The sequence below is a fragment of the Rhizomicrobium sp. genome, from assembly GCA_037200045.1.
Lineage (GTDB): Bacteria > Pseudomonadota > Alphaproteobacteria > Micropepsales > Micropepsaceae > Rhizomicrobium.
Map to the genome: position 1 here is coordinate 860,210 of JBBCHM010000001.1, position 57,671 is coordinate 917,880.

The 57,671-nt window shown below is 66.4% G+C and carries 45 protein-coding genes (2 of these 45 running past the window's edge); 11 read left to right on the plus strand and 34 right to left on the minus strand.

Going from position 1 to position 57,671, the window contains the following annotated elements; translation table 11 throughout:
- On the plus strand, nucleotides 1-659 hold the 3' end of the coding sequence (locus WDM86_03720; GenBank protein MEI9989125.1) for a TonB-dependent receptor. 2,014 nt of this gene lie to the left of the window's left edge; 659 of the gene's 2,673 nt are visible here — the last part of the coding sequence; its start codon lies off the left edge, out of view; its stop codon occupies nucleotides 657-659.
- A gap of 65 nt (nucleotides 660-724) precedes the next feature.
- A complete protein-coding gene (locus WDM86_03725) occupies nucleotides 725-2,737 on the plus strand; it encodes a sulfotransferase (protein ID MEI9989126.1) in 2,013 nt (670 codons plus the stop codon).
- A 4-nt stretch (nucleotides 2,738-2,741) separates the two neighbouring features.
- Here WDM86_03725 and WDM86_03730 read toward each other — a convergent pair whose 3' ends face one another.
- Nucleotides 2,742-4,784, minus strand: a complete 2,043-nt coding sequence (locus WDM86_03730) for a phospholipase C, phosphocholine-specific (GenBank protein ID MEI9989127.1) — start codon at nucleotides 4,782-4,784, stop codon at nucleotides 2,742-2,744.
- A gap of 128 nt (nucleotides 4,785-4,912) precedes the next feature.
- Here WDM86_03730 and WDM86_03735 point away from each other — a divergent pair, with 128 nt between their 5' ends.
- Nucleotides 4,913-7,063: a glycoside hydrolase family 2 TIM barrel-domain containing protein gene (locus WDM86_03735; GenBank protein ID MEI9989128.1), complete on the plus strand. Its 2,151-nt coding sequence runs from the start codon at nucleotides 4,913-4,915 to the stop codon at nucleotides 7,061-7,063.
- A 48-nt stretch (nucleotides 7,064-7,111) separates the two neighbouring features.
- Here the strand turns inward: WDM86_03735 and WDM86_03740 are convergent, their stop codons facing one another.
- From WDM86_03740 to WDM86_03750, 3 genes are all read right to left on the minus strand, one after another.
- Nucleotides 7,112-10,255 carry an efflux RND transporter permease subunit gene (locus WDM86_03740; protein MEI9989129.1) on the minus strand — a complete coding sequence of 1,048 codons (3,144 nt, stop codon included), beginning with the start codon at nucleotides 10,253-10,255 and terminating at the stop codon, nucleotides 7,112-7,114.
- Complete coding sequence (locus WDM86_03745) at nucleotides 10,255-11,370, minus strand: efflux RND transporter periplasmic adaptor subunit (protein ID MEI9989130.1); 1,116 nt, start codon at nucleotides 11,368-11,370, stop codon at nucleotides 10,255-10,257. Before WDM86_03745 ends, WDM86_03740 begins: the two co-directional genes overlap by 1 nt.
- Before the next feature lie 170 nt (nucleotides 11,371-11,540).
- Nucleotides 11,541-11,984: a hypothetical protein gene (locus tag WDM86_03750; GenBank protein MEI9989131.1), complete on the minus strand. Its 444-nt coding sequence runs from the start codon at nucleotides 11,982-11,984 to the stop codon at nucleotides 11,541-11,543.
- On the opposite strand from WDM86_03750, the gene WDM86_03755 reads away from it, so the two are divergent.
- Complete coding sequence (locus tag WDM86_03755) at nucleotides 11,983-13,338, plus strand: DHA2 family efflux MFS transporter permease subunit (protein ID MEI9989132.1); 1,356 nt, start codon at nucleotides 11,983-11,985, stop codon at nucleotides 13,336-13,338. The genes WDM86_03750 and WDM86_03755 overlap by 2 nt on opposite strands.
- An 8-nt stretch (nucleotides 13,339-13,346) precedes the next feature.
- On the opposite strand, the gene WDM86_03760 is transcribed toward WDM86_03755, so the two are convergent.
- The 19 genes from WDM86_03760 to WDM86_03850 form a co-directional block, all read right to left on the minus strand.
- Nucleotides 13,347-14,135, minus strand: a complete 789-nt coding sequence (locus tag WDM86_03760) for an alpha/beta hydrolase (GenBank protein MEI9989133.1) — start codon at nucleotides 14,133-14,135, stop codon at nucleotides 13,347-13,349.
- Nucleotides 14,136-14,145: 10 nt separating this feature from the next.
- Entirely contained in the window at nucleotides 14,146-15,333 is a 1,188-nt protein-coding gene (locus tag WDM86_03765) for an FAD-dependent oxidoreductase (protein MEI9989134.1), read from the minus strand.
- A gap of 13 nt (nucleotides 15,334-15,346) precedes the next feature.
- Nucleotides 15,347-15,718 (minus strand): cytochrome c, encoded by a 372-nt coding sequence (locus WDM86_03770; GenBank protein MEI9989135.1) that lies wholly within the window; start codon nucleotides 15,716-15,718, stop codon nucleotides 15,347-15,349.
- On the minus strand, nucleotides 15,715-17,316 hold the full coding sequence (locus WDM86_03775; GenBank protein ID MEI9989136.1) for an FAD-binding oxidoreductase: 1,602 nt from the start codon (nucleotides 17,314-17,316) through the stop codon (nucleotides 15,715-15,717). The genes WDM86_03770 and WDM86_03775 overlap by 4 nt, the downstream gene beginning before the upstream one ends.
- On the minus strand, nucleotides 17,313-17,723 hold the full coding sequence (locus WDM86_03780; GenBank protein MEI9989137.1) for a hypothetical protein: 411 nt from the start codon (nucleotides 17,721-17,723) through the stop codon (nucleotides 17,313-17,315). The genes WDM86_03775 and WDM86_03780 overlap by 4 nt, the downstream gene beginning before the upstream one ends.
- Nucleotides 17,724-17,733: 10 nt before the next feature.
- Nucleotides 17,734-18,123, minus strand: a complete 390-nt coding sequence (locus WDM86_03785; GenBank protein MEI9989138.1) for a carboxymuconolactone decarboxylase family protein — start codon at nucleotides 18,121-18,123, stop codon at nucleotides 17,734-17,736.
- Nucleotides 18,120-19,022: an NAD(P)-dependent oxidoreductase gene (locus tag WDM86_03790; protein ID MEI9989139.1), complete on the minus strand. Its 903-nt coding sequence runs from the start codon at nucleotides 19,020-19,022 to the stop codon at nucleotides 18,120-18,122. Before WDM86_03790 ends, WDM86_03785 begins: the two co-directional genes overlap by 4 nt.
- 4 nt (nucleotides 19,023-19,026) lie before the next feature.
- Nucleotides 19,027-19,821 carry an N-acyl homoserine lactonase family protein gene (locus WDM86_03795; GenBank protein MEI9989140.1) on the minus strand — a complete coding sequence of 265 codons (795 nt, stop codon included), beginning with the start codon at nucleotides 19,819-19,821 and terminating at the stop codon, nucleotides 19,027-19,029.
- 11 nt (nucleotides 19,822-19,832) lie between these two features.
- Nucleotides 19,833-21,008, minus strand: coding sequence for a cytochrome P450 (locus tag WDM86_03800; GenBank protein ID MEI9989141.1), 1,176 nt, complete (start codon nucleotides 21,006-21,008; stop codon nucleotides 19,833-19,835).
- 4 nt (nucleotides 21,009-21,012) lie between these two features.
- Nucleotides 21,013-21,216, minus strand: a complete 204-nt coding sequence (locus WDM86_03805) for a hypothetical protein (GenBank protein ID MEI9989142.1) — start codon at nucleotides 21,214-21,216, stop codon at nucleotides 21,013-21,015.
- Nucleotides 21,213-22,787 carry an NAD(P)/FAD-dependent oxidoreductase gene (locus tag WDM86_03810; GenBank protein ID MEI9989143.1) on the minus strand — a complete coding sequence of 525 codons (1,575 nt, stop codon included), beginning with the start codon at nucleotides 22,785-22,787 and terminating at the stop codon, nucleotides 21,213-21,215. The genes WDM86_03805 and WDM86_03810 overlap by 4 nt, the downstream gene beginning before the upstream one ends.
- Nucleotides 22,788-22,794: 7 nt before the next feature.
- Complete coding sequence (locus WDM86_03815; protein ID MEI9989144.1) at nucleotides 22,795-23,208, minus strand: nuclear transport factor 2 family protein; 414 nt, start codon at nucleotides 23,206-23,208, stop codon at nucleotides 22,795-22,797.
- Nucleotides 23,209-23,219: 11 nt separating this feature from the next.
- The gene (locus tag WDM86_03820; protein ID MEI9989145.1) at nucleotides 23,220-24,122 is read right to left on the minus strand and encodes an SDR family NAD(P)-dependent oxidoreductase; all 903 of its coding nucleotides are present in this window, start codon (nucleotides 24,120-24,122) and stop codon (nucleotides 23,220-23,222) included.
- A gap of 18 nt (nucleotides 24,123-24,140) precedes the next feature.
- A complete protein-coding gene (locus WDM86_03825; protein ID MEI9989146.1) occupies nucleotides 24,141-24,896 on the minus strand; it encodes an SDR family oxidoreductase in 756 nt (251 codons plus the stop codon).
- Nucleotides 24,896-25,774 carry an MBL fold metallo-hydrolase gene (locus WDM86_03830; protein MEI9989147.1) on the minus strand — a complete coding sequence of 293 codons (879 nt, stop codon included), beginning with the start codon at nucleotides 25,772-25,774 and terminating at the stop codon, nucleotides 24,896-24,898. Before WDM86_03830 ends, WDM86_03825 begins: the two co-directional genes overlap by 1 nt.
- Nucleotides 25,775-25,794: 20 nt before the next feature.
- Nucleotides 25,795-27,435 (minus strand): GMC family oxidoreductase N-terminal domain-containing protein, encoded by a 1,641-nt coding sequence (locus WDM86_03835; protein MEI9989148.1) that lies wholly within the window; start codon nucleotides 27,433-27,435, stop codon nucleotides 25,795-25,797.
- An 11-nt stretch (nucleotides 27,436-27,446) separates the two neighbouring features.
- Nucleotides 27,447-28,607, minus strand: a complete 1,161-nt coding sequence (locus WDM86_03840; GenBank protein MEI9989149.1) for a serine hydrolase domain-containing protein — start codon at nucleotides 28,605-28,607, stop codon at nucleotides 27,447-27,449.
- A gap of 248 nt (nucleotides 28,608-28,855) precedes the next feature.
- Nucleotides 28,856-31,807 carry a S8 family peptidase gene (locus WDM86_03845; GenBank protein ID MEI9989150.1) on the minus strand — a complete coding sequence of 984 codons (2,952 nt, stop codon included), beginning with the start codon at nucleotides 31,805-31,807 and terminating at the stop codon, nucleotides 28,856-28,858.
- 157 nt (nucleotides 31,808-31,964) lie between these two features.
- Complete coding sequence (locus tag WDM86_03850) at nucleotides 31,965-34,076, minus strand: ATP-binding protein (protein MEI9989151.1); 2,112 nt, start codon at nucleotides 34,074-34,076, stop codon at nucleotides 31,965-31,967.
- A gap of 265 nt (nucleotides 34,077-34,341) precedes the next feature.
- Between WDM86_03850 and WDM86_03855 the strand changes: the two genes are divergently transcribed.
- Entirely contained in the window at nucleotides 34,342-35,067 is a 726-nt protein-coding gene (locus WDM86_03855; GenBank protein MEI9989152.1) for a helix-turn-helix domain-containing protein, read from the plus strand.
- A gap of 28 nt (nucleotides 35,068-35,095) precedes the next feature.
- On the opposite strand, the gene WDM86_03860 is transcribed toward WDM86_03855, so the two are convergent.
- Both WDM86_03860 and WDM86_03865 read right to left on the minus strand, forming a co-directional pair.
- The gene (locus WDM86_03860; protein ID MEI9989153.1) at nucleotides 35,096-36,262 is read right to left on the minus strand and encodes an efflux RND transporter periplasmic adaptor subunit; all 1,167 of its coding nucleotides are present in this window, start codon (nucleotides 36,260-36,262) and stop codon (nucleotides 35,096-35,098) included.
- Nucleotides 36,255-39,458: an efflux RND transporter permease subunit gene (locus tag WDM86_03865; GenBank protein MEI9989154.1), complete on the minus strand. Its 3,204-nt coding sequence runs from the start codon at nucleotides 39,456-39,458 to the stop codon at nucleotides 36,255-36,257. The genes WDM86_03860 and WDM86_03865 overlap by 8 nt, the downstream gene beginning before the upstream one ends.
- Before the next feature lie 229 nt (nucleotides 39,459-39,687).
- On the opposite strand from WDM86_03865, the gene WDM86_03870 reads away from it, so the two are divergent.
- The gene (locus WDM86_03870; GenBank protein MEI9989155.1) at nucleotides 39,688-40,305 is read left to right on the plus strand and encodes a TetR/AcrR family transcriptional regulator; all 618 of its coding nucleotides are present in this window, start codon (nucleotides 39,688-39,690) and stop codon (nucleotides 40,303-40,305) included.
- A gap of 23 nt (nucleotides 40,306-40,328) precedes the next feature.
- Here the strand turns inward: WDM86_03870 and WDM86_03875 are convergent, their stop codons facing one another.
- The 4 genes from WDM86_03875 to WDM86_03890 are packed head-to-tail and all read right to left on the minus strand — an operon-like array spanning nucleotide 40,329 to nucleotide 44,938.
- Entirely contained in the window at nucleotides 40,329-41,879 is a 1,551-nt protein-coding gene (locus WDM86_03875; GenBank protein MEI9989156.1) for a DHA2 family efflux MFS transporter permease subunit, read from the minus strand.
- A complete protein-coding gene (locus WDM86_03880) occupies nucleotides 41,876-43,024 on the minus strand; it encodes an HlyD family efflux transporter periplasmic adaptor subunit (protein MEI9989157.1) in 1,149 nt (382 codons plus the stop codon). Before WDM86_03880 ends, WDM86_03875 begins: the two co-directional genes overlap by 4 nt.
- Nucleotides 43,017-44,453 carry an efflux transporter outer membrane subunit gene (locus tag WDM86_03885; protein ID MEI9989158.1) on the minus strand — a complete coding sequence of 479 codons (1,437 nt, stop codon included), beginning with the start codon at nucleotides 44,451-44,453 and terminating at the stop codon, nucleotides 43,017-43,019. Before WDM86_03885 ends, WDM86_03880 begins: the two co-directional genes overlap by 8 nt.
- Nucleotides 44,450-44,938, minus strand: a complete 489-nt coding sequence (locus WDM86_03890) for a MarR family transcriptional regulator (protein MEI9989159.1) — start codon at nucleotides 44,936-44,938, stop codon at nucleotides 44,450-44,452. Before WDM86_03890 ends, WDM86_03885 begins: the two co-directional genes overlap by 4 nt.
- A 474-nt stretch (nucleotides 44,939-45,412) precedes the next feature.
- Here WDM86_03890 and WDM86_03895 point away from each other — a divergent pair, with 474 nt between their 5' ends.
- The gene (locus tag WDM86_03895; GenBank protein ID MEI9989160.1) at nucleotides 45,413-47,047 is read left to right on the plus strand and encodes a hypothetical protein; all 1,635 of its coding nucleotides are present in this window, start codon (nucleotides 45,413-45,415) and stop codon (nucleotides 47,045-47,047) included.
- Nucleotides 47,048-47,165: 118 nt separating this feature from the next.
- Nucleotides 47,166-49,397, plus strand: a complete 2,232-nt coding sequence (locus WDM86_03900; GenBank protein MEI9989161.1) for a PQQ-dependent dehydrogenase, methanol/ethanol family — start codon at nucleotides 47,166-47,168, stop codon at nucleotides 49,395-49,397.
- Nucleotides 49,398-49,410: 13 nt separating this feature from the next.
- Here WDM86_03900 and WDM86_03905 read toward each other — a convergent pair whose 3' ends face one another.
- A complete protein-coding gene (locus WDM86_03905) occupies nucleotides 49,411-50,766 on the minus strand; it encodes a M48 family metallopeptidase (GenBank protein ID MEI9989162.1) in 1,356 nt (451 codons plus the stop codon).
- 239 nt (nucleotides 50,767-51,005) lie between these two features.
- Here WDM86_03905 and WDM86_03910 point away from each other — a divergent pair, with 239 nt between their 5' ends.
- Together WDM86_03910 and WDM86_03915 are read left to right on the plus strand one after the other, a co-directional pair.
- On the plus strand, nucleotides 51,006-51,740 hold the full coding sequence (locus tag WDM86_03910; GenBank protein MEI9989163.1) for an alpha/beta hydrolase: 735 nt from the start codon (nucleotides 51,006-51,008) through the stop codon (nucleotides 51,738-51,740).
- A gap of 31 nt (nucleotides 51,741-51,771) precedes the next feature.
- Entirely contained in the window at nucleotides 51,772-52,485 is a 714-nt protein-coding gene (locus WDM86_03915) for a tetratricopeptide repeat protein (GenBank protein ID MEI9989164.1), read from the plus strand.
- Between the two features lie 826 nt (nucleotides 52,486-53,311).
- Here the strand turns inward: WDM86_03915 and queG are convergent.
- The 3 genes from queG to mtgA are packed head-to-tail and all read right to left on the minus strand — an operon-like array spanning nucleotide 53,312 to nucleotide 55,845.
- Nucleotides 53,312-54,421 (minus strand): tRNA epoxyqueuosine(34) reductase QueG, encoded by a 1,110-nt coding sequence (queG, locus tag WDM86_03920; protein ID MEI9989165.1) that lies wholly within the window; start codon nucleotides 54,419-54,421, stop codon nucleotides 53,312-53,314.
- Nucleotides 54,402-55,046: a glutathione S-transferase family protein gene (locus WDM86_03925; GenBank protein ID MEI9989166.1), complete on the minus strand. Its 645-nt coding sequence runs from the start codon at nucleotides 55,044-55,046 to the stop codon at nucleotides 54,402-54,404. Before WDM86_03925 ends, queG begins: the two co-directional genes overlap by 20 nt.
- Before the next feature lie 37 nt (nucleotides 55,047-55,083).
- Entirely contained in the window at nucleotides 55,084-55,845 is a 762-nt protein-coding gene (gene mtgA, locus WDM86_03930) for a monofunctional biosynthetic peptidoglycan transglycosylase (GenBank protein ID MEI9989167.1), read from the minus strand.
- 200 nt (nucleotides 55,846-56,045) lie between these two features.
- On the opposite strand from mtgA, the gene WDM86_03935 reads away from it, so the two are divergent.
- Nucleotides 56,046-56,855, plus strand: coding sequence for an undecaprenyl-diphosphate phosphatase (locus WDM86_03935; GenBank protein ID MEI9989168.1), 810 nt, complete (start codon nucleotides 56,046-56,048; stop codon nucleotides 56,853-56,855).
- Here WDM86_03935 and WDM86_03940 read toward each other — a convergent pair.
- Nucleotides 56,830-57,671: the 3' portion of a complex I NDUFA9 subunit family protein gene (locus tag WDM86_03940; protein MEI9989169.1), read on the minus strand. Its footprint extends 133 nt past the window's final position; the window shows 842 of its 975 coding nt (coding positions 134-975); its start codon lies off the right edge, out of view — the gene reads right to left on this strand; it ends in the stop codon at nucleotides 56,830-56,832. The genes WDM86_03935 and WDM86_03940 overlap by 26 nt on opposite strands.

Genomic DNA, 57,671 nt, shown 5'->3' on the forward strand with positions numbered 1-57,671 from the left:
ACGTGCAGTTCCTCTTCTTCAACCCGCCCTATCTCGGCAACACGACCTTCGGCATCAACGGCCCGGACTATCACGTGAAAGGCCTCGAAGGTCAGGTCGAGGCGCTGATCACCGACGGGCTGACCGTCGAGGGCTCGGGCTCCTACAACGACGACACGCAGGCCGGTTCGCCCTGCCTGGTGGCCAACAATCCCGCCTCGCCGACCTTCGGAAACTGCATCACGCAGATCATCCCGAAGGGCGGGGCGACGCTGCAGCCCTTCGTCAATCCGTTCGGCGCGCCGGGCACCGTTCCCGCCTTCTCGCCGAAATACCAGGGCAATATCCGCTTCCGCTACGACTGGAAGGCGTGGACCTACGACATGTTCGCGATGGTCGGCGCCAGCTACACCGGCAGCATGTACAACCAGCCGGCGACCTACACCTCCGGCGTCGGCGTCGTCGTGCCGAACACGACGTTCCTGCGCTATCTGCAGCCGGCCTTCACGACCTTCGACGCGTCGATCGGCATCTCGATGGACAAGTGGTACGCGCAGATCTTCGGCCAGAACCTGGGCGACGACCACTCCAGCACGTTCACCTCGTCGGCGCAGTTCATCAAGGCCGAAACCCCGCTGCGTCCGCGGGTGGTCGGTCTGAAGCTCGGCTATAATTTCTGACGCGCATTTCCTGCTAGAGTGATAGGCGGACGGCGACGTCCGCCTATTTTTTTGCCACCGGACCCATGGAACCTGCCGCCACCCTCGCACCTTTGCCGTCGACGGAAAAAAGCGTCCGCCGCCTGCGCGAATGGCAGAAGGCCGGGCGGCATGAGGATGCGCTGCGCGAGGCGCAGGCGCTTCTTCTCGAATTGCCGGAAAACCGGGACCTGCTCCTGATTGCAGCCGTCAGTCTGCGGCACCTCAAGCGCGTCCCCGAGGCGCTGACGATGCTCGAGCGCCTGGAGGGGTTTCAGCCGCGGTTCAGCCGCATGCACCAGGAGCGCGGCCTCTGTTTCGTCGCCCAAAAGGACGCGCCGCGCGCGATCGAAGCGCTGTTGCGCGCGGTGAACGTCAATCCGGCCCTTCCGGCGGCTTGGAGCATGCTGGAGGGCCTGTACCGGCTCGTCGGCGACACGCGGAACGTCGCCACGGCCGCCGCCCATGTCGCCACGCTGAAAAATCTTCCGCCGGATGTGGTGACCGCGACATCGCTGTTCTCCGACGGCGATCTGGCGCCGGCCGAGGCGATCGTCCGCGCCTTTCTCCTGACGCATGGCGATCATCCCGAGGCGATGCGGCTGCTGGCCAGGATCGGCGTCGCCCGCGACGTTCTCGACGATGCCGAACTGCTGCTCGCGGCCGTCCTGACGCTCGCGCCCGATCACCGCGGGGCGCGCTACGATTACGCCGACACCTTGGTGAAGCGGCACAAATACCGCGAAGCCCGCGAGCAGATCGACGCGCTGCTGAATCTGGACCCGCGCCACCCGGACTATCGCTCGCTCGCCGCCACGGTGGCCGTCGGCCTGGGCGAGCAGGACAAGGCGATCGCGCTTTATCGCGGCCTGCTTGCCGATATTCCGGGATCGCCCGATCTCAATCTATGGCTCGCGCATGCGTTGAAGACCGTCGGCCAAGTCCCCGAAGCCATCGACGCCTATCGCGCCGCGGCTGCTGCGCGTCCGGATTTCGGCGATGCCTATTGGAGCTTGGCGAATCTCAAGACCTACCGCTTCGGCGATGACGAGATCGCGCGGATGCGTGCCGCCGAGGCGGCGCCCGCGACGGCGCCGGTCGACCGCTATCATCTGTGTTTCGCCCTGGGCAAGGCGCTGGAAGACCGCGGCGCCTTCGCCGAGTCCTGGCGGTTCTATGAAAAGGGCAATGCGCTGAAACGCGCCGAGAGCCGCTACCGTCCCGAGATCATCGAGACCAACACCGCCCGGCAGATCGCGGTCTGCACGCGCGATTTTTTCCGTCGCCGCGACGGATGGGGCGTTGCCGATCGCGACCCGATCTTTATCTTGGGACTTCCGCGTTCCGGCTCGACGCTGATCGAGCAGATCCTCGCCTCGCATTCGGAGGTGGAAGGAACCGAAGAGCTCGCGGACATCCAGCGGATCGTCCTCGACATCCAGGGCCGCGATCCGGACCTCGACAATCCGCGCTATCCCGGCGCGCTCACCGACATGACGGCGGACGGCTTTCGGCACCTCGGCGAGAAATACCTCGCGGATACGCGCGTGCATCGCACCGGCAAGGCCTTCTTCATCGACAAGATGCCGAATAATTTCCGGCATATCGGCCTGATTCATCTGATGCTGCCGAACGCCCGCATCATCGATGCGCGGCGCGATCCGATGTCCTGCTGCTTCAGCAACCTCAAGCAGCTTTTCGCCAACGGACAGGAATTCACCTACAGCATCGACGATATCGCGCGCTATTACCGCACCTATCTCGACCTGATGCAGCACTGGGACGCGGTGCTGCCGGGGCGGATTCTGCGAGTGCAGCACGAGGATATGGTCGCGGACCTCGAAGGCGGCGTGCGCCGTCTCCTGGATCATTGCGGCCTCGCCTTCGAACAGGCCTGCGTCGATTTCCACAAGACCCGCCGCAGCGTCCGCACGCCGAGCTCCGAGCAGGTCCGCCGGCCGATCTTCCGAGACGGGCTGGAACAGTGGAAGGCCTACGAGCCCTGGCTCGGCCCGCTGAAGGCCGCGCTCGGTGACGCGCTGGTCCGCTACCGGGGCTGACCGGTCAAACGATGTCTCGGCCGATCGCCGGATCGCTGAAGCTGGCCCGGCCGGTCTCGCAATGGCCGGCGAAGCGCCAGACGGCGTCGCCGCTGCGCGCTTCCAGGTCGTACCAATGATCGCTGACGGCGATGGGCCAGCGATCCTCAGTAGCCGCGCCGGCCGCCAGGCGGTGCGTCCGCGCCGGCGCGTTCGCATAGTCGCGTGGCGCGACGGTCACGTCGCAAGGCGCAGGACCGCTATTGTGAAGACGAAGGACGAGGCTTTCGCCCGCCGCGTCATAGCGCGACGTGACGGCGACGGACGGATAAGGCGCGCGCGCGGAGAGTTCGCGCAAAAAGCCGTTGGGGCCATGAACGGCGAAGGCGAAGCCATCCTTGCCGACGGGGAGGCTGTCGGAAACGCTCTCGCCGGCGCCGACGGTGTAGTACCACGGTCCGGCCGCGCCGTCTTTGGCATAGACCGTCAGGCAGGCGCCGGCGCTGCCGCGATTGTCGATCCGTAGAGCGAAACGGCCCGGCTCGGCGCCGCCGGCGACTTCCAGCGCATAGGGCAGAGCCCGCGCCGGGCGCCGTCCCGGCTCCTGCCGGGGCAGCGTGTTTGTCTCCGGCCGTTTGACGGGCGGCAGCGACGGCGCGGCGTCGCCCTGCGCATTGTAGCCGGCGGTGTCCGGCAGAGATGCGCGCCAGCCGCCATCGTTCGCGGCGAAGTCGAAAGCGGAGGTCAGGTCGCCGCACACGGCGCGCCGCCATGGCGTGATGTTGGGCTCCATGACGCCGAAGCGCCGCTCCAGGAAACGGATTACCGATGTGTGGTCGAACAGCTCCGAATTGACGAAGCCGCCCTTGGTCCAGGGCGACACAATCAGGAGCGGCACGCGCGGGCCGAGGCCGACCGGCTCGCCCTTGTAGCTTTCGCCCTGCAGCGAGACGGTGCTGATGCCCATGCCCGGTGGCACCGGCGGCGGCACATGATCGAAGAAGCCGTCATTCTCGTCGTAGTTGAGGATGAACGCGGTCTTCGCCCAGACATCGGGATGGCTCGCCAGCACGGAGAGCAGCCGCGCCACGAGCTGCTCGCCGAAGGCGGGGCAGGCGGCCGGATGCTCGCACAGGATATAGGGCGCCACGATCCACGAGACCTGCGGCAGCCGCCCGCCCGCGACGTCGTCGGCGAAGCGGCGCACGAGATGCTCGCCGCGCGACTGCTTGGCGTTCGCGGCGTTGGAGGTCGCCGGCCAGCTCCGCGCCCGGTCGTACAGGTCCGAAGCCGGATCGAGGCCGCGAAAGGCGGCGAAATAGGCCAGCGCGTTGTCGCCGTAGTTGTCGTATTCTTGATAGATGCGCCAATCGATGCCGGCGGCCTGCAGCCTTTCGGCATAGGTGGTCCAGCGATAGGCGCCAAAGGCCGGCGCGTCGTTCCTGGGATCGGCGGTCTCGTTGACCTCGTCCGGCGGATTCTGGATCGCCTGGAGCCCGTCATTGCCGACCGCCAGGCCGTTGGTGCCGGTGAACAGGAACATGCGGTTCGGATTGGTCGGTCCGAACAGCGAGCAATGATAGGCATCGCAGATCGTGAAGGCGTCGGCGAGGGCGTAGTAGAACGGAATGTCCTCGCGCGCGAAATGGCCCATCGTCATCGGCCCCTTGGCGGCGATCCAGGCATCGTGGTTCTTCCACCGGGCCTGCGAGCCTTTCCAGCTATGATCGAGGCTGCCCAGGCTCTGCGCCGCGCTGTTCTTGCTGTCCAGCCGGAACGGTGTTTCGGGCGGAGCTCCCGGCGAGGGCTGGTGCCAGACGGACTCGCCGGACGGCAGCATGAGCGGCCTGGGATCGGAGAAGCCGCGCACTCCGCGCAGCATGCCGAAATAGTGGTCGAAGGACCGGTTCTCCTGCATCAGGATCACCACATGTTCGATGTCCATGATGGTGCCGGTCTTGCCGCGCGCGGGAAGGGCGAGCGCCTGGCGAAGCTGCAGCGGCAGCGCCCCGGCGGCGAGGCCCGCCACGGCGTGTTTTAGGAACGTCCTGCGCTCGCTTCGCGTCATCAAGCACCCTTCGGCTATCATCCGTGACAGCCCTGGGTACAGGACGATCGTGACGGACGCGACACAAAATCCCGTGTCCGGGCGAATTGTCCTATCTTCGGATAAACCGTGGCGGGAAAACGGCGACGATGATTATTCGGCTTGCGTGCGCCTGCCTCGCGTTGATCGCGGCATCCTTGTGCCTTCCGGCGCAGGCGGCCGCGGCCAGCGAGCCGCGCGTAACGGTGGATCTCGCGAGCGGCTGGCGCTTCAGGCAGGCCGACAACCTTAAGGGCATTGAGGCGCCCGCCTTCGACGACAGCGCCTGGGCTGTGGTCACTCTGCCGCACACCTGGAACCGGCTCGGCAATGCCGGGACGGCGCGCTCGCCGCAATCCAACATCGCGCAAGGCGTCGGCTGGTACCGCCTGCATTTCAAGGCGCCCGCGCGGGGCGGGCGGTATTTCCTGCAATTCGACGGCGTCGGCGCGGTGGCCGATGTGTGGCTGAACGGGCGCTATGTCGGCAGGCATGAGGGCGCTTTCTCCCGCTTTCGCTTCGACGTGACCGTCGCAGTCCATCCGTCCACGGATAATCTTCTGGTCGTGAAGGCGGACAACAGCCGCCCGCGGCCCGGCGCGACGACGGCGGACGTCCTGCCGCTGGCCGGCGATTTCTTCGTCTATGGCGGCGTCTATCGCGGCGTCTCGCTGGTCGCGACCGATGCCTTGCATGTCGACATGCTCGATTTCGGCGGCCCCGGCGTCTACGCGCACGCCCTGAGCATCGACGCTGACGCGGCCATGGTCCAGGTCGTGGCGCGGCTGACGAACGACGGCGCGCCGCGCAAGGATATCGTGGCGGAAACGGCCATCGAGGAGGCCGATGGAAAAGTGGTTGCGACGTCAGGCATGACGGCCGATCTGTCGCGGCGCGAATCCACGGTCACGTCGAACCTGCGTATCGCCCGTCCACGTCTGTGGAACGGCATCGCCGATCCTTATCTCTATCGCGTGGTCTTCATGCTGCGCACGAAGGCCGGCGCGGTGCTGGATCGCGTGACCCAGCCGCTCGGCCTGCGAACCATGCGCTTCGACGCGGACAAGGGCTTTTTCCTGAACGGTGTGCATGTGCTGCTGAAAGGCGCCGCGCGCCACCAGGACCGGCCCGTGAAAGGCTGGGCGATCTCGCATGCCGACCAGGACGAGGACTTCGCCATTCTCGCCGACATGGGCGCCAACGCGGTGCGCCTGCCGCATTATCAATACGATCAATACGCCTACGACCTCGTGGACAAACAAGGCTTCATGGCCTGGACGGAGATTCCTCTGGTCAGCGAGGCGTCGTTCGACGGCCGGACACCGAGCGCGGCGCTGACCGCCAATGCGCGGCGGCAACTGACCGAACTGATCCGGCAGAACTACAACCATCCCTCGATCGCGCTCTGGTCGATCGCCAATGAGGTCGATTTGAAGGCCACTAGACACAATGGCCCGAGCAATGTCGTCGGCCTGCTGCGCGATCTCAACGATCTCGCGCATCGCGAAGACCCGACGCGGCCGACCACGCTGGCCGATTGCTGCGAGCAGCCCGGCGGGCGGCAGCAGGATGGCATCACCGATGTCACCGACACGCTCGGCTACAATCGCTATTTCGGCTGGTACTACGGCAAGCCCGGCGATTTCGGCGCGATGTTGGATCGCGCGCATGCGGCGCATCCCGGGCTGCCCATCGCGGTTTCCGAATATGGCGCCGGCGCCGCGCTGACCCAACATACCGACGATCCGCAAGGCGGGCCGATCAATCCGCGCGGCCGGCCGCATCCGGAGGAAGTGCAGGATTGGTATCACGAAAAATCCTGGGAGCAGTTGCGCGGGCGCGGCTATCTCTGGGGCGTCTTCATCTGGAACATGTTCGATTTCTCCAGCGACCAACGCCAGGAGGGCGACCTCACGGACATCAACGACAAGGGCCTCGTCAGCTACGACCGCAAAACCCGCAAGGATGCGTTCTATTTCTATCGCGCGCTATGGAGCCCGCGCCCGACCCTTCACCTCGTCGGCCGCCGCTATGTCGACCGGCCTTACGGCGTGATCGACGTGAAGGCCTATAGCAATGCGGCGGCGGCGCATCTTTGGCTGAACGGCCGCGATGCCGGCACCGCGCCTTGCGCCGGCGGCATTTGCCTGTGGCCGGCGGTGCGCCTGGACCCCGGAACAAACACCGTCATCGCCAAGGCGGATATCGGGGGTGCCGTGCTGAGCGACACGGTGCAGTGGAATTACGCCGGCACGCGTTGACGATTCGATTCCAGACCGTGGCCGCCCGTGCCTATATGATCGCGCCCACTATGCACCGGCTGGAGTTTCCGGACGGGTCGGCTTCGTCCGTCGTCCGAAGCCGCCCCGCACGACTTCGTAGAACAGCGGCACGAAGAAGATGGCCAGCGCCGTTCCCGTCAGCATGCCGCCGACGACGCCGGTGCCGATGTCGTTCTGGCTGGCCGCGCCGGCCCCGGTCGAGACCGCAAGCGGCATGACGCCGGCGATGAAGGCCAGCGACGTCATCAGGATCGGGCGCAGCCGCAGCCGCGCGCCTTCCAGCGCGGCGTCGCGCACCGAGACGCCGCGCTTCTGCGCGTCGACCGCGAACTCCACGATCAGGATGGCGTTCTTGGCCGAAAGCCCCATGGTGGTGAGCAGGCCGACCTGGAAATAGATGTCGTTGTAGAGCCCGCGCAGCGACGCCGCGAGAATCGCGCCCACGATGCCGAGCGGGATGACCAGCAGCACCGACAGCGGGATCGACCAGCTCTCATAGAGCGCCGCGAGCAGCAGGAACACGACCAGCACCGAGATGCCGTAGAGCATATAGGTCTGCGCGCCCGCCTGCCGCTCCTGATAGGAAAGGCCGGTCCATTCGAGGCCCACGCCGGTCGGAAGCTGGGCGAACAGCCGCTGCACCTCGTCCATCGCCGCGCCCGAGCTTTGCCCCGGCGCGGGCGATCCCTGGATCTCCAGCGAGCCGACGCCGTTGTAGCGCTCGAGCTTGGCGGGCCCCAGCATCCATTTGAACGTCGCGAAGGAGGAGAACGGCGCCATGTCGCCGGAGGAGCCGCGTACATACCAGCGATAAAGATCGTCGGGCAGCATGCGATAGGGCGCGTCGGCCTGCATCAGCACCTGCTTGACGCGGCCACGGTCGACGAAGTCATTGATGAAGAGCCCGCCCCACGCGGAATTAAGCGTGTTGTTGACGTCGGCCAGCGACAGGCCGAGCGCCGACGCCTTGTCCTGATCGATGTCGATGTGAAGCTGCGCCGTGTCGTCCAGTCCGTTGGGCCTGACGCCGGCCAGCAGCGGATCCTTGGCGGCCAGGGCGAGGAACTGGTTGCGCGCCGTCATCAGGCCGTCATGGCCGAGATTGCCGCGATCCTCCATTTCGACGTCGAAGCCGGACGATTGACCGAGCTCCTGCACCGCGGGCGGCACCAGCGCGAACACCTGGGCGTCGCGGTATTGCATGAAGGTGCCCATGGCGCGCTGCACGATGGCCTGTGCGCTATTCTTGGCGCCGGAGCGCTCGCTCCACGGCCTCAGGAGCACGAAGGACAGCGCTGAATTCTGTCCCGAGCCGGCGAGGCTGAAGCCGGCGACGATGAAAGTCGTGGCGACATTGGCCTTTTCGTCGACCATGAAATGGTGCTCGACCTCCTTGGCCACGGCCAGCGTGCGGGCCTGCGTCGCGCCCACCGGCAGCGTGATCTGCGTGAGCACGGTGCCCTGGTCCTCCTCGGGAAGGAACGCCGTGGGCAGGCGAATAAACAGAAGCACCAGCACCACGACGATGCCGGCATAGATCAGGAGCGCGGGCGTCACCCAGCCCAGGAAGCGCTCCAGCGCCTCGCGGTAGCGGGCGCGGCCGTGGTCGAATGTGTCGTTGAACCAGGTGAAGAAGCGACCCCGGCTTTCATGGGCGTCGGGCGGGATCGGCGCCAGCAGCGTGGCGCACAGCGCCGGCGTCAGGACCAGCGCCACGATGATGGAAAGCACCATGGCCGACACGATGGTGACGGAGAACTGCCGATAGATCACGCCGGTCGATCCGCCGAAGAACGCCATCGGCAGAAACACCGCGGAGAGCACGAGCGCGATGCCGATCAGCGCGCCGGTGATCTCGCTCATCGATTTCTTGGTCGCGTCCTTGGGCGACAGGCCCTCGTCGCGCATCAGCCGCTCGACGTTTTCCACCACCACGATGGCGTCGTCCACCAGAAGCCCGATGGCCAGCACCAGCGCGAACATGGTCAGCGTGTTGATCGAATAGCCGAAGGCGGCCAGCACGGCGAAGGTGCCGAGCAGGACGACCGGCACCGCGATCGCGGGGATCAGCGTCGTGCGCCAGTGCTGCAGGAACAGGAACATCACGATCACGACCAGGAAGATGGCCTCGACCAGCGTCTTGATCACTTCGGTGATCGAAAGGCGGATGAAGGTCGTGTTGTCCAGCGGGAAGGCGAGCTTCACGCCGGGCGGGAAACTCGCTGCCAGCTCGCGCGCCTTGGCCTTCACCGCGTCCGCCGTGGTCAGCGCGTTGGCGCCGGGCGCGAGCTGGATCGCGATGCCGGCGGCGGGGTGCCCGTTCATGCGGCTGACGGTCGAATAGCTTTGCGCGCCCAGCTCGACGCGGGCGACGTCGCGCAGCCGCACGATGGCGCCCGCCTGGTTCGCCTTGAGAACGATGTTGCGGAACTGCTCGGGCGTCGTCAGCCGCGACTGGGCCGTGACCGTCGCATCGAGCTGCTGGCCCGGAACGGTGGGCTGCGCGCCCAATTCGCCGGCCGACACCTGGACGTTCTGCGCCAGCACCGCGTTCTGCACGTCGCCCGGCGTCAGGCTGTAGCTGTTGAGCTTGTACGGATCGAGCCAGATGCGCATCGCATAGGGCGAGCCGAACACCTGCGTCTGGCCGACGCCCGAGACGCGGCTGAGCGGGTCCTGCAGCTTGCTGGCGATGAAGTCGGAGATGTCGATATTGGTGTAGCGGCCGCTGTCGTCGTAGAGCGCGACGACCAACAGGAAGCTGGACTGCGACTTGAGCACCACCACGCCCTGCTGCTGCACTTCCTGCGGCAGGATGGGCAGCGCCTGCTGCACCTTGTTCTGGACCTGCACCTGGGCGATGTCGGGATTGGTGCCGGGCGCGAAGGTCGCGGTGATCTGGACCTGGCCGTTCGAACTCGACGACGAGGAGAAATAGAGCAGATTGTCGACGCCGGTGAGTTGCTGCTCGATCACCTGGGTGACCGAATTCTGCACCGTCTCGGCGGCGGCGCCGGGATAGCTCGCGACGATGCTGACGGCCGGCGGCGCGATCGTGGGATATTGCGTGATCGGCAGGACATTGATCGCCAGAAGGCCCATCAGCGCGATCACGATCGCGATGACCCAGGCGAAGACGGGCCGTTCGATGAAGAATTGCGACAAGCCCATCAGTGCGATCCGGCCGCCTTGGCATAGGACGCCGGCGCCGCGGTCACCGGCATGTCGGGCTGCACCTTCTGCAGGCCCTCGACGATCAGCCTGTCGCCGGGATTAAGGCCGCTGGTCACCAGCCATTTGTCGCCGATCGCGCGCGACGCCTTGAGCAGGCGCAGCCGCGCGAAGCCCTTCGCATCGACCACCAGCGCGGTCGGGTCGCCCTTCTCGTTGCGGCTGATGCCCTGTTGCGGCGCGAGGATCGCGTTGGGCTCGACGCCCTCGATGATCGTGGCGCGCACGAAGGTGCCGGGAAGCAGCAGTCCCTCGGGATTGGGGAAGATGGCGCGCAGCGTGACGGCGCCGGTCGTCTCGTCGACCGTGACCTCGCTGAATTGCAGCGTGCCCGCCAGCGGATAGGGGCTGCCATTGTCGAGCGTCAGCGTCGCGCGCGCCGAGGCCGGGCCGTTATGCGTCAGCGTTCCGCCCTGCATCGCCTGTTTGAGGTTGAGCAGCTCGACATTGGATTGCGTTATATCGACATAGATCGGATCGAGCGTCTGGATGGTGGCGAGCGCCGTCGTCTGTGCGGTGGTGAGAAGGGCGCCCTCGGTGACCGACGAGCGGCTGATGCGCCCGCCGATCGGGGCGGTGATCGTCGTATAGGCGAGGTTGATGGCCGCCGATTTCAGATTGGCCTCCGCCTGCTTGTAGGCGGCCAGTGCGTCGTCATAGTCCTGCGGCGCGACCGCGCTTGCCTTCAACAGCGCGCCATAGCGCTCGGCCTTCGCCTTCGCCGCCGGGAGCGCCGCGGCGGCATTGTCATAGGCGGCGCGATAGGGCGCCGGATCGATCTGATAGAGCGGCTGGCCGGCGCGCACCGTGCCGCCTTCGACGAACAGTCGCTTCAGCAGGATGCCGCCGACCTGCGGTCGCACTTCGGACACCGCATAGGAGTCGGTGCGGCCGGGAAGATTGGCGGTCAATTGCACCGGCGCCGCCTTGATGACGATGACGCCCACGGTGGGCGGCGGCCGCTTCGGTGGCGCGCCTCCGCCGCACGCGGCGGCGAACAGGCACGACACGACGACGAGGGCCGAAATCTTGGACGTCTTGGGGAGAGGTAGCATGCTTGCGAACGAACTCTGGGCGGTGCCGGCAACCCATCCCTAGCCTTCGCAACTGCAATAATCTAGGCGGAGAATGCTCTTACACGCGCGATCCCGATGCTGTCAGGCGCACCATTTCGTGTGCCCGACATAATATTTCGTCAAGGAACTCAGGGTCCCGAGAGCGGATCCTACGCAAAGAAACCGAAAATCTGGTCGATCGCCATTTTCAGGCAGGGGACTGCCGCGGCGATAATCCCGAACACGACCAGAACCAACCCGACAACCGCCAGATCATGCATGCGATGCGGATGCGGGTGATGATGAACCAATGCCATGGTTGTCTCTCCCAAAACCGGATTCTGCGATCCGTTCTGCGGATGTTGCTCCTGTTTTGTCGCAGGCGCTATAAAAAAGTGTCCTTCGCACTTGCAAAATCGGGCCATCGCACAGGTACGGGGGATGGCTGGAATCCGGGGATTTGCTGGCACCGCCTGGGTCGATGCGCTTAAGTGTCGGCCACTCCATCGATAAACAGCGAGATTCGCACTGCCTGCCCCAAGCGCATTTTCGGGGCCGCCCTCGCCGGCGGTGAAGCGTCTCCTGCCGTGGCTGGTCGCGGTCGCGTTTTTCATGGAATCGCTCGACACGACGATCCTGAACACCGCCGTGCCGGTGATTTCCAAGGCGTTGGCGGTGACGCCGCTCAGCATGAAATCCGTGCTGGCGAGCTATACGCTGAGCCTGGCCGTCTTCATCCCGATCAGCGGCTGGATGGCCGACAAGTTCGGCACCCGCCGCGTCTTCGCGTCCGCCATCGCCGTCTTCACGCTCGGCTCGTTTCTGTGCGGGCTGTCGAGCGACATTCACCTGCTGGTCGCCTGCCGCATCCTGCAGGGCTGCGGCGGCGCGATGATGGTGCCGGTCGGACGGCTCACTTTGGTGCGCACCTTCCCCAAATCCGAGCTGGTGCGCGCGATGAGCTTCGTCGCCATTCCGGGCCTGATCGGTCCGATGCTCGGCCCGCTCGCCGGCGGTCTCGTGGTCGATTATTTCCACTGGCGGGCGATTTTCTTCCTCAATATCCCGGTCGGCATCGCCGGCCTGGTGCTGGTCTATTTGAACCTGCCGGACTATCGCGAGCCGGACACCAAGCCGCTCGACATCCTCGGCCTCATCCTGTTCGGCTCCGGCATCGCGCTTCTGTCCTATGTGCTGGAGATATTCGGCGAGCATACGCTGACCACGGGCGAGGTTCTCGGCCTCCTGGCGATCTCCGTGGTCCTGATCTTCGGCTACGGCCTGCATGCCCAGCGGGCGCGCTATCCGCTGCTGGATCTTAGTCTCTTCCGCATCCGCACCTTTGCCGCGGCGGTCAGCGGCAGCTTCGTGACCCGGCTGGGCATCGGCGGCGTGCCGTTCCTCCTGCCGCTGCTCTACCAGGTCGGGCTCGGGCTCACGCCGATCCAGTCCGGCCTTCTCATCATGCCGCAGGCGATGGCGGCGATGACCACGAAGATCTTCATGCCGGCGGTCCTGAGGCGCGTCGGCTATCGCGGCGTGCTGGTCTCGAACACCGTTATCCTCGGCGTCCTCTTGATGCTGTTCGCGACCATCGGCCCCGGCACGCCGATCTGGCTGATCGTCGCGCAGGCCTTCTGCTACGGCGCGCTGACCTCGACGCAATATACGAGCATGAACACGCTGGTTTACGCCGATGTCGCGCCGCGCGCCGCGAGCAACGCCAGTTCCATCGCGAGCACCATGCAGCAATTGTCGCTGAGCTTCGGCGTCGCGGTGGCCGGCCTGACGACGGTGTTCTTCATTCCCGCCAGCCTGCGCGCCAATCCGGTCGAGTTGATCCGCGGCCTGCACGAGGCCTTCCTGGTGCTGGGGGCCTTCACCATCCTGTCGACGGTGGTCTTCAGCCGGCTGAAAGCCAATGACGGCGCCGACGAGACGCAGCAGTCGGACATCCATCTGGGATGACGCGGCGCCTATGCGCCCGCGAGGAAGTCGGCCGCGATCCTGCGCGCCCGTGGCGACTCGTCGAGCAGCAGATGGCCGGCCTCGTCGATCATCGTCACGGTCGAACCGGGAATGGTCTGCCCCCAATGCCGCGCCAGGCCGGGCAGCAGGATGTGATCCTTGCCGCCCCATAGAATAAGCGTCGGCACGCCGAGGCGCGGCAGGCGCCGCCGCATTTTGCGGTCGGCCGCTTCCATGTCGGCCAGCACCCGTCCGGTCGAGACGCGCTCGCGGGCGCGCTCCGCCATGAAGGCGGCATCCGCGTCCCGCGGCCACCAGCGCGCGATGATGGCCGGATCGGCGACCAGCAACTTCGGCACATCCTGGGGCCGGATCGACGCCCAATCCGGCGGCGGACATTCCGGCGCCAGAAGGCCCGCCGGCGCCGCCAGCACCAGCCGGCTCACCATGTCGCGATGCGTCAGCGTGAACTCGGTCGCGAGCCTGCCGCCGAGCGAGGCGCCGGCGAGCCCGAACCGCGTCAGGCCGAGCGCGGCGAACAGCGCGGTGTAATGCATCACATAGTCGGCGGTCGACGTGATGTCCGGATCGTCGGCGCTTTCGCCGAAGCCGGGATGATAGGGCAGGATCACGCGGAAGCGGTCCAGCCAGTCGCGGGTCCATTCGAAGCCGTGGAACGTGCCGCCGCCGTGGAAGAAGATCACGGTCGGTCCCTTGCCCGCGCTGTGGACAACGCTGCGCACGCCGTCGACCACGTACTCGTCACGGATGAAACCTTCGGTGCTGTAGCCTGTCATGTTTTCCACCTCATACCGGCATGGGTTTGCCGAAGATCAGCTTGCTCAAGGATGTCGAGGTCACCGAATTGTCGACCTGCTGCGCGTTGGCGCGGAAACCCGCGCGATCCGTCTCGCGCTTCGCCGGGTCCTTCTCGGACAGGGTGCGCTTGAAATTGGTGGCGAGCGGCGATGTCACCTCATGAAACACACGCTTGCGCTCCGTGGCATAGAAGTCGAGCACGTCCTCGCCGGCCCGCCCTTCGATGACCGCGGACAGAACCGCGATGAGGCAGTCGGCGTCGATCACGCCGGTGGTGAGGCCGAGGCCGCCGCACGGGTTGCAGGCATGCGCCGCGTCGCCGGCCAGCAGCGCGCGCCCGACGCGGAACGACGACGCGCAACGCTCCTGCACGCGATAGGGCGACCAGGCTACGATGCGATAGGGCTCCTTGCCGGGAAAGACCGCGGCATAGTGCGCCGGGATGCGGGCATAGACTTCATCTTCGGCAAGATCGGCATCTTCGCCATAGGTGACGCGCCACAGGTTCTCGCGCCCCAGCCGCGCCACCACGGCCCAGTTCGCCGGATCGGCGATCATGTTGGCGAGCTCGAAATCGTATTTCTCGAAATCGTATTCGACATTGGTTGCGACGAAGCGCTCGGGCCAGGTGTGTCCTTCGAACGGCAGGCCGAGCAGCGTGCGCACCGAACTGCGCGCGCCGTCCGTGCCCACCACCCAATCCGCATGCAACTCGCGCGGCCCGTCCGGCGTCGCGACGCTCAGCGTCACGCCGCTTTGGTCCTGCGACAGGGCGACGACTTTGTGGTTCCACAAAACCTCCGCATTGGGCAGGCGCGCGAGGTGGTCCGACACCAGCTTGGCGAGGATGTGCTGGCCGAAATGCAGATTGTGGTCGTATTTGCTGCCGGGCGGCAGCGTGTTGCGCAGGTCGGAGCGGATGATCTCGCCGTCGTCAAGAAACCGCATCGAGAACCGCGTGCTGGGAAGCCCGATAGCCTCGGCGTCTTCGAGCAGGCCCAGCCGGTCGATGAGCTCCAGCGTCGTCGGGAAATAGATCGCCGCGCGCGGCGAGTTGTTGATGCCCGCTTCCGCCTCCAGCAGCGTGACGCGGATGCCCTTGCGCGCCAGGCCGAGCGCGGTGAGGAACCCCACCGGTCCTGCGCCCACCACGATCACATCGCCCCGATCTTCCATCCCGTTCCTCCTGTTATCTCTTGCGCGCCAGATAGGCGGCGATGGCATTCAGCTCGGCGTCGCCGATTTCGGTCTTGCGCATCGACGGCATGACGCTGATGCCGTGGCGCACGGTCGCGATCACGAAATCCGCCGTCAGGTCGGTACGCTGGTCGAGCCGCGCCGGCACTTCGCCGCGATATTTCACCTGCAGCGCCAGCGTTCCCGGCCTGTCCGGCCCGTCGCCATGGCACTCCCAGCAATAGCGATGAAAAGTCTGTTGCCCGCCCGTGCCGAGAACCGGAACGCGCGACCAGCCGGCGCCCGGCACGGCGCGCTGCGGCGAAGCGGTCGCGTGCGCGGCCACCAGCATCGCGAGCATCGCCATCGGCATCGTGCGCCTCACGATTTCTTCTCCCGCAAATGCCTGGGCCACACGCCATAGCGGCCGGCGGAGAGAATGCCGTTAGGATCGATCGCGTCCTTCACCGCCTCGTGGAAGCGCAGCAGCGCGTGATTGTTGAAGCTATAGGTCGCCATCACGTCGTCCTGGAACGCCGGCGCCGTGCGGTATTCGCCATAGCCGTGATCGGCCAGGATCTTGATCAGCTCGCGGAAGCCGGTTCGGGTGCGCTTGTTCTTTTCCGGATCGTGGCTGACCGCCATCATCACCAGGATCACGAAGGTCCGCGCCCAGCAGCCGATCGGCGGCGTCAGCACCGTGACCGGCAGTTCGAGCCGCTGCGCCGTCTTCTGGATCAGCTCATAGGCCTCGGTGATGCCCTCGCCGGTGCGCGGGATGATCGGCGAGCAGGTGATGTGCCCTTCCGTCGGATCGGAATGCTCGCTGCGCGCACCGATGGAGAAGATCGACAGCGCCGGAATGCCGAACGGCGACTTGCTCAGCATCCCCGTCAGGTCTTCGGGCTTCGGCGGCATGGCGATCACATCGCCGCCGCTGAAACTGGCGCCGGGAATCGCGGACGCTTTCTTCTTGGTGTACTCCCACTGCGCCTTCACGACTTCGGGGGGGCCGTAATAGGACACCGTGACGGTCCAGAACGGCGTGTTGGTGCGCGCCGCATAAGCTTCCTGCTCCACCACGCTGGCGTCGCTCGACGGCATGCCGGGCGGCAGCGGCACCGCGAAGCCGAGCGGCAGGAAGGGGCTGGCGAATACCGGCATGCCCTGCATGGTCACGGTGTTCTCCAGATAGTTGATGACGTCGACCAGCGCGTTGATGTCGGCCTTCCTCGGCACGCCGATCACGCCGGCGGCATAAGCCTCCGGCGCCGGATAGAGCCAGATCCCCATCTTGGTGACGACGCCGAGGCTGGACTGCTTGAACAATCCGTCCACGAACGGTCCGTAGCCGTATTTGTTCTGCTGCCAGGTCCTGGCGCCGGGCAGGGCGCCCATGCCGGTGCGCAGCACCTCGCCGTCGGCCAGCACCACCTCCATCCCGCAATGGGCGTCGAAGTGATTGCGGTACGAGGAATGGGTGTAGCCGCCGCCATAATCCAGCGCATTGCCGATCACGCTGCCCCAACCCGGATCGGGGCAGTCGATCCACAGGTTCAGCTTCCTGTCCTGGATGGCGCGGTAAAGATCGAAATAGGTCACGCCCGGCTCGACCAGCGCATAGGCGCTGCGCTCGTCGATCTCCAGGATGCGGTTCATCCGCTTAAGGTCGAGCACGATGCTGCCGGACAGCACCGGCGCCGCCCCGCCGTAGCCGAGATTCTTGCCGGTCGAGATCGGATAGATCGGGATGCGCTTGTCGTTGGCGATCCGCATCACCGCCTGCACCTCCTCGGCGGTGAGCGGCGCAACCGCGGCGGACGCGATCCGTTCGTCCGGCTCGCTCCAAAGGATCGAGTAGGCGTCGCGATAGGGCTCCAGGTCCTCGTCGGAGGTGAACACCCAATCCCGACCCACGACCGCCTGGAATGCCGCGATGGCGGCGGCGAAATCCTCCGCGCTCACGCCGGGCGGCGTCCTCATGCGAAATCTCCCGAAGGGCGGCGCTTGGGCGCGAGAAGCCATCGGACCGGCCGTTGCGGTTCGTCACGGTTCGCCGGCGGCAACTCTTCCTTGAATGCGACGCGCAGGCCGCGATCCATGCCCAGACGCTCCAGGCAGAAGAACGCGCCATGGGCGGTGAGGCCGGCAAGCGCGACCTGTTCGCGGCGCCAGAGCAGGTCGAGTTCATCGTACCAGAAATCGGTGACATCGCCGTCGATCCACACGACGCGCCGGCCGCCGGCCGCGAAGGCGCGGCTCGCCGCGATGCGCCGGTCGGCGACCACGATCCCGGCCGTCGAGACAGGCGCCGCTGTCGCGGTGCCCGTCGCCGCCAGGCTGCCCATTGCCGCGCCGGTCGCCAGCAGGAAGTCGCGCCTATCCCACATCGAGGCCCTCTCAGGCTTTGTTTTCGCTCTCGTATTCCGCGATGGCTTCCTTGGCGATGCGAAAGCTGTCGACGCCGGCCGGGATGCCGGCATAGCAGGCGACCTGCAGGAAGATTTCCGAGATCTCCTTTTTGGAAAGGCCGTTGCGCAGCGCCGCCTTGACGTGGATCTTCAACTCGTGCGGCCGGTTGAGCACGCTGATCATCGCGAGATTGACGACGCTGCGGTCGCGGCGCGGCAGGCCCTCGCGGCCCCAGATGTAGCCCCAGCAGGATTCGGTCGCCATCTCCTGCATCGGCATGCTGAACTCGTCCGCCGCCGCGAGCGATTTCTCGACATAGGCGGCGCCCAGCACTTCCTTGCGGATCTTCAGGCCCTTCTCGAACAGTTCCTTGATCATGTCGGATTTCCCTTGTTGGATTTGCTGGAATCGAGCCCGGCCCAGCTTTCGACCAGCCGCGCCATCTCGGTGAAGTCGCTGTCGGGCCCGTAGACGTTGTTGGTGATCGACAGCATCTGGCGCACCGCGCTGCCCACGATCATCGGCACGCCCATGGCTTCGGCCTCTTCGACGCACAGCCGAACGTCCTTGAACGAAAGGCCCGTGGCGAATCCGAAATCGAAGGTCCGCGGCAGGACGGATTTGGGCCATTTGTCCTGCGTCGCGCTGCTGCGCCCGCTCGACACGTTCAAGACGTCGATCATCAGCTTGGGGTCGAGGCCGGCCTTGATGCCCATCGCCATGCCTTCGCCAGTGATCGCGATGGCGCAGGCGCCCATCAGATTGTTGGCGAGCTTCATGGTCTGGCCGAGCCCCGGCGTCTCGCCCATGAAGAACAGCCTGCCGAAATTCCTGAGGATGGCCTCGATCTTCGCGTAGCTGTCCTTCGGCCCCGACACCATCACGGCGAGCGTGCCTTGCTCCGCGCCTTTGATGCCGCCGGAGACCGGCGCGTCGAGCATGACGATGCCCTTCGCCGCCAGCGCCGCCGCGACGGCCGCCGTGACGCGCGGACCGGTGGTCGACAGATCGACGAAGGTCTTGATCGTCTTGCCCTTGGCGGCGCCCGCCGCGACCTCCTGCACGATGGCGGGGGAGGGCAGGCTGGCGAACACCAGCTCCGCCGCATCCGCGACCTCGGTTGGCGAACCGGCGCGCTTGGCGCCGCGCTGCGTGAGCCGCTCGACATTCTTGTCGTCGACATCGAACACCGTGACCGCGTGCCCGGCATCGACCAGGCGCGCGCACATGCGCGAGCCCATCCGTCCCAGCCCGATAAAGCCGATATTTTCGTTCATGTCTTCAGCCTTTCGGTTCGATGTCGAGGCGTACCACGCCGGCAAGTCCGTCGCGCGCCAGCGGATAGCGCGCGAGCACCAAGGGATCGTGACCCGGCACGATATGCGCGTCGGAACTCGCCAGCTTGCGGATGGTGGCGAAGGCTTCCAGATAGTCGTCGACATCGACGACGATGGGGAAGGGATGGGCGCGCTCCATATTGGCGTAGAGATGCGCCGCGTCCGACGCCAGCACGACCCAGCCCCGCCGCGTCTTCACCCGCGTGACCTGCAAGCCCTTGGTATGGCCGCCGACCTTGTGCAGTGTGATCCCCGGCGCGAGCTCCGACACGCCATCGTGGAACTGCACCCGCCCGTCGAACACGTTGTGCACCATCTGCGCGACATGCTCGGCCTCGAAGGCGCCGCGCAACATCCCGTGGCACATCGACCGCCCGGTGATATATTCCATCTCGGCGTCCTGGATGTGGAAGCGCGCCTTGGGAAACATCGGCAGGTTGCCCGCATGGTCGTAATGCATGTGCGACAGGATCACGTCGCCGACCGTGCCGGGATCGACTCCGATGGCCAGTAACCCGTCGGCAACCGGCCGCGTGATCTCGCGGCCGCGCTTCCGCGCCATGTCCGGCGCGAAACCCGTATCGAGCACGAAAGTCCGCTCGCTGCCGACGATGGCCCAGACGAAATAGTCGAGCGGCATGTCGATGTCGTCATGCGGATCGCCGCCGATGAAGTTCTCATGCCCCTTGCGGTCGTGGTGACCGTAGTGGATCGCATAGATCTCGTAGCTGTCCGACATCGCCGCTCGCTTCAGGCCGCGTGCAGGCGCACGGGCACCTTGATCGGCCCATGGCCGATGGTCGTCATCCACGGCTCCGGCTCGCCCGCCGGTTCGATCCGCGCCACGCGCTTGACGATCTCGCCCAGGAGTGCATCGGCTTCCGCCTGCGCCAGCGCCTTGCCGACGCACATATGGATACCCTGGCCCCAGCCGACCTGGCCGCGCAGGTCGCGGCGGATATCATAACGCTCCGGATCGTCCCATTTGCGCGGATCGCGGTTGGCGGCGCCGAACATCAGCCCGCAGCGCGTGCCTTCCGGGATCACATAATCCCCGATCCGCACGTCCGTCTTGGTGATGCGTCCCGCCATGCGCGAGGGCGAATCCCAGCGCAGCGCCTCGTCGAACGCATTGCGCAGGAGCGAGGGATCGTCACGCAGCGCCTGGTATTGTTCGGGAAACCGCGCGAAGGCGTTGAGCGCATTGCCCATGGTGATGACCGTGGTGTCGGCGCCCGCCGACAGGATGGTCAGCGTCAGCAGCTTGGCATCCTGCTCGCTGATTTCGCCGCGATCCGCCGCCGCATACATCTCGCCGCCCAGGCTGCCCTCGCGGATGTTCTGGCGGCTGCACGCCTGATCGACCCATTCGAAGCTGTTGCCGGCGCCGGCCATGGCGGCGTCGAACAGCGCGTTCGCCGGCCCCATCGTCGCCCACACCGCATTGCCGAACGGCGTCATGTTCTCGCGGCCTTCCACCGGCAGGCCCATCAGGTCGGGCAGCACCTTGTGGACATAGCGCGCCGTGATGCCGCTTATCGCGTCGATCTCGCCCGTGTCGTGCGCCAGAAGATCGTCGACCAGCACCTCGGCTTCGCGCCGGAAGGCGTCTTCCATCGTCTTCATCGCCTTGGGCGACAGCGCCCGGCCGATCACCGCGCGCACCTGGGTGTGGCGCGGCGGATCGTCGGTCAGGAGGATTTCGGGCCGCACCGAATTGGGATCGTGCCAGGGGCGCGAGGTATTGGAAAACGCCTTCCAGTCCACCAGCCCCTTGGCGACATCTTCATAGCGGCCCAGCATCACGATGTTCTCGCGCTCCAGATGGACGACGGGCGCGATCTCGCGGATGCCGTCATCGACGCGCCGCGCGTTGCGCACCGAGTCGGCGCTAAACATGTCGATGTCGGTCGAGGGAATTTCCATGGCGCTATCTCCGGAACGGAAACGTCAGCAGGAAGAGGAACAGCTTGAAATTCAGAAGGCCGAGCCCCTTGCGGAACTCCGCCGGCGAAAGCTTCGCGGTCATCGGCATCGCGCCGAAGATCTTGCCCTTGATCACCAGCAGGTCGCCGTCGCGCTCCAGCGCGCTCACCTGCATCAGCTCGGATCTGTCGGCGGAGGTGAGCTTCATCTGCGCACGCCGATCTTGTCGAAATCGATCTTCAGGTCCTCGCACATCCGCATCGCCGCCGCGCGGCCGGCGCCGAACACGCCGCCGCCCGGATGCTGGAACGGCCCCACGAGATAGAGCCGCTCGCAGCCCGGCACGACGTTCATGCCGAGGTCGGGCGTCGGCCGGTGCGCGCCGGACTGATAGGTCGTGGACGCCACGCCGTGCAGATCGCCATGCTGGAAGCTGGCCGAGGTGCGCTCCATGTCGAGCGGGCTGTCGCACTGATAGGCGATGATGTTCTCGGGCCCGACATTCGAGATGTACTTGCCCATATGCGCCAGCATGCGCTCGGCATAGGCCTTCTTCGTGGCGTCCCAGTCCAGACCGTCGGCGCGCTTATAGGGCACGTAGTCCCACACATGCATCGTCGCCTTGCCGGCCGGGGCGCGCGACGGATCGTGCATCGAGATCGAGCCAAGCCCGATCAGCGGCGGGTCGGTGAAGCCGCCATAGCGCAGATTGTCGAAGCTCTTGCGCAGCGCGTTGTAGGAGTTGGGCAGAAGCTCGATCATCACTGCCTTGACGTGATCGCCGGCGCGGAATTTCAGCGGCTCGTTCAGCGCGGCGTGGATCGTGATGCAGCCGATCTCGGAGATCTGCGTCGCATTGGCGTCGTGCACCACCGCCGGATCGAGCCCCGAAACCATCCTGCCCAGAAGATGCGGATGGATGGCGCCGATCACGCCGTCCTTGGCCTTGTATTCGCGGCCGTCCTTCGTTGCCACGCCGGTGGCGCGGCCGTTCTTCGTCGTCACCGCGGTCACGTCGGCGTTCGCCAGGACCTCGCCGCCATTGGATTCGATCGAGGCGATCAGCGCCTCGGTCAGCTTGCCCGAACCGCCGAGCGGAACGCCGATGCCATAGGCTTCCAGGAAGCCGACGAACACGAACGGTCCCATGCCGGTCGCTTTCTCGTCGGGCGAGACCAGGTTCTCCCCGGCGATGCGGCCGAAATGCATGATGACCTTTTCGTTCTCGAACAGGCCGGTCAGAAGGTCGTGGCAGGAGAGCTGCATGATGCGCCACATCTCGCGGCCCTCGCGGCTCTGGTCCATCAGCGCATAGGAGGCGCCGAGCGGCACCGGCGGGGAATAGAGCTGCGATTGGATCATCGGCAGGAAGGTCTTGGCCATGTCCGCGAAGCCGCGGAACGCCTCGGCGTCCTTCTTGGAGAACTTCGCGATGTCGGCGACGGTGCGCTCGCGGTCGCGGTACATGCCCAGCGTCGTGCCGTCCTCGAACACCGAGACCATCGGCATCTCGGGAAACACATAGCGCAGACCGAATTTCGACTTGAGGCCCAAATCGTCGTTCTTCAGGAGCGGATTGCCCTGGATGAAAATGTGCGCCATCGAATGCTGGTCGTGCAGGAAACCCGGCACCGTCAATTCGCGCGTCACCACGCCGCCGCCGTGCCAGGCATTGCGCTCCAAGACCAGGACCTTCTTGCCGGCCTGCGCCATATAGGCCGCGGCGACGAGGCCGTTATGGCCCGAGCCGATCGCTATGACGTCGTAATCCGTGGCCATCGTTCCCTCAGCTCGTGATCGACGCGATATAGGCGGTGTCCATGTATTCGCGGATGGCGAAGATCATGTCGTCCCTGATCTCGACGATCCAGGCATAGCGGTTGTCGTATTCCCGCCCGTTGCGGAACGTGCCGGTGCCGTGCGTCTCCACGGCGACGAAATCGCCCTTGCCGAACAGGTTCTCGACCGTGTTCTTCGGATCGCCGTCCACGAACAGCCCGCGCACCGGCGCGAGAAATTCGTCGACGATCCCCTTGCGGCCGCGATGCACGCCGGCGCCGGGAATGCCGGGCTTGGCCATCGGCGTCCAGGTCGCGTCGGGATGGAAACACGGCCGGATCTTTTCCAGGTCGCCGGTGTTCAGCACGTCCTCGAAGAAGCTGCGGACCAGCTTTTCGTTCTTGCTTTCCGTCTCGGCCATTGCGCTTCCCTTCAAACCGCTTTCGGCGCCGGCTTGGCGCTTTGTTCGTCGTAGATCGGCACGTCGTAGAGAAAGCGCGCCGACTTCGCGCGCCCCGGCGGAATGGGCTCGTCCGGCAGCGCGGCGAGCACCGCCTTCATCCGCGCTTCCAGCACGTCGCGGATTTCGCCATGGGTGATGATGTAAAGGTCATCGCGTCTGAGGCCCTGCATGACCTTGCGCCCGACTTCCTCGATCGACATCGCGCCGGCGAAAATCTCCTGCGAGACGGGATCGCGCGCGTCGGTCTTCACCAGATGCGCGCCGGTATCGCTCAACTCCTTCGGCCGGACCGCCGGCGTGCTGTCGAACAGATCGGTCGCGACTGGCCCCGGGCACAGGATCGAAACGCCGATGCCATAGGGCGCCAGGTTCATCCGCAGGCACTCGCCGATCGCCGTGGTGGCGAATTTCGACGCGGTATACGGTCCGACCGCGCCGCTCGCGAACAGCCCGTTGATCGAGGAGGTGAGCACGATATGACCGCCCTCGTTTTGCGCGATCAGGCGCGGCACGAAGGTGCGCACGGCGTTGACGGTGCCACCGAGGTTCACGCCGAGGCAGAAATCCCAGTCGTCGTACGTCGCGTCCTGCGTCGGGCCGCCGATGAAGATGCCGGCATTGCTGCACAGGATGTGGACCTTGCCGACGTCTTCCGCCGCGAGCGCGAAGGCCTCGCGGTCCGTCACATCGAGGCGGATGGCCCGCAGCTTGTCGCCGCCGCCCAGCGTCTTCACCGCCTTGTCGAGCGCGTCCTGGCGGATGTCGGCGATCACCACCTTGGCGCCGGCCGCCAGAAATTCCCGCGCCATGGCGAGGCCGATGCCGGCCGCGCCGCCGGTGATGAAGGCCGTCTTGTCCTTGAAGTCTTCCATGGCATCTCGCTCCAATGACTAGCCGGCCGCGGCGATGCCGCCGTCGACATGCAGGATTTCGCCGTTGATGAAGGATGCGGCCGGCGAGAGCAGGAACGCAACCGCCTGCGCGTTGTCGTCGGCGCTCCCCAGCCGGCGCAGCGGTATCGTTCGCGTGCGCCGCGCATATTCCTCTTCGGTGTTGAGGCCGAGCGCGCCGGGCGTCGGCACCGATCCGGGTGCCACCGCATTAACGCGGACTTTCTTCGGCCCGAGCTCCGCCGACAGCGTCTTGGTGAGCGTGACGAGCGCGCCCTTCACCAGGCTGTAGACCGCCGTGTTGGGAAAGCCCTTCTCGGCGACCGGCGAGGCCATGTTCACGATGGCGCCGCCGCGCTCCTTGTCCATGTGGGCGAGCAGGGCCTGGGCTCCCCACAGCGATCCCTTGATCCCCACACCAAGCATCCGGTCCACCACGTCCGCGCGCACGTCCTCGATCGGCTCATAGCGCAGCAGCATCGCGTTGTTGACGACGGCGTCGATGCGGCCACTGTGCTGCGCGAATTGCGCCGCGGCGGCGTGGAAGGCGTCGCGGTCCGCCACGTCGAAGGCGAAGTCCGCCGCGCGTCCGCCGCTTTCCCGGATCGCCTCGACCGTCTCCGCGCATCGGGCGGCGTCGATATCGCAGGCGCCGACGCGTGCGCCGCAGCGCGCCAAAAGCTCCGCCGCCGCGCGGCCGAGGCCACGTCCGGCGCCGGTGATCAATATTGCCTGGTCCTTCAGATCCCAATCCATCAGACGGCCTTCAGCTTCCAGTTTTTCGTGTCGCTCACCACATAGCCCGACGAGGGATGGGTGAAATGCGTGCCGATGACGAGAATGTTCTTGTCCGCCACGCGCTCGATCATCGCCTTGCGCGTCTTGACGCCCTGTTCCTTGTCCATGTCGAAATTGGCGACGCGGTCGCATTCGGCGAGCTGGATCGGGTGATGCATCATGTCGCCGGTGATGATCGCTTCCTCGCCTTTGGACTGGATCAGCACGCTCATATGCCCCGGCGTGTGACCGGGCGTGGGGATAAGGCTCACCTCGTCGGTGATCCGGGCCGTCGGATCGATGAAATCGACCAGGCCGGCCTCGACGACCGGGCGAATCGAGTCGGTCATGTGCGTGACGTCGTGATAGCCGCCGGTCCGCTCCAGCATCAGCCAGTGCTCGTATTCCTTGGCGCCGAACAGATAGCGGGCATTGGGGAAGGTCGGGATCCACTTTCTGTCGACCTTCATCGTGTTCCAGCCGACATGGTCGAAATGCAGATGCGTGCACAGCACCTTGGTGATCGTCTCGCGCGGAAAGCCGGCGACCTTGAGGTCCTCGAGGAAGCTGGTGTGCAGGTTCGTGAAGATGTCGAATTCCCGCGCCCGGTCGTTGCCGATGCAGGTGTCGATCATCACGCTGTCCTTGCCCGAGCGCAGGACGAAGCACTGGAAGGAGATCTTCATCCGCCCGTCCGGCGTGATGAAGTTCGGCTGCAGCCAATCATATTGCAGGGCGTCTTCGGCCGTGAGGTCCTTCGACAGCATGCTGAACGGGTCGGTATGATCGTTGACCTCGACGATGCGCGCGATCTCGACGTCGCCGATCCGCCATGTCCTGATGTGTTCCGCGGCCATGCTTCCTCCGATACGCGTTGTTATTGCGACAAGGCCAGCGGCGCCGGCGGCGCCTTGCCCAGGATCATGTCGGCCGCTTTCTCCGCCGCCATCACGACCGGCGCGTTGGTGTTGCCGCCCATCAGCTTGGGGAAGATCGAGGCGTCGGCGACGCGCAGGCCCTCGATCCCGCGCACCTTGAGCTCCGGTGTCACGACCGCGTCGTCGTTGACGCCCATGCGGCACGAGCCGGCCGGATGATGCACCGTCGCGGCGGTCGCGCGCACATAATCCTTGAGCGGCGCGTCGCCCTCGACCGACGCGCCCGGCAGGAACTCGCTCGCCTTGTAGGGCGCGAAAGCCGACGCCGCGAAGACGCGCCGCGCGAGTTTGAGTCCGCGCACCAGAGGCTCGAAATCCTCCGCCGCGCTCAGCAGTTTCGGATCGATCAGGGGCAGGGCGCGCGGATCGGCGCTCTTGAGCGTCAGCCGCCCGCGGCTTTTGGGGTGCAGCAGCACGATGCTGATCGCGAAGCCATGGCCCAGCGGCAGCGGGAACAGGTTCTGGTTGCGCCGCGCCGGCTGGAACACGACCTGGATGTCCGGCCGGTCGAGCCCGGCGGTCGAGCGCAGTACCGCATGCGACTCGAACACATTGCTCGCGAACGGTCCTTGTCGCGCCAATAGATATTGCAAGACGTTCCACACCCCGCGCGGAAAGGCCTTCACCGAGATGCCGTAGGACTGGGAATTGTCCGTCCACATCTGCACGCTCGCCGCGACATGGTCGTGATAGTTCGCGCCGACCGCCGGCAGGTGATGTTCGACCGCGATGCCGAGCGCCTGCAGCGCCGCGCCGTCGCCGATGCCCGACAGCAGCAGCATCTGCGGCGAACCGACCGCGCCGCCGCTCAAGACCACCTCGCGTCGCGCTTCGACTCGCCGTGTCCCGCCATCGGCAAGCACGTCCACGCCCGTCGCACGCTTGTTCTCCACCACCACGCGTGCGATCGGTGCGTCCGTCATCACCGTCAGGTTGGCGCGGCCGATCGCCGGCCTCAGGAAGGCGGTGACGCCGGATTCGCGGCGTCCATTCCTTATCGCGCCCTGGCGCAGGCCGTAGCCTTCCGGGTTCGGGCCGTTGAAGTCGTCGCAGTGCCGGAACTGCAAATCGCGCATCGCGTCGGCGAACACCGCGTTCAGCGGATTGGGTCCCTTGATATCGCTGACATGCATCGGCCCGCTATGGCCGTGATAAGGCGAGCCGGGATATTCCGCGTTGTTCTCCGAACGCAGGAAATAGGGCAGCACTTCGGCGAACGACCAGCCGACATTTCCCGCCGCCGCCCAATCGTCATAGTCCTTCGCGTGGCCGCGAAAATAGACCATGCCGTTGACCGAACTCGATCCGCCGAGCACCCGGCCGCGCGGGACCGGTATGCGCCGCCCGTTCAGATTCTCCTGCGGCACCGTTTCCAGGCCCCAGCTCACTTGCTTGAGCGTCAGCGCCGCGCCAACCAGCGCCGGCACATGGATGAAGGGATGGCTGTCCTTGCCGCCTGCCTCGATCAGGCAGACTCGATTGTTCGGGTCTTCGGACAGCCGGTTGGCCAGCACGCAACCAGCCGTGCCGGCGCCTGCGATCACGTAGTCGAAGGCGTGCTCGCTTTGCCGGTTGGCCATGGCGCCGACTTCTAGGTCGCGGCCGAGACGGCGATGTCCGACAGGCGCCGCCAGCGCACATAGTTCGCGTCGGCGTTCATCACCCCGGTCATGAGGCCGACGAAGGTCAGGTCCAGTTCCGGATCGGTCCACCAGATCGTCGTGCCGGCACCATAGCCGCCCATCGTGCCCGGCGAGGTCATCGAGCCGTAGAGATTGACGCCGACCGCGTCGCCCCGCAGCGGAAAGCCGAGCCCGATATAGGCCGGAATGACCGGCCAGCCGCGGTCGATGCAGAGCTTCTTGAACACCTCGTTGGGCTTGTCGCCGGTCCAGTTGCGCCGCGCCAGCTTGACGCTGGTCGGCGACAGGATGCGCACGCCGTTGCCGTCGCCGCCGCGCCGGAACATCTCGGCGAAGCGGTACATGTCGAGCGCCGTCGAGACGATGCCGACCCACGGCATCTCGGCATCTTCCTCTTCGAACGCGCCGTTCGGTCCCAAATTGCTGTGGCCCAGATGCTGCGTCGGCGAGTTGCCGCGGAATTCCGGAACGAGATGCCGCTCCTTCAGGTCGAGCCGCCGGCCGACCGAGGTGTCCTTGAGGCCGAGCGGAAACAGCAGATCCTCGTTGGCGATATCGCGATAGCGCCGGCCCTTGGGATCGGTCTTGACCAGCATGTAGCCTAGCATGGCGTGGCTGACGAGCGCGGAATAGGCGACGACCTCGTTCGGCCGGTGCTCGGCGGCGATGCGCTCGCAGATCGTCATCACCATGTCCTCGAGCACGTCGATATACATGCCTTCGCTCGGCGTATAGATCGGCGGCATGCCGGAGGAATGCGTCAGCAGGTGCAGCACCGTGATGTCGTCGCGGCCCTTGCCGGCGAACTGCGGCACCACGTCCTTGATCTTGGTGTGGAAGGCGAACTGCCCCATCTCGATCGCGCGCAGCACCAGCACATTGGTGAACGATTTGGTGACCGAGAACAGGCTGAACACCGAATCCTTCTTCACCGGCCGGCTCTTCTTCGAGTCGGCATGGCCGAACGCCTCGTAGAGTCCGATCTCGCCGTGCCGCGCCACGATGACGGCGCCGCCGAAATAGAGGTCCTTCTTGATATCGTCCTCGATGACGGCCTTGAGATGCGCGAGGCGCTCGGCGTTCAGTCCGTGAGTCCCAGAGGCGTGCATGGCCCCTCCCTGTGATGTCCTCGCCGGCGCGGCAACGCCGCGCCGCGGGTGCGCTTGTTGGAGCGTTCGATCGGCTGCTTGTTCGCGAGAATTTAAGGACGGCGGTGATCACCTGTCCAGCCGACATTGTGCACGCGGAACATCGTCTACACGACGATTTCGCGCGGCGGATGAAGACGGTTCGCGCATTGCCGCGAAGTATTGCGCGCAAAGTGCAGGACGCCGTCGGGGCCCTCTTGGGCGGTCCGTTACAAAGCGACGCGGAATTGCGCGCCGACCGAAACCGACATCGGCGTGTCCGGCGCGCTGGGCGGGTTCATGTCCAGCACGGCGAAGCCGTCGACCGCGCCGCGGCCTTCCAGGACCGGCACGTCATAGGTCGTTTCCATCCGGTATTCGCGCTTGCCGGCGATGTTCCAGGTCTGGGTCACCGGGCCGACCGCGCCGGTGTCCCGGTCCACGACCTGGAGCGCGGTGTAGAGTAGCGCGCCGCTTTCGACATGCAGCGGCTGGGTCAGCGAGAAGCGCAGGCTGTCGAACTCCGAAAGCACGCCCAGTTTCGTCGCGGCGAGTTCGTAGGCGGTCGATTGCAGGCCGGCCTGCGACAGCGCCAGGCTCGATGCCGCCGATTGCGCGGCGCTCGTGCGCGCCAGCGTGCCCGAGCCGGAGACCGTCCATCCGTCCGACAACGCGGCCGTGGCGCCCAGCGTCGTGCCCTGGGTATGCGCCGCGCCGGCGAAGGCCAGCGCGCCGCCGCCCTGCGAGCCGAGCAGCCCATCGTCCTCGGTCAGCATCGTATAGGAGGCGTTGATCGTCAGATCCTTCCCGATCGCATAGTCGAGCCCGGCGACCGAGGCCGAGGCGCGCGCCGTCGCGAGCGGCAGCTCCTTGAGCGGCCCGAAGGTCGGATCGATGTAGACGTGGTCGTCGGATTTCTGGCTGAAACCGAAATTCAGCTTGAGGTCGCGCGTGACGGAATATCCGCCGCTCGCATACATGCCGCCGGACGCGAAGCCGAGCACCGGATTGACGCCGCCGGTCGCCGGATCGAAATCGGACCGCAGCGAGAAGGCGCCTGTACCCATCATCGAATAGGCCGCGCTGCCTTCGCCCATGTGCAGCTCGACTCCCGCCTCGCGGTTGGACGCGACGAACTCGGCATGGAACGGCCCCTCGCCGCGGCTGGTCTCGTCCGGCGTGGATTCGGTCGTCACGATGCCGAGCTGCCAGTCGCCCTGGGCGAGCTGGGTGGACTGCGATTCGAAGGACAGCGAGTTCTTGCCGTGTGCCCAGTCGATCAGGCGCTGATAGAGATAGCTCTGGAACGGATTGCTGGTGCCGTTGACGTTCTGGTTCTTGCCGACCAGCAGGCTGCTGAGCGGAATGGTGAAGTCGCGGAAGGTGGAGCCGATAGTCTCGAACGCCACGAGGAACGCGCCCTTCTGCTGCCACAGATTGAGCTGGCCGGCGTTCAGGAGCGAATATTTGAGCGAGGCCGGCGACCAGGTCGGCAGCAGGAACGACGTCGCGACCGGCCGGCCGCTATAGCTGAAGGGCTGATAGATCATCAGATCGTTGAAATCGAGCGGCGATTGCGACGCCTGGATGTCGAGCTTGCCCCAGCCATAGATCGGATCGACGCCGGGCGCACCGAGGTCGTCGGCCGATTGCAGGATGATCTGCACTGTCTCTTCGGCGTGCTGCTGCAGCCACGGCCAGCGGTCCTGCAGAAGGGCGACGGCGCCCGTCACCAGCGGCGCGGCGAGCGAGGTGCCCGTCATGCGGGTGACGCCGCCGTGATTGTCCGAGACGAGGATCAGTTCGCCGGGCGCGACCAGGAAGCGGTATTTGAGCTTGTTCTGCTCCTTGCAGATGCCGTTGACCAGGATGCAGGACTCGCCGGGCGAGTTCGAGAACCAGGAGATCTGGTCGGTCGGGCCGATGGAGCCGACGAGAAGCAAATTGTTGGGCGCCTGGCTGCCGGTCCACGCCACGTTCGCGGTCTGCGTGATGCCGTCATTGCCGGCCGCCTTCACCAGGACGAGATCGTGGTTGCGGTTGCTGAGCTGCGGGCTGGTCAGGATATTGGCCCAGTCGCTCGACAGCACCGAGCCCGGCACGCCGAGCGAGGCGTTCACGACATAGGCGCCCTTCTTGTAGAGCGTGTAGATGCCCTGGCTGACGTCCGACCAGCTCGCGGTGCCGGTCTGGTCGAACGGGTTGTAGACCTCGACGGTGGAGTTGGGCGCGATGCCCATGATGCCCTGTCCGTCGTGCTGGGCCGCGATCAGGCTCGCCACCGCCGCGCCGTGATCGTTGGAATAGGTCTGGTAGCCGCCGGCGAACACCAGGTTGGCGACGCCGCTGTTGTCGCTGGTGAAATTGGCGTCCAGGACGCCGATGACCGAGTTCGTGCCCAGGCCCTGGATCTGGGTCAGCGCCGGCGACCAGTGCACCGAGCCCATCCACCAGTCGACATGGTCGACGCCGGTGTAGGACATCAGCCCGTCATACCAGTTGAGGAAGAACAGCGAGCGCGTGTCGACGCTGGTATTGGCCAGCGAATTGGGGTCGTTGGGATTGATCCCGTATTTGGCGAACATCGGCTGGGCGAAGCCGTCGTTGAAGTTCTTGCCCGTCGCCTGCTTCACGGCCGCGCCCCAGAAATTCGCGCTGGTGCTGACGAAGGCGTTCAACTGGCTTTGCAGGCTCGCATAGTTGCGCGCGTTGCCGGCCTGCAGCTGACTCCAGGTCTGGTTGATGTCGCCCCATTGCGGGCCGGCGTTTTTCCAGAACGGCTGCACGGTCTTGAAGAACGAGTTCCCGACGAAGGGATTCATGTCGCCCCAGAACGCGTTGTTGCTCCCGTAGAACGGCAGGATCGTGCCGTAGAACGGCTGGATATCGCCCCAGAAGGGCTGGATGTCGCCCCAGAACGGACTGATGTCGCCGTAGAAGGGATTGATGTCGCCATAAAACGGGTTGATGTCGCCGTAGAACGGGTTGATCGAACCGTAAAAGGGATTGATCGGTCCGTAGAACGGATTGATGGAGCCGTAGAAGGGGTTGATCGAGCCGTAGAGAGGGGTGATCGGGCGGGCGGCCGACAATGCGCCGCCTGCGCCGGTATCCGCCAAGGCGCTCCCGCCGGCGAACAGGCAGCCGACGGTGGCGCCCACGAGCAGCCATTTCCGAGCCATTTTCGTCCCCACCAACGCAACCGGGTGATCCCTGCCTGCAAGATGCGGCGTGGCGCTTAAGCAGGGGTAAATCCGCTGTGGACCGCTCACGAATCGCTAAGGTCCGCTTAATTTTCCGTATACGGATTGCGGCCAATGCGATGCAGTCGGGCGCGCGTCAGGACGCGGCCGCCACCTTGCCGGTCCAGAATGCGAAGAGGACGCGCTCCGCCGGCAGGTGGACCCGCGCCACGGTGCCCCGGTCGACCTCGCTGGTCAGCGTGAAGCGCCCGCCGTGCAGGCGCACGAGCGACCGGACGATCGGCAGGCCGAGCCCGACGCCGCCATGCAGGCGCGCATAGGTGCTCTCCGCCTGGCCGAACGGCTCCATCACCGTGGCGAGCTTGTCCTCGGGAATGCCGACGCCGTTGTCGGTCACCACGATATCCACGCCGTCCTCGACCAGCTCCGTGGCGATCGAGATCGCCGCGTCCCTGCCGGTGAACTTCGCGGCGTTCGACAGCAGGTTGACCAGGATCTGGCGCAGCCGCTTGTCGTCGCCACGCACGCGGACCTGGCGGGCGCCGCCGTCCATCCGGATCGTCTTTCCGGCGGCGGCCGGGGTGTTCTCGATCTCGCGCACCGCGCTCTCGACGATCTCGCCGAGCGGCATCTCGTTTTCGGTCAGCGTGACGGTCCCGGCGTCGATCCGCGCCATGTCGAGGATGTCGTTCAGGATGCGAAGCAGGTTCTGCCCGCTGATATTGATGTCGGCCGCGTATTCCTTGAGCTTGGGCCCGGTGATCGCACCGTGCGCCATCAGTTCGGAGAAGCCGATGATCGCGTTCAGCGGCGTGCGCAGCTCGTGGCTCATATTGGCCAGGAAATGGCTCTTGGCGCGGTTGGCCTCCTCGGCCGCCTCCATGGCGAGGCGCAGATGCGCTTCCACCTCGTTGCGGCGCGCGATCTCGATGTCGCGCTCCGACAGGGTCCGCGTCAGTTCGACGTTCTTCTGGGTGATCGCGTTGCGGTGGCGGCGCACCAAAAGATGGCGCCAGCCGATCCAGAGCATCAGGAGCACGACGCCCAGCATCATCGCCGCGAAGATCACGGTCTGCGTCGCGGCGCGCGATTCGCGCAGCGAGATGTCGCGCTTGAGCTGCTCGGATCTGAGATGCTCGATCTCGAAAAGCTGCGTGGCGAAGTCGAATTGCGCGCCGATCAGCGCGAGGTTGGCGGACGCCGCGAGCGAGCGGCCCTGGTCGTCCAGCCGCTTGAAGGCCTCCAGATGCGCCAGCGCGAGCGGATAATTGCCCTGGGCGCGATAGACCTTGTAGGCGATCTCGTGCATGTCGCGGAACGGCGAGATCGTGGTCGTCAGGTCCACGCCGTGGAACGCCTTGTCGAGGTCGCGCGCCGCGGTCTCCAGCGCGCCGCGCTCGAAATCGATCTCGGCCTTGACGCCCCACACGAACGGCGCCGAGCCGTTCTGGTCGCCCCTGGCGAGATGGCCGAGCGCTTCGTTCACCGCGTCCGTCGCGGCGGCGAAATTGTGCTGCTTGGCATAGACCGCGGCGAGGTTCGGCAGGATGCTTTCTTCCAGATATGCGCTCTTGAGCTTGCGGCTGATGTCGAGCGCGCGCTGGAAATTCTCGATCGCCTCGTCGTAGCGGCCCATCTGCTGCAGGGCGAAGCCCAGATTGTTCGCGATCGACAGCTCGACCGCCGGATCGTCGGAATAGATGCGCTGGGCGTCGTTGTAATAGCGGATCTCGCGCGCGAAATCGTGCGCTTCGTCGTAGATGCTGCCCAGCCCCTGGAGCGCGATCGACTGGCTGCGCGCCTGGCCGAGCCTGGCGAAGATGTCGTGCGCCTTCTGGAAGCTCTTGAGCGCATGGGCGACGTCGCCGCTGATGTCCGCGATGCGCGCGTCGGACAGCGCCAGATCGCCGTCGAGCTTGTTGATCTCGCCGTCCTCGTTCGCGATCCTGATCGCGCGGTCGAGAGCGGCGCGCGCCTCGGTGATCTTGTTGATGCGCGTGAGCGCCTCGGCCTCCAGCCACAGGCTGGTCGCGACGGCGCCTTTCTGGCCGGGCGACGCGGCGAGGCGCACGGCGATCGCTTCGGCGGCCCGCGCCTTTTGCAGGGCGGCGTTGGGGTCCGCCATCATCGCCTTCTTGGCGCCCGCGATGAGTTCGTCGGCGTTCCCGGAGGGTGCGGCTTCGCCGGCGCGCAGGCCGTTCGCGCCGAAGAGGCAAAGCGTTAGGACTAGGGTAACCTTCTTTAACATCCACCACTCCTGGTCCGAGCATGCCGGATGAACCTTGACGAACGATTATTCGCCAGGCCGAAGCTCGCCCATCGGTGCGCATTTTGAATCATTTCGCGTCGCGTGTGCCGGCATGGAACACAAGCGGAGCGCACGTAGGCGCCGTCAACTCGCAACCCGGAGTTCGCGGCGCGGGGCACGCGATCCGCCCCTGCACATTCCTTCGGCAGACCGTTCGGCGCGAGCGGCGCAGTGGCGGATTGTACTCTGGACAAGGCGCACCAAGATGGTCATCAACAGGACGGGCTGGGAACCGAAGGCGGCCGCACGCATGGCGCATCGCGCACGATCGATTTCGAAGCCCGAGCATCTCAAGGCGCTGGCGAGCCCCATCCGGCACGACATCGTCGATCGTCTCGCGGCGATGGGTCCGCTCTCGGTCCGCGATCTGGCGCGGGTGCTCGGGCGCAAGCCGACGGCGATCTACCGCCATCTCGTGACCTTGGAGAAACTCGGCCTGGTCCGGGCCTCGGCGACCTCCGGCACGCGGGGCCGGCCGGCCATGGTGTATCGGACGGTCGCTCCGCTCGCGCGCCTGGCGCGTCCGCCGCGCATCAAGGGCAACCGCGCGCCGATGGTGAAGATCGCCAATGCGATGGCGCGGCAGGCGGCCCGCGAATATGCCGGCGCGTTTCATGCCGATGGCGGCACGGTCGACGGCCCCAGGCGCAACCACGCCTTTTTCGAGCTCGTCACCTCGCCGTCGCCCAAGAAGCTGGCCCGGATCAACGCGATGCTCGACGAATTGGCGCAGTTGATGTGGACGCCGGACAAAAATCCGGGACGCCCCATCCGCGTCACCTGGTTCCTGTCGCCGACCTCGCGCGTGAAGCCGTCGAAGGCCCGGCAGCCCCATGGCGGAAAGACCGGCCAGGTCGTGAAATTCACTCGCCCGCGCGCCGCCTCGAGCAATCGCGGCGGCCGCGCCGTGCGGCAGGTTTCGGCCGCTTAGGCGCCAAGTCTTGCGCGGCGCGAAGCCGTCACGGCGCCGCGGGAGTCGCCGTGGCCAGCCGTACTTCGTCGCCCGGGCGCAGCGAATCGGGCGGATTGTCGATGACGCGGTCGCTCGGCGACAGGCCGGCGGCGATTTCGACCGCCGTGCCGTAGTCGCGCAGGATGGTCACCGGCTTGAGGACGACGCGATTGCGCGGCCCCACCACGGCGATGGCGGTGCCGTTGTCTCCGAAGATCAGGGCGCTGGCCGGCAGGCGAATGGCGCTCTTGTCCGCCGGCAGGTCGAACGTCACCTGGGCGTAGTCGCCGGGATTGAACAGATCGCCCGGATTGTCGGCGAGGAGCTGAACCAGCACGGTTCCGGTCTGGGTGTTCACCGAATCGGCGGATGCCGCCAGCGCGGCGACGAACACCTGTCCAGGATGCTGCGGCACCGTGAACTTCGCCGCCATGCCGGGTTTGAGCTGGCTCGAAGAATTCTGCGGCACGCTCACATAGATGCGCACCTTGGTGTCGTCCGCGACGGTGAAGAGGGGTGTCGCCGAGCCGTTGCCCGCGGCCACGTAATTGCCGATGTCGATCGAGCGGCTGGTGAGGGTTCCGTCGAACGGCGCGACAATGCGCGTGTAGTTGAGGTTGATCTGCGCCGCCTTCAGGTTCGCCTCGTCGAGCGCGACGATGCCGACATCCGATGCCACCAGCGCTTTCTGCGAGGAGAGCTGCTGGTCGGAAATCGCGTGCTGCGCCGCGAGTGCCGTGAAGCGCGTAAGATCGAGCTTGGCTTCCCCCAGACTGGCCTGGTCGCGGGCCAACGCGCCCTTTGCCTGGTCGACCGCCGCCTGATAGGTGCGCGGATCGATCTGCGCCAGAAGCTGGCCGGCCTTCACCGGCGTACCGATGTCGACATACCACTTCTGCACATAGCCCGTGATCTGGGCATAGATCGGCGCGCTGTTGAACGCCTGCACATTGCCCGGCAATACGAGGCTGCCGCTCTTGCTGTTGGCGAGGTTGATCACGCTCACCGTCGGCAACGCGTTGTCCTGCGTCCAGTTGTCGACCTCGCGGCTCGCCATGACGCGCGTGACGAGGCCGACCGCGACGATCAGGATCGCGATGCCGCCCGCGATATAGCCGATGAGCCTCAGCCGCTTCGGCGCAATATAGTGCAAGGGATTATTGGTCTCAGGCATAGGCTTCTTCTCCGGCGGACGGCGCGGGCCGGTCGAATTCGCCGCTCGGGCGATGGGCCTTGCGTCCATGGACGATGCTGAACACCACCGGCACGAACACCAGCGTGGCGCAGGTTGCGAAAATCAGGCCGCCGATCACGGCGCGGCCGAGCGGGGCGTTCTGCTCGCCGCCTTCGCCCAGCCCCAGCGCCATCGGCGCCATGCCGATGATCATGGCGAGCGCCGTCATCAGAACGGGGCGGAAGCGGGTGATGCCGGCCTCGACCGCCGCCAGCATCGCGTCGCCGGTGGCGTCCAGCCGCTCGCGCGCGAAGCTGACGACCAGGATCGAGTTCGCCGTCGCCACGCCCATGCACATGATGGCGCCGGTCAGGGCCGGCACCGACAGCGTCGTGCCGGTTCCGAACAGCATCCACACGATGCCGGCCAGCGCCGCGGGCAGGGCGGTAATGATCACGAAGGGATCGAGCCAGGACTGGAAGTTCACCACGATCAGCAGATAGATCAGGACGATGGCGGCGAGCAAGCCGTAGGACAGGCCGGTGAACGCCGCGTCCATCGTCACGACCTGGCCGCGCAGCTTCACGGTCACGCCCCGGGGCAGGTCGTTGGCGGTGTCGGCGATAGCCTGGCGCACGTCGGCGGCGACCGCGCCGAGGTCGCGGTCCTGTGTCGTCGCGTAAAGGTCGATGACCGGCATCACATTATAATGCGAGACTACGGCATCGGATTGCTCCCGCGTGATCTTGCTCAATCCGCCCAGGATCTGGAGCCCGCCGGCCGCGCCCGTTATCGGCACGTTCTCGAGCGCCGCCAGGTTGGTGATCTGGTATTCCGGCGTTTGCGCCACGATCGGATAGGACACGCCGTTCTGCGGATTGAGCCAGAAGGTCGGCGCGACCTGCGAGCTGCCGGCGAGCGTCGTCACCACGCTATTGGTGACGTCGCGCTCGGTCAGTCCGAATTGCGCCATGCGCGAGCGGTCGACATCGACGCGCAATTGCGGATTTTGGAAGGACTGCTGCATGCGCGCGTCGGCGATGCCCGATATGCCCTGCAGGCGGTGCAGCAGTTCGAGCGCGTAGGCGCGGTCCTTGTCGATCTTGGGGCCGGCGACCTGCACGTCGATCGGCGCCGGCGCGCCGAAATTCAGGATCTGGCTGATGATGTCGGCCGGCAGGAAGGAGAACGCGGTGCCGGGGAACTGGCGGGGCAGGGTCACGCGCAGGGTGCGCACGTAATCCGCCGTGGCGTGATGATCCGGCTTCAGCGTCACATAGATATCACCGTCCTGGTAACCGATCAGGCCGGAGTTGTTGTACACCGTGTTGATCGCGCTGGTCGGCAGGCCGATATTGTCGACGATGGACTCGATCTCCTGGGGCGGGATCGTCTTGCGGATTTGCTTCTCGATGTCGCCGAACATCGCCGAGGCGTGCTCCAGGCGCGTGCCGACCGGCGGGCGGACATGCAGCGTGATCTGGCCGGAATCGACCGCGGGGAAAAAGTTCGAGCCCAGGAACGGGAACAGCAGGAACGACACCAGGACGAAAGCCAGGAAGCCGATCACGAAGGCGCGCCGGTTGCCGAGCGCCATGGCCAGCAGGTTGCGATAGCCCTCGCGGATGTCCTCGAACCGCGCCTCGAAGCCGCGCTGGAAGCGCGACAAGGGATTGCTCGGCGCGATTCCGGGCGCTTCATGACCGGCGACCGCGTGCGGCTTCAGCAGGTACATCGCCATCGTCGGCACCAGCGTGCGCGACAGGATGAAGGACGCGATCATCGCGAACACCACCGCTTCGGCCAGCGGCACGAAGAGGAAGCCGGCGACGCCCTTCAGCGCGAACATCGGCACGAACACGATGCAGATGCAGAGCAGCGAGACGAAGGCCGGCTGCACGATCTGCGCCGCGCCGTCGAGGATCGCGGTCGTGACCGGTTTGCCGTGCTCCAGATGCCAGTTGATGTTCTCGATCGTCACGGTGGCGTCGTCGACCAGGATGCCGACCGCCAGCGCCAGCCCGCCCAGCGTCATGATGTTGAGCGTCTCGCCGGCATACCACAGTCCCGCCAGGGCGCAGAGGATCGCGAGCGGGATCGAGATCGCGATGATCACGGTCGAGCGCCAGCTTCCCAGGAACAGCAGGATCATCAGGCTGGTCAGCGCCGCGGCGATGGCGCCTTCGCGCACCACGCCGGAGATCGCGCCCTTCACGAACACCGACTGGTCGTTGAGCAGGTTGATCTTGAAATTCGGCGGCAGCGTCGCGGCGAGCCTGGGCAGCGCGTCCTTGACGCCCTGCACGATGTCGAGCGTCGAGGCCGAACCGGTCTTCAGAACCGTGGTCAGCACGGCGCGCTGGCCGTTGACATGCACCACGCTCTGCTGCGGCGGGTTGCCGTCGCGGACATGGCCGACATCGTGAAGATAGATCGTCGCGCCGTTCACCGCCTTGATCGGGATGTTGTTCAAATCCTCGATCGTCACCGGCGCGTCGTTCAGCTTGACCGTGTATTGCGTCGCGCCGAACTTCACCGTGCCGGCGGGAAGGATCTGGTTCTGCGCCGCGATGGCGTTCTCCACATCCTGCGCCGACAATCCCTTGGCCTGCAGCGCCTGGGAGTCGAGATCGACCTGGAGCTGGCGGACCTTGCCGCCATAGGAATAGGGAATCGCCGCGCCCGGAATCGTGCTCAGCACCGGGCGCACGAAATTCTGCGCCAGGTCGAGGATCTGCTGCTCCGTCATGTGCTCGCCCGAGAAGGCGAGCTGCAGGATCGGCACGGTGGAGGCGTTGTAGTTCAGGATCAGCGGCGGCGTGGCGCCCGGCGGGAACTGCTTGAGCGCCGTCTGCGAGATCGCGGTCACCTGGGCATTGGCGAGGCGGATGTCGGCGCCGGGCTGGAAGTAGATCTTGTCGATGCCGATGCCGGGGATCGAGGTGCTTTCGATGTGCTCGATGTCGTTGACGGTCGTGGTCAGCACGCGCTCATAGGGCGTCACGATGCGTCCGGCCATCTCGTCCGGCGACAGGCCGGTGAACTGGAAGGCGACGCCGATCACCGGAATGCGGATGTCGGGAAAGATGTCGGTCGGCATCGACATCGCGGCCAGCGGCCCGACGATCACGATCAGGATCGCCATCACGATGAAGGTGAGAGGCCGCTCCAGCGCGACGCGAACGATCCAGGTCATAAGGGCAGGGCCTTCAACGCTTGAAACACTTCACCACACGGCCGCGCTGTTGCCCGGCTGAGATACATCCCCCGTGCGGTTCGAGGCTTCGAACCGTTCGTGCGCCGCGTTCGCGTCTGGGCCGGCTCCAACGGCTTGCAGTGCGATCTGTCGCAAACTATGTTAACGACCGGTACGGTGCAGCGCACCATATAGGTACCGCTCGGTAACACCGTCAAGGCGAAACGCTGTGACAAAAAGAAAGCCCGCCTCTGCGGTTCGCGCAACCCCGAAACCGCCGAAGCGGGCGGCGGAACGCATCCGCGAATCGGCCCGCGACCTGTTCTACCGCCAGGGCATCCGCGCCGTCGGGGTCGAGGAGATCGTCACCCGCGCCGGCGTCACCAAGCCGAGCCTCTATCGCAGTTTCCTGTCCAAGGACGCCCTCGCCGCCGATTATCTGCGCCACATGGGCGAGGAGGGGCTGGCGCGCCTCGACGCGACGCTCGCCGCCGATCCGGCGAATCCGCGGGCCCAGTTGCGCGTCTGGCTGGTGGAACTCCAGGGCCGGGCGAACAAGAGCGACTATCGGGGCTGCGGCACGACCAATGCCGCCGTGGAATATCCCGACCGGCGCCATCCCGCGCGCAAGGTGGCGAGCGACATCAAATCCCGCTTCCGCGGCAAGCTGGCCGCGCTGGCCGCGTCGCTGGGCGCCCGGGAACCGGACCGGCTGGGCGACGCGCTGATGCTGCTGTTCGAGGGCGTCTACGCCTCCGGCCAGTTGTTCGGCGCCGGCGGCCCGGCGCGCGTTCTGGTCGAAGCCGTGGATGTGCTGATCGATAGCTACTGCGCGCCGGCGCGCTGAGCGTTCGCCGCCCGCCAGGAAGGTCATTCCGCGCTCACCGGCGCACCGCCGCCGCTGACCGAGCGGCGCGCCAGCCAGACGACGCCGATCATCGCGACGCAGAACCAGCCCGAAATCCAGAACAGATCGTCGCTCGCCAGGAGATAGGCCTGGTTGGTGAGCGTTCGCGCGAGCAACGCATAGGCCTGCGGATCGGTGAAGCCGAAACCGTGCAGCCGGTCCATCGCCTGCTGCATGATCGGATTGTAGGCGCTCGATGAATCGGCGAGGCGGGCCTGGTGGAACGCCTCGCGGCGGTCCCACATCGTGGTGGTGATCGAGGCGGCGAAACCGCCCGCCGTGATGCGCGCGAAATTGGAGATGCCGGAGGCCGAGGGAATGCGATCCGGCGCCACGCCGTCCAGCGAGAGCGTGACCATGGTCACGAAGAACATGCTCATGGCAACGCCCTGCACGAGCAGCGGCAGGACGAAGTCCCAGAATCCGGCATCGGCGGTGAGGCCCGAGCGCATGAAATACGACGCCGCATAGGCGACGAAGGCGAGGGTCGCCATGATCCTCGCGTCCACCCGCGACATGAAGCGCGCCGCGATGGGCGTCAGCAGCACCGCGACCACGCCGCTCGGCGCCGCCACCAGGCCGGCCCAGGTCGCGGTGTAGCCGAGATTGGTCTGCAGCCAGAGCGGCAGCAAAAGGATATTGGCGAAGAACACGGCATAGCCGAGGCAGAACGCGATCGTGCCGAGCGCGAAATTCCGGTTCCGGAACAGCTTGAGCTCGACCACCGGATGCATGTCGGTCAGCTCCCAGATCACGAAGGCGGCGAAGGCAATGGCCGCGATGATCGCTTCCGCGATGATGGCGGTGGAGGAGAACCAGTCGGCGTCCTTGCCGGTGTCGAGCATGATCTGCAGCGCGCCGACCCATATCACCAGCAGCGTCAGCCCGACCGTGTCGATCGGCAGGTTGCGCGTCGGCGTCTCGCGGTTCGAAAGATTGGTCCAGCACAGAAAACCCGCCACCAGCCCGATGGGCACGTTGATCAGGAAGATCCAGCTCCAGTGGATATTGTCCGAGATGTAGCCGCCCATGATCGGCCCCACGATCGGCGCCACCAGCGTCGTGACCGACCAGATGCCCAGCGCCGTCGAGCGCTTGTCGGACGGGAAGATCGCGATCAGCAGCGCCTGCGATCCGGGAATCATCGGCCCCGACACCGCGCCCTGCAGGATGCGGAACGCGATCAGCGCGTTCAGGCTCCAGGCGATGCCGCACAGGAACGAGGCGATGGTGAAGCCGAACACCGCGAACACGAAGGTCCGCACCACGCCGAAGCGGCCCATCAGCCAGCCGGTCATCGGCACCGCGACGCCGTTCGCCACCGCGAAGGAGGTGATCACCCAGGTGCCCTGGTCGGTCGAGGTACCCAGATTGCCCGCGATGGTGGGCAGCGAGACGTTCGCGATGGTGGTGTCGAGCACCTGCATGAAGGTGCCCATCGCCAGCGCGATGGCGGTGATCGCGAGTTGGCCGCCCTTGAGCGGGGCCGGCGCCGCCGCGCCCGGCCCGCTCATGCGCCGTTCTGCTTCAAGATGCGTTGGATCAGCGCGTCGGCTTCCGGCCCGCCATCGCTGCCGACATCGCCGCGCAGCGTGCGCGCCGCCGCGGTCGAGCCCACGGCCGAGCCCGAGGTGTCGCCGATGTCCACGCTCACATCGACCGAAAGGCCGACGCGCAGCGGATGATCGCGCAACTCGGCGGGATCGAGCGCGATGCGCACCGGCACGCGCTGCACGATCTTGATCCAGTTGCCCGAGGCGTTCTGCGGCGGCAGCAGGGCGAAGGCGCTGCCGCTGCCGGCGCCCAGGCCCTGGACATGGCCGTGAAACGTCACGCGGCCGCCATAGATGTCCGCCGTCAGCGTCACGGGCTGGCCAATGCGCATGTCTTCGAGCTGGACTTCCTTGAAATTGGCGTCGACCCACACCTCGTGCAGCGGCACCACCGCCATCAAGGGCGTGCCCGCCGCGATCTGCTGGCCGAGTTGCGCAGTGCGCTGCGCCACCTCGCCGTCCACCGGCGCGTAGAGCCGCATATGCGCGTACACCAGCGAGGCCTGGCGCAGCCGCGCCATCGAGGCGAGCACGTCGGGATTGTTGGCGACCTCGGTGTTCTGCACCGAAGCGAGGGCCTGCGCGAGGCCGCTCTGCGCGGCGCTCACATTGGCCGCGGCCGAGGTCAGCGCATCGCGGGCATGCGACAATTCCTCGGTCGAGACGGCGGCGCCGGCGCCGGCGCGGCGGCGATAGTCGCTCTGTGCCTGGACCACCGCGACGCGCGCCGCAGCAAGCTGGGCGCGGTACTGATCGACCTTGGAGAAATTGGTGCGCACCGCGCGCACGGTCTGCGCCAGATCGGCCTCCGCCGCCTCCAGCGCTACCCGCGCCCGCACCGGATCGAGCTCGACCAGCAACTGGCCGCGCCGCACCGCCTGGGTGTTGTCGGCATGCAGCGCCAGGATCGTGCCGGCCTCGCGGCTGGTGATCGAGACGATGTCGCCGCCGACATAGGCGTCGTCGGTCGTCTGGAAGCGGCTGGCGTAGAGAAAGTAATAAAGTGCATAGGCAATCGCGGCCGCGACCACGACCACGCCGAGGATGATCAGCCAGCGGCGGCGCGGATCGGGGCGATGGCGGCCGACGGGTGTGGCGTCACTCATGGGAAATGTCCGGCTTGTCGTTGAGATTCGCGCTTGGCTGCGGCTCGGGCGCATAGCCGCCGCCGATCGCCATCAGAAGGGTCACGCGTGCCGCGATCGTGTCGCCCGCCAGTTGCGCGCCCTGGGTGCGCGCCTGGATCAGGAGGCCCTCGGCGTCGAGCGTGGTCTGCTGCGGGCTGAGGCCGCTGCGATAGCGCTCGCGCGCCAGATCGAAGCTCGCCTGCGCGTCGGCCACGGCGCCGCGCTGATCGGCGCTGCGGTCCTGCAGGCTTTTCAGGTCGGTCAGCGCGTCGGAGGTCTGGCGCACCGCCGTGACGACCGCCTGGTTGTAGTCCGCGACTGCTTCGTCGAGCTGCGCCGTGGCGCCCGCGTAATTCGCCTCGATCTCGCCCGCGTCGAAGATCGGCAGATGGATGGCGGCGCCGGCGCCGTACTGGAACGAGGACGAGCTGAACAGATTGCCCATGCCGATCGCGGCGGTGCCCGCGAGCGCCAGGAGATTGACGTCGGGATAATACGCCTTGCGCGCCACTTCGCGGCCCTGGAATGCGCTCGCGATCCGCGCCTGCGCCGCCGCGATGTCGGCGCGCCGCGCCAGAAGGTCGGCCGGAAGGATCGCGGGAAGTGTCAGCACCGTGTCGTTCAGGTTCGGCCGCGCGATGCCGTAGGCGTCGGCGCCGCGCCCCATCAGCGCCGCGATGGCGTGGACGGCCAGTTCGCGGTTGGCGCGCGCGCTCGTCAGGTCCTCGCGCGACAGCGCCAGCAAGGCCGAGGCCTGTTTCTGCGACGCCATGGTGTCGAGCCCGGCGTTCACGCGCCCCCGCGTCAGCGCGAGGATGCCGCCGCGCTGCTTGACCGCCTCCTCGGCGACATCGACCAGCACATAGGCGCGCCACAGCCCGACATAGGCCTGCGTCACCGAACCGGCGAGCAGGAGCCGCGCCGCCGTGGCGTCGAGCGCCGCGGCCTGCGCACTCGCGCGCGCCTGGGCGATCTGCGCCTCCTGCTTGCCGAAGAAATCCAGCGACCAGGAAAGGTCGGCCTCCACCGTGCCGATCCAGCGGTCGGTGCCGGCGAAAGGCGGCGGGTAGATGTAATTCTTGCTGACATGCTGGCGCACGTCGTTGCCGCTCAGCGTGATCTGCGGATAGGTCGCGGCGCGGGCGGCGGAAAGCTGCGACTGCGCCGCGCGCACCCGCGCCAGCGCCGCGGCCAGCGAGGGATTGCCCTTGAGCGCCTGCTCGACCAGACCGCTCAGCTGCGGATCGTTGAACGCCGTCCACCAGGTGTCGGCGACGGCCGGCGCCGGCGCGGCGCCGAGCCCGAGTTTTTCGCTCTTGAGCGCCACCTCGCGCGGCGTCGTGGACGGCGTGTCGACGCAGCCGCTCAGAAGCGCGCCCGCGAGCGTTGCGGCCAGCACCCGTCTCATGCGGCGTCGGCTTTCACCACCGGCTCGACGGGCGTCTTTTCCATGCGGCTCAGAAGGCGCGCCAGCAACGCGACAAGCTGCGCCGCCTCTTCGTGGGAGAAATCGCCGAGCAGCTCGTTCCAGAACGCGATCGTCGGCGTCGCCATGGACTTGGTGACGGCGCGGCCTTCCGGCGTCAGCGCGAGATGCACCACGCGCCGGTCGGTCTGGCTGCGGTTGCGCGTGACGAAGCCGCGCGCTTCGAGCTGATCCACCACCCGGGTGATCGCGCCGCTGTCGTAATTCATGTGGCGGGAGATGTCGGCGCAGGTCGTCGCCAGCCCGTCGCGCAGGCACATCAATGCCACCCAGTGCGAGAAGGTGAGGCCGTCCTCGTGGAACCGCGCCTCGGCGCGGGGGACCATGAGATTGGTCAGCCGGCGCAAGAGGCACCCGATGGAGGTGTCCGCCTCGAAATTCTCCAGGTTGTAGAACGGCTCGGTCATAGGCTGCGTATCCAGTGACTGTTGCTTCAATGACTGCCTAGGCAGTTACTGTCAACAGGAAATATTCCCAAATTTATAAAGAGCAAGAGAAGGCCCCCCGGGGCGCCGTGCGGCAACAGGATGGGAACTTTCGACGCCCCATTGCGTTCCGCGCTCCGGCACGGAGTGGTATTGGAGCCGTTTCGGTTTGGATTGAATTGTCCAAAACAATCGTCATCGCGCGTCCCAGCGACAGCGTGGGCCGGCAAGGACGACTTTTATGAGGGTAGTTCCAAACCGAAACGGCCCTAGATATATATAAAGAGACGGCAAGGCCGGCCGGCGAGCCGGGGTCTGGGACGCTCCGCTAACCGCCGGTTCAGCTTTTGCTGTTCTGCTCCACCCATGCGCGAAGCACGGTCGGCCGAAGCGAATCTTCCGCTGGCTCCGCCAGTGCCGGCATTCTTTGCGACCGCGCCCCGGGCGACCCGCGACGTGGCGCTCTTTGCGACGGTTTTCGGCCTCTATGCGCTGGCGACGGTGCTGATCTTCTGGCCCTGGGTCGCGCATCTGTCCGCGTCGCTGATCGGCCCGCCGGAAGACAATCTGCAGGACCTCTGGAACACCTGGTACGCCGCCGCCGGCCACGCGCCGGGCCGGTTCTTCGCGACGAACCTGCTGCGCTTTCCGGAAGGCACGCCGCTTATCTACCAGTCCTTCGCCTATCCGCAGGTCGCGCTGGTCGTGCTGCTGAGCCGGATATTCGGCACCGGCCTGCACACGCTGGTGGCGCTGCAGAACGCGACGCTGCTCCTGTCGTTTCCGCTGGCCGGCCTCGGCGCGTTTTATCTCGTGCGCCATTTCGCGCGCGGCACGGCGGGCGGGCTGATCGGCGGCTTCGTCTTCGCCTTCAATCCCTCCCATGTCGCGCATGTGATGCACCACGCCCATGTGTCGTCGATCGAATTCCTTCCGTTCTTCGCGCTCGCCTATCTCCTGGCGCTGGAGCGCCGCAGCTATGCCTGGCTCGCCGCCGCCGTCGCGTTTTTCGCCTTGAGCGCGCTGTCGAGCTGGTACTACCTGTTCTATTGCGCGTATTTCGTGGCGTTCCATCTTCTCTATCTGCGTGTGCGCGATCATGCTTGGCCGCGCGGCTGGAATCTGATCGCGCCGGCGCTGTGCCTGGCCGCGACCGGCCTGCTGCTGGCGCCCTGGCTCGTGCCGATGATCGCGGCGGCGCAGCCGGGCATCTACGACACCGGCGCCAACACCTATGTCGCCGACCTCGCGGCCTATGTCGCGTTTCCGCCCGAGCACGTCCTGGCGGGGTTTTCGCGCGGGCTCTATGCGCGGCTGACCGGCTATCCGTGGGAAGCGACGGTCTATCTCGGGCTGGTCAATCTCGCCATCCTCGCCTGGCTGTGCTGGCAAAGGGGCCTCAGGCGCACATCGCCGGCCTTCTACGTGATATTCGGCATGGCGATGTTCGCCCTGCTGGCGAGCGGCGAGGCGCTGCATGTCGGCGGCACCGTGACGCCTCTGCATCTGCTCGATGTCGCGCTCGACAAGCTGCCCTTCTTCGCCAATGTGCGCACGCCGTCGCGGGCCATCGTGTTCGTCTATCTTTTTCTTAGCATCGGTATCGGCCTGGCGGTCGCGCTGGCGCTCGAACACCGCCAACGGATTTGGCGCGCCGGCGCGGCGGTGGCGGCGGTCCTGATCGTGCTGGATTTCTACCCCGCGCATCTGGCGGCGACGCCGATCGCCTGTCCGCCGGGCGTCTCGGTCCTGGAACGGGACGGCGAGCAGGGCTTCGGCGTGCTCAACCTGCCGTTCGGTTATGTCGAAGATAATGTCTACATGTTCGAGCAGATCTGCCACGGCCGGCCGATGGTGGATGGCAACACCTCGCGCGAGATGGCGAACACGCTGATCTATCGCCTGTCGATGACCGATTTGAACCGCCAGCGCGGGCAGCTTGCGCGGGCGCATGTGAAATACATCCTCCTGCACCATCCGCGAAACGGCCTGTTCGCCTGGAGCCCGGCGCTCCCGCCCCCGGCGCAATTCCTGAAGACCTATCGGGCCGTCTACGACGCGCCCGACATGACCGTGCTGCGCGTCTATTGACGGCGGCACGTTGACGGACCGTAAGCCGAATTTACCCCCTCCCTTGGAGCGCAAGGGGCGTGTAGCCTTCGCGCGGACTCGCGCCGCTCATGAGCGCGAGACCGGCCAGGGGGTCTTCATGTATCTGCGTCGCCATGCCGGACTTGCGATATTCCTCGCTCTCGCGCTTTGCGCCTGCGGACGGGGCGACAAGCCGAAGCAGGCTTCGGCGCCGGCCAAGCCCGTCGCCGCCGCGCCCGCCGCCGACAATTCCGATCCCGCCTCGCGTCTCGGCGACGCCGCCGATGTCGACGGCGACCGCATCGTCCACGCCGATGCCACGCCGGGCGACTGGCTGAGCTATGGCCGCACCTATGGCGAGCAGCGCTATTCGCCGCTCAAGGACATCAACACCGACACGGTCAAGCAGCTCGGCGTCGCCTGGGAATTCCGCACCAACACGGTGCGCGGGCTGGAGGGCACGCCCATCGTCTCGGACGGAATCATGTTCGTCACCGGCTCGTGGAGCAAGGTCTGGGCGCTCGACGCCAAGACCGGCCGCCAGCTCTGGTTTTACGACCCCGAAGTGCCGGGCCAATGGGCCCGCTATGCCTGCTGCGACGTCGTCAATCGCGGCGTCGCGGTGTGGAAGGGCGCGGTCTATGTCGGCACGCTCGACGGGCGTCTGGTAAAGCTTGACGCGAAAACGGGTAAGCCCGTCTGGGACATCAACACCATCGACCGCACCCGTCCCTACACCATCACCGGCGCGCCGCGCGTCGTGAAGGGCATGGTGCTGATCGGCAATGGCGGCGCCGAATACGGCGTGCGCGGCTATCTCACCGCCTATGACGCCGACACCGGCAAGCAGCTCTGGCGCTTCTACGTCGTGCCCGGCAATCCGGCGCTGCCGCCGGAGGACAAGGCGATGGCCGCCGCGCTGAAGACCTGGTCGACCGGCGGCACGCAGAACAAATGGTGGGAGCAGGGCGGCGGCGGCACGCCCTGGGATTCGATGGCCTACGATCCCGATCTCGACCTGCTCTATGTCGGCACCGGCAATGGCGCGTCGTGGAACAGAAATCTCCGCTCGCCCGGCGGCGGCGACAATCTCTATCTGTCGTCCATCGTGGCGCTGAAGCCGGAAACCGGCGAGCTCGCCTGGTACTATCAGACCACGCCCGGCGACGACTGGGACTACACCGCGACCCAGCACATCATCCTGGCCGACATCGTGATCGACGGCGTGCTGCGCAAGGTGCTGATGCAGGCGCCCAAGAACGGCTTCTTCTATGTGATCGACCGCACCACCGGAAAGCTGATCTCCGCCAAGCCCTACACGACCATCACCTGGGCCAAGGGCGTCGACATGAAGACCGGCCGGCCGATCGAAACGCCCGGCGTGCGCTATGCGAAGAACCCGTCGGTGCAGGTCCCCGGCCCGATCGGCGCGCACAATTGGCAGCCCATGGCGTTCAATCCGCAGACCGGCCTCGTCTATATTCCGGTGATCGACGGCAATTTCATCTACGCGCAGCAGCGCACGCTGGCCTACCATCCCGGCGCCTGGAACGTCAGCGACTTCGCGCAGCTCGGCCAGCTCGTGCTCGACGGCATCAAGAAGGGCCAGGTCGCCCCGCCGCCCAAGGGCTATATCCGCGCCTGGGATCCGGTGGCGCAGAAGATGGTCTGGCAGGTCGAGCTGCCCGGCGGCTGGAACAGCGGCATGCTCACCACCGCCGGCGGCCTGGTCTTCGCCGGCGGCGCCGACGGAATCTTCGCGGCCTATGACGCCAAGACCGGCGCCCGGCTGTGGACCATCGACCTGAAGACCGGCGTGAACGCGCCGGCCATCACCTACACCGTCGACGGCGAGCAATATGTCGCCGTCGCGGCGGCCTATGGCGGCGCCGGCGGCCTGGGCGCGGTTCCGGACGCCAACACCGCCCTGATGAAATGGCGCAACAACCAGGGCCGCATCTTCGCCTTCAAGGTCGGCGGCACCGGCACGGTGCAGGCGATCCCGGCCGACATCAACGCCGACGTGCCGCAGCCGCCGGCCGAGATCGTCGATTCCAAGCTGGCGCAGAAGGGCTTCGCGCTGTTCCAGAACAACTGCGCGTCGTGCCATGGCGTGCTGATGCTGTCCTCCGGCGTGGTGCCGGACCTGCGCATGGTCAGTCCGGACATCTGGAACCAGTACGATGCCATCGTGCTGGGGGGCGCCTTGGCGGATGCCGGCATGGGCTCGTTCAAGGACATCCTGTCGGCCGACGACGTGAAGGCGATCCGCGCCTATGCCTTGAGCCAGGCGCAGGCGCTCTACGCGAGCAAGCACCCGGCGGCGCCGGCGACGCCGCCCGCGCATTGACGCGCGAACCGGCTCATTGCGGCGAGACGGGTCCGGCCTTGATGTCGGGATCGTTCAGATGCTCGGCCTTCCAGCGCATCATCTCCCAGATGCGCGTGCGTCCGGAGGGGTGGTCGTAGAAGATCGCTTCCTCCCACGGCGCCGGATCGAGCTTGCGGTAGTTCGCCAGCTTCAGCACCGAGGTGGCGAACGCGTCGGGCTTGCGCGCGGCGTTGATGCCGTACATGTCGGCCTGGATTTCCATCGTGCGGGTGATGGTGTTGAGCAGCGGCGTCGCCAGCAGCAGGAAGACCGCCGCCAGCGCCGCCAGCACCGGCAGGCCGGCCGGATCGTCGATCCGCCTCAAGTCCCAATTGCCGCCGAATATTCCGACCAGGGCGGTGAACCCGCCGTCCAGGAACAGGAACGCGACCAGCGCCACCAGCGACAGCCAGGTGAGGCTCACCAGCTGGTGGTTCATCACATAGTGCCCCATCTCGTGGCCGAGCACGGCCAGGACTTCGTCATGGGCGCCCTTCTTCAAGAGGTTGTCGTTCAGCGAGATCCGCGTCGTGCCGAAAAGTCCCGAGACGTTCGCCGAGATGCGGTCCGATTGCTTGGAGGCATCGACCAGGAACACGTCCTTCGCCGGAATCCCGTTGGCGCGCGCCAGCGACAGGATGTCTTGCTTCAGGGGGCTGTCGGGCAGCGGCGTGTAGGTGTTGATCAGCGGCGCGAGCAGCACGGGCGAAATGACGATGACCACCGTGAAGAACGCGGCGAAACCGGCGCTCGCCCAGATCCACCAGATCCGCCCCGCGCCGCGGATCGCCCAATACAGGAGCGTCAGGCCGATGGTGAACAGGATCAGGTTCACGCCGGTGATCGTCAGGAACTCGCTGAACCAGCCGAAGAAGGTCTGGTTCATCAGCCCATAGGCCCTCTCGCGCAGGAAGTTCTCATAGAGCGTCAGCGGAAACGACAGCACCGTCGTGATCAGGAAATAGGGCCCGACATAGAGCGGCACCTGCCAGAACGGCGAGCGCGTCTGACGCTCGGCGAAATCGCGGATGGCGGCGGACAGGCGCGACCATAGCAGCAGCGCCGCCACGCCGATCGCCCAGAGCGTGTCGACCAGGATCAGCCAATAGCCGCCCTCGAAATAGGAATCGGATCGCGCCCGCGCCGCGCCGCTGACGCGCGCGAGATAGGCCTCGGTCGCTTTCGCGGGATCGAACGCCACGGGCGCGCCGCCGATCGGCGGCAGCGTTTGCGACTGGACGATGGTCACCGGCGCGGCGCGCGGTCCGGCCTGCTGCGCCTGGGCGGCGCCCGACACGAGCAGGAGCACGATGCCGATGAGCCCCGACAGGAGCGGCGTTCTATTCATGGAATCCTCCCGCGCGGACACTAGAGCATGAACGGGATATCTAAAAACGCGTTGTCATCCGCCGCGAATGCGGCGGACCCAGTTGACGCCTGCACCGGCAGAGCAAGCGTCAACTGGGTGGCCCGCAGTCGCGGGCCATGACACTTTTTTTGAATTCAGCAATTTCAGCTTGGGAACGCTGGCAGACACCGCCAACCTCTTCCATTTGCCGCCACCCACCGCTTGGGCTATGCGAAGCCATGACCGACTATCTCGTTCGCCGCGACGGCGGGCGCATCGCCTATGACCGGCATCGGGGAAACGGACCCGGTGTCGTCTGGCTCGGCGGCTTCAAGTCCGACAGGACCGGCACCAAGTCCCAGGCGCTCGGCGCCTGGGCGCGCGAGCAGGACCGCGCCTTCGTGACGTTCGACTATTACGGCCACGGCGCCTCCGACGGCGATTTTCGCGAGGGAACGGTGACGCGCTGGCGGGACGACGGCCTCGAAGTCCTCGACCGGCTGACGGAGGGGCCGCAGATCCTGGTCGGCTCCAGCATGGGCGGCTGGCTGGCCTTGCTGTTAGCGCTCACGCGGCCCGGCCGCGTGGCGGGCCTGCTGCTGATCGCACCCGCCACCGACTTCACGCAGGAGTTGTTGTGGAAATCCTATTCGCCCGACATCCGCCGCCGGATCGAGGAAGAAGGCGAATATCTGTGGCCATCGCTCTACGACGCCGAACCCTATCCGATCACCCGCACGCTGATCGAGGACGGCGCCACGCATCTGCTGCTCGGCGGCAAGATCGGCATCGCCTGTCCGGTCCGCATCGTGCAAGGCATGGCGGATCCCGACGTGCCGTGGGAGCACGCCATGCGGCTGCTGGACGCGCTTGGCCCCGATAGCGAGATCACGCTGCTGAAATCCGGCGAGCACCGGCTCTCCAAGCCGCACGAGATCGCGACGATCCTGCGCCTGCTGGAAGCGATGGTGTGAGATGCGCCTGCCCGTGAAAGCCCTCGCCGCAATGCTCTTCGCAGCGGTCGCCGTCGGCGCCCATGCGGCGAGCCGCGACCAGTACGACGCCTGCCTGAACCGGGCGCAGAGCGATCCCGCCGGCGCGCTGCTGCAGGCGTCGAACTGGTCCAAGCAGGGCGGCGGCGCCGCGGCCGATCATTGCGCTGCGCTCGCGCTGGTAGGCCTGCGCCGCTATGGCGAAGCCGCGTCGCGGCTGGACGCGCTGGCGCGCAGTCCCTTCGCCGCCGATCCGTCGCGCAAGACGGCCCTGTTCGACCAGGCGGGGAATGCCTGGCTCCTCGCCGGCCGCGCCGACAGCGCCGTCGCCTCGTTCAGTGCGGCGCTCGGCATCGATCCGTTCGACGCCGACCTGTTGGCGGACCGCGCCCGCGCGCTGGCGCTCAAGCAGAATTGGCCGAAGGCGGAGTCCGATCTCAGCGCCGCGCTGCTGGTCAATCCCGACCGCGCCGATCTCTACGTCCTGCGCGGCAGCGCCCGTCACGCCATGGGCCGCAAGGCGGACGCGCGCGCCGATTTCGACCGCGCGCTGCGGCTCCAGCCGGGCAACGCGGACGCGCTGGTGGAACGCGGCACGATGAAGTTCGAAGCCGGCGACGCCGCCGGCGCGCGGGCCGACTGGCAGGCCGTCGTCTCCGCGGCGCCGAACAGCCCGGCCGCGCAAACGGCGCAGCAGCACCTTGCGGATGCCGCGGCGGCGCATTGAACTTTTCACTTTCCGAATTCTCACTTGTCATGGCCCGCGAATGCGGGCCACCCAGTTGAGGCAGTGTTCGGTGACGGTCGAGTTGGCTGTGCTCAACTTGGGGCACCGGCGCAAGGTGTCACCTGGGTGGCCCGCGTTCGCGGGCCATGACAGTTTTGGATTTGATGACCAAAGCCATTTTGGTTTGAAATTGTTCACATAAAAATCGTCATTGCCCGGCTTGTCCGGGCAACCCATTTTTCGCGCGGCCAATTGGGTCGCCCGCATAGTCCTAGCGGCAGCGTAGAACGGGTGACGACGATTGCTTTTCAATGATTCAATCCAAACCGAAACCGCCCCGGAAAATCGTAGCTGTCGGATAACTCCGCATCGCGCCCGCGAGATTTCGACGTATCCCGCCAAAATATTCGCCGCGCCGATAAAGTTATCCAACACATTGATATTACTGCATATTCCCGAATTCTGGATTGACGATCTTTCCATAATACAATAAAGTCTCCACGCATTACTTGAGAACGACAATGTTCGATATTCTTCGCGGCCGCTGGCGTGGCCGCCTCGCCGCCCCGATCCGACGGGACCGCGAGCACAGACAGGGCCTTTAAGGTGCGCGCTCGCGGGCACCGTGGCGGAACGGCAAAAGAACCGGACGCGCAAATTCGTGGCGTTCGCGCGCTTGTCTCTTCCGCAAGGACCGTTGGTTCGGCGAAGGTGCCGCGTGATTGACCGTTCGGTCTTCCGCCGGCCGGCCTGTCGCGCGATCAGGGCGGATCGACTCTCCGCGCGCCGACTTGGCATCCGCGCGGATGCATCGCTTCCGCCTTTTTTATGGACTGTATTCCGCCAGCACATCGGCGTCGCGTTCGGATTCCGGAGGGCAGGGCACCGCGACGCCCAACCGCTTGAGCGCCCACACCGCCATCGCCCGCACCAGCGGCGACGCATCGTCCAGCAGGCGCAGCGCCTCCTCGCCCAACGCCGCGTCGCCGCTATTGCCGATGGCGATCAGCACGTTGCGCAGGAAGCGGTCGCGCCCGATGCGCTTGACCGGCGATTTGCGGAACAGGGCGCGGAACGCCGCGTCGTCGAGCCGCGCCAACTCGCGCAAGGACGGCGCCGTCAGCGTCGCGCGTGCCGACAAAAGCTGTTCGCGTCCGGCCCGCGCGAACTTGTTCCACGGGCACACCGCCAGGCAGTCGTCGCAGCCATAGATGCGGTTGCCGATCGCTTCGCGGAATTCGCGCGGGATATGTCCCTTGTGCTCGATGGTGAGGTAAGAGATGCAGCGCCGCGCATCGAGCTGGTAAGGCGCCGGAAACGCCTTCGTCGGACACGCATCGAGGCAGCGCCGACACTGGCCGCAATGATCGTCCTCCGCGTCGTCCGGCGCCAGATCGAGGCTGGTGAAGATGGAGGCGAGGAACAGCCAGGAGCCGAAGTCGCGGCTGACGAGGTTGGTGTGCTTGCCCTGCCAGCCGATGCCGGCGCTTTCCGCCAGCGGCTTCTCCATCACCGGCGCGGTGTCGACGAACAGCTTCACCTCGCAAGCGAAGTCCCTGGCGATGCCGCCGGCGAGCCGCTTGAGCTTGGCCTTGATGACGTCGTGATAGTCGTCGCCCTGCGCATAGACCGAGATCGCGCCGAGCTCCCGCCGCGCCAGGATGTCGAGCGGATCGTCGGCCGGCCCGTAGTTGAGCCCCAGTACGACGACGCTTTTCGCCCCCGGCCACAGCACGTCCGGATGGGCCCGCCGCGCCGCGTCGCGCGCCAGCCAGTCCATCGTGCCGTGCCGTCCGTCGGCGAGGAAGGCGCCGAGCCGTTCCGGCGCGCGCGCCGGCGCGGCGGCCCGCGCGAAGCGCACCACGTCGAACCCTTCCGCCCGCGCCCGCGCGCCGATCGCGGTCTTGGGGTCTTCGCTAGATGTCGAGCTCGGCATAGCTCAGTGTCGGCGGCTGGCCCGGCACGCGGTCGGCGAGCAGGGTGCGGAACGAGGGCCGCGACTTGATCCGGATGTACCATTCGGCCGCCTGCGGATAATCCGTCCACGGAACTTCGCCGAAATAGTCCAGGCAGGAGAGCTGCGCCGCCACCGCGAGGTCGGCGATGTTGCAGTCGCGGGCCGACAGGTTGCCGTTGGTGTCGGTCGCCTCGCCCAGCGTCTTCAGCGCGGCCTTCAGCGCCTCGCGGCCGCCCCGGATCACGTTCATGTCTGGCGCCGAGCGCTGCGGCGCGCCGGTGTAGCGCTGCGCGCCCTTCTCGAACAGGATGCGCCGCGTCACCTGCTCGTTCAGCGGCCCGCCCGCCCAGTCGAGCCAGCGCAGGGCCTCGGCCCGCGCCACGGGATCCTCCGGCATCAGCGGATTGTCGGGATAGAGCCCTTCGAGGCGGTCGATGATCGCCCACAGGCCCGTCGCCCGCGTTCCATCGAGGTCGATGAAGACGGGCAGGTGCGCCAGGGCGTCGTCGGCCAGCACCGGGTCGCAGGCGAGCCGCTTTTCGCCCACCAGCAGGCGCGCCAGCCGCGAGGCGGGCGAAAGCGTCAAATGAATCAGTTTGCGCATGGCGCGACAATATAAAGCATATTTGCCGCGTGCTGAATTACTTCACGCACCAGTCCAGCGCATCGCGCACGACTTGGTGCTGGCGCTCGACCAGCGTGCCGGTGCGGCGGCGCACATAGCGGCCCGGATGCACCGCCTTCCACTGTTGCGGATTGGGCAGGATGGCGGCGAGCCGGGCCGCCTGCGCCTGGCTCAATTGCGCGGCCGGGATGCCGAAATAGCTCTGCGACGCGGCCTCGGCGCCGAAATTGCCGTGGCCCCAATCCACCACGTTGAGATAGACGGTCAGGATGCGCTTCTTCGGCCAGAGCGCCTCCATCAGGACGGTGAGATAGGCCTCGGCGCCCTTGCGGATGACGCTGCGCCAGGAGGTCAGGAACACCTCGCGGGCCGTCTGCTGGCTGAGCGTGCTGGCGCCGCGCAGCGCCTTGTGCCGGACCTGATAGTCGCGCCAGGCGTCCTGCATTTCCTTCCAGTCGAAACCGTCATGGCTGCAGAAATTCTGGTCCTCGGCCCCGATCACGGCCCGGCCCAGATAGGGCGAGATCGCGTCGGCGTCCCGCCACGCGTAATGCACCTCCTCGAAGGTCGCGAGCCTGAGCAGCATCTGCGGCGTGACCGGCACCGGCGCGAAGCGGAAGATCAGCAGCAGCAGGACCGGCGCGGGCAGGGCGAAGAAGAACAGCACGACCAGGATGCGCCGCACCCAGGGCGTCCCGCGATCCTCCGGGCCGTACCAAAGCCCGCGCGGGAAACCCCGCGTCCGTCCGGCCGGCGCCTGCTCGTCATCCCCAATCATGCGCCAGCATAGCAAATTCGCGCCGTGCCGGGGCAAGGAGGACGGTCCGCCACTTGATGCCGCTGAAGCCCTGGATGCCGGCACGCGAGTCTTTCGACGAATTTACGTCCGGTCGATAAAATCGAATTGAACTTGCCGACGCTGGGATGCGAATGTCCGCCCGGCCGCCTTTCCGCGGCTTTGCGGCCGGGGAAATATTTATGAGCGATATCGTCAATTCGGTCTTCCTCGGCATCGTCGAGGGGCTGACCGAGTTCCTGCCCGTGTCCTCGACCGCCCATCTGCTGGTCGGCGAGAATTTCCTCGGCCTGAACAAGGACCAGTGGGAGGTCTTCACCGTCGTCATCCAGTTCGGCGCCGTCCTCTCGGTGGTGGCGGTCTATTGGCGCAAATTCTGGGAGGTCCTGATCGGCCTGCCGAGCCGGCCGCAGGCGCGCCAATTCGTGCTCAACGTGGTCGTGGCCTTCCTGCCGTCCGCCGTGCTCGGCGTGGTGCTGATCAAGACGATCAACGGCTTCTTGCTGGATCCACAGCGCGCCCTGCCGGTCATCGCGGCGACCTGGATCGTCGGCGGGATCATCATCCTTCTGTTCGAGCGCATCGCGCCGGTGCCGCGCTACACCGACGGCGACAACCTGCCGCTCAGCAAGGCGTTCCAGATCGGCCTTTGCCAGTGCCTGGCGCTGCTGCCGGGCGTCTCGCGCTCCGGCGCCACTATCCTCGGCGGCGAGCTGCTCGGCGTGGAGCGCAAGGCGGCGGCCGCCTTCACCTTCTATCTCGCGGTGCCCACGATGCTCGGCGCCAGCGTCTTCGAGCTCTACAAGCACCGCGAGGCGCTGACCGGCGCCAATATGCAGATCATCGCGATCGGCTTCGTCGTGTCCTTCATCGTCGCCTGGATCGTCGTGAAGACGTTCATCGGCTTTGTCGGCCGCTTCGGCCTCAAGCCCTTCGGCTGGTACCGGATCTTGGCGGGCCTCGGGATTATTGCGGTGCTGGCGCTGCGCTGACGCGCTCGCGAACCAGTTCCTCGTACTGGCCCTTGGACCGGAAGCGCCACAGATAGGCCGGCACCTCCGCCTCCACCGAGGTCGGCGTGATGCCGAGCGCGCCAAGGCCATTCTCGCCGGTCACCACATTGTCCGATTTGAGCAGGGTCACCTGATCGGGCGTCAGGAGCGGCTTGGGCAGGAATTGCAGGAACAGCGCCTTCAGCGTGGCGAGCGCGAACGGCACCGGCACGAGCAGGCGCTGGCGCCCGGTCTCCCGCAGCACGATCTGCATCAGCTCCTTGAACGTATAGACCGCCGGCCCGCCGAGCTCGTAGATCCTGCCGCCGAGCGACGGGTCCTGCGCCAGCCGGGCGATGGCGGCCGCGACGTCGCCGACGAACACCGGCTGGAATCGCGTGTGCCCGCCGCCGATCAGCGGCAGCGCCGGCAGGATGCGCGCGAGCGCCGCGAAGCGGTTGAAGAAATCGTCCTCCGGCCCGAACACCAGCGACGGCCGCACGATGGCGGCCTCCGGAAAGGCCGCGCGCACGCGCTCCTCGCCTTCGCCCTTGCTGCCGGCATAGGCGCTGGCCGCGTCCTTGTCGGCGCCGATCGCGGAGACGTGCACCAGCGTCCGGGCGCCGGCCGCCTTCGCCGCCTTGGCGATGGTCTCGGCCGCTTCGACGTGCACCGCCTCGAAGCTCTGCTCGCCGCGCGGAGCGAGGATGCCGGTCAGGTTGACGACCGCCTCGGCGCCGGCCACCGCGGCCGCCACCTCGTCCGCCTCGCGGGCGTTGCAGCGCAGCAGCACGATCTGGCCGACCGTGCCCATCG

Excerpts from the sequence above, each read along its gene's own strand:
- WDM86_03725 (MEI9989126.1), top strand. The coding sequence starts at position 725 with ATGGAACCTGCCGCCACCCTCGCACCTTTGCCGTCGACGGAAAAAAGC.
- WDM86_03790 (MEI9989139.1), bottom strand. The coding sequence starts at position 19,022 with ATGAACGAAAATATCGGCTTTATCGGGCTGGGACGGATGGGCTCGCGC.
- WDM86_03815 (MEI9989144.1), bottom strand. The coding sequence starts at position 23,208 with ATGGCCGAGACGGAAAGCAAGAACGAAAAGCTGGTCCGCAGCTTCTTC.
- WDM86_03860 (MEI9989153.1), bottom strand. The coding sequence starts at position 36,262 with ATGCCTGAGACCAATAATCCCTTGCACTATATTGCGCCGAAGCGGCTG.
- WDM86_03810 (MEI9989143.1), bottom strand. The coding sequence starts at position 22,787 with ATGGCCACGGATTACGACGTCATAGCGATCGGCTCGGGCCATAACGGC.
- WDM86_03800 (MEI9989141.1), bottom strand. The coding sequence starts at position 21,008 with ATGGAAATTCCCTCGACCGACATCGACATGTTTAGCGCCGACTCGGTG.
- WDM86_03830 (MEI9989147.1), bottom strand. The coding sequence starts at position 25,774 with ATGGCCGCGGAACACATCAGGACATGGCGGATCGGCGACGTCGAGATC.
- WDM86_03760 (MEI9989133.1), bottom strand. The coding sequence starts at position 14,135 with ATGACAGGCTACAGCACCGAAGGTTTCATCCGTGACGAGTACGTGGTC.
- WDM86_03745 (MEI9989130.1), bottom strand. The coding sequence starts at position 11,370 with ATGCTACCTCTCCCCAAGACGTCCAAGATTTCGGCCCTCGTCGTCGTG.
- WDM86_03740 (MEI9989129.1), bottom strand. The coding sequence starts at position 10,255 with ATGGGCTTGTCGCAATTCTTCATCGAACGGCCCGTCTTCGCCTGGGTC.
- WDM86_03765 (MEI9989134.1), bottom strand. The coding sequence starts at position 15,333 with ATGGAAGATCGGGGCGATGTGATCGTGGTGGGCGCAGGACCGGTGGGG.
- WDM86_03775 (MEI9989136.1), bottom strand. The coding sequence starts at position 17,316 with ATGAGGACGCCGCCCGGCGTGAGCGCGGAGGATTTCGCCGCCGCCATC.
- WDM86_03820 (MEI9989145.1), bottom strand. The coding sequence starts at position 24,122 with ATGGAAGACTTCAAGGACAAGACGGCCTTCATCACCGGCGGCGCGGCC.
- WDM86_03850 (MEI9989151.1), bottom strand. The coding sequence starts at position 34,076 with ATGTTAAAGAAGGTTACCCTAGTCCTAACGCTTTGCCTCTTCGGCGCG.
- WDM86_03735 (MEI9989128.1), top strand. The coding sequence starts at position 4,913 with ATGATTATTCGGCTTGCGTGCGCCTGCCTCGCGTTGATCGCGGCATCC.
- WDM86_03730 (MEI9989127.1), bottom strand. The coding sequence starts at position 4,784 with ATGACGCGAAGCGAGCGCAGGACGTTCCTAAAACACGCCGTGGCGGGC.
- WDM86_03805 (MEI9989142.1), bottom strand. The coding sequence starts at position 21,216 with ATGAAGCTCACCTCCGCCGACAGATCCGAGCTGATGCAGGTGAGCGCG.
- WDM86_03825 (MEI9989146.1), bottom strand. The coding sequence starts at position 24,896 with ATGGATTGGGATCTGAAGGACCAGGCAATATTGATCACCGGCGCCGGA.
- WDM86_03840 (MEI9989149.1), bottom strand. The coding sequence starts at position 28,607 with ATGCACGCCTCTGGGACTCACGGACTGAACGCCGAGCGCCTCGCGCAT.
- WDM86_03795 (MEI9989140.1), bottom strand. The coding sequence starts at position 19,821 with ATGTCGGACAGCTACGAGATCTATGCGATCCACTACGGTCACCACGAC.
- WDM86_03755 (MEI9989132.1), top strand. The coding sequence starts at position 11,983 with ATGGAATCGCTCGACACGACGATCCTGAACACCGCCGTGCCGGTGATT.
- WDM86_03925 (MEI9989166.1), bottom strand. The coding sequence starts at position 55,046 with ATGCGCAAACTGATTCATTTGACGCTTTCGCCCGCCTCGCGGCTGGCG.
- WDM86_03835 (MEI9989148.1), bottom strand. The coding sequence starts at position 27,435 with ATGGCCAACCGGCAAAGCGAGCACGCCTTCGACTACGTGATCGCAGGC.
- WDM86_03875 (MEI9989156.1), bottom strand. The coding sequence starts at position 41,879 with ATGAGCGGGCCGGGCGCGGCGGCGCCGGCCCCGCTCAAGGGCGGCCAA.
- WDM86_03845 (MEI9989150.1), bottom strand. The coding sequence starts at position 31,807 with ATGGCTCGGAAATGGCTGCTCGTGGGCGCCACCGTCGGCTGCCTGTTC.
- WDM86_03785 (MEI9989138.1), bottom strand. The coding sequence starts at position 18,123 with ATGATCAAGGAACTGTTCGAGAAGGGCCTGAAGATCCGCAAGGAAGTG.
- queG (MEI9989165.1), bottom strand. The coding sequence starts at position 54,421 with ATGCCGAGCTCGACATCTAGCGAAGACCCCAAGACCGCGATCGGCGCG.
- WDM86_03780 (MEI9989137.1), bottom strand. The coding sequence starts at position 17,723 with ATGTGGGATAGGCGCGACTTCCTGCTGGCGACCGGCGCGGCAATGGGC.
- WDM86_03905 (MEI9989162.1), bottom strand. The coding sequence starts at position 50,766 with ATGAATAGAACGCCGCTCCTGTCGGGGCTCATCGGCATCGTGCTCCTG.
- WDM86_03750 (MEI9989131.1), bottom strand. The coding sequence starts at position 11,984 with ATGAAAAACGCGACCGCGACCAGCCACGGCAGGAGACGCTTCACCGCC.
- WDM86_03855 (MEI9989152.1), top strand. The coding sequence starts at position 34,342 with ATGGTCATCAACAGGACGGGCTGGGAACCGAAGGCGGCCGCACGCATG.
- WDM86_03935 (MEI9989168.1), top strand. The coding sequence starts at position 56,046 with ATGAGCGATATCGTCAATTCGGTCTTCCTCGGCATCGTCGAGGGGCTG.
- mtgA (MEI9989167.1), bottom strand. The coding sequence starts at position 55,845 with ATGATTGGGGATGACGAGCAGGCGCCGGCCGGACGGACGCGGGGTTTC.
- WDM86_03915 (MEI9989164.1), top strand. The coding sequence starts at position 51,772 with ATGCTCTTCGCAGCGGTCGCCGTCGGCGCCCATGCGGCGAGCCGCGAC.
- WDM86_03900 (MEI9989161.1), top strand. The coding sequence starts at position 47,166 with ATGTATCTGCGTCGCCATGCCGGACTTGCGATATTCCTCGCTCTCGCG.
- WDM86_03865 (MEI9989154.1), bottom strand. The coding sequence starts at position 39,458 with ATGACCTGGATCGTTCGCGTCGCGCTGGAGCGGCCTCTCACCTTCATC.
- WDM86_03890 (MEI9989159.1), bottom strand. The coding sequence starts at position 44,938 with ATGACCGAGCCGTTCTACAACCTGGAGAATTTCGAGGCGGACACCTCC.
- WDM86_03885 (MEI9989158.1), bottom strand. The coding sequence starts at position 44,453 with ATGAGACGGGTGCTGGCCGCAACGCTCGCGGGCGCGCTTCTGAGCGGC.
- WDM86_03910 (MEI9989163.1), top strand. The coding sequence starts at position 51,006 with ATGACCGACTATCTCGTTCGCCGCGACGGCGGGCGCATCGCCTATGAC.
- WDM86_03880 (MEI9989157.1), bottom strand. The coding sequence starts at position 43,024 with ATGAGTGACGCCACACCCGTCGGCCGCCATCGCCCCGATCCGCGCCGC.